Origin of the sequence: Legionella sp. 27cVA30 (assembly GCF_024160945.1) — a bacterium.
Classification (GTDB): domain Bacteria; phylum Pseudomonadota; class Gammaproteobacteria; order Legionellales; family Legionellaceae; genus Legionella_A; species Legionella_A septentrionalis.
Window position 1 is genome coordinate 634,386 of record NZ_JAMYXK010000001.1, and the last position, 57,671, is coordinate 692,056.

The following is a 57,671-nucleotide window of genomic DNA, read 5'->3' on the forward strand; positions in this document are numbered from 1 at the left end:
AATGACACGACTGCGCAACTTGGTTATATAGAAGTATTATTAACAGCTTTTACTGCATTACTAGATACCAAGAAAGGAATTGATTTGACGGTAGCGCCTTTTAATCAATATCGTGCCCAAATTTCAGCGAAGGATACTTATGCTTACAGCCAAGTGTTAGGTGCTTCCATGCGCTCGGCTCAGGTGCAAGCCTTTCTTTATTTTTCAGCAAGAACAAAAAGCGCAAGAAAAAATATCGCTGCATTTACTCCTGACGTATTCAAAAAGAAAGACAAACATTTTGCTTTTAATCAGCAAACGTGGCAGTGCATTGCGAATAAACACATCGTAGAATTTACACGATCCGAGATTGCCGGTAGAAAAAGGTGCAGCTTTACTGCAGAACAATTTACTGAACTTACCCCCGAGATGGCCGCCATGTTTTAAATTTATTTATGCGGTACATGCAATAATTTCCTGGTGAATATCGCCAACCATATCATGTGTTTTCCCGCATAAACTAAAGAAAAATGTGCCAGTCGTTGCATATTTTATAAGCCCGGGAATAGCCAATGGCACTACCATCAGTATATTTAGCAAAACAAGCCCGATTTTTTGCAATGTATTATACTTATCAAGATTATGGTTTAAATAGACTTCCTGTATGTAATCGCTGATGGCAGCGGCTTGATCTATGGCATCATTAAAAATTGTTTGGTATAAAAACTTTTTTGTATGCTCTAAGATTTCAATCCTTTTCTCATCGTTATATTTTAACTTAAGCCTTTTTATTTCATCTTCCAAAATAGGGATCATTCGTTCAGTAACGAGTGAAGGTACGCTGGATGTTATAAGGCCGTCTTTTATGAGCAGTGGGACTATCAATTTCTGAAGCTGTTGGTTAAAGTTTTCCTTAATGAGCCAATCGCCATTTTCTCTGTACTCATATATATCTTGTAAATCCAACAAATTATGCTCGATAAAAGGTTGTAAAATGGATTGTATGTTTTCATTTGCCTCAGGGGTAATTTGGGTTCCATAATATGGCTTTAACAGCAAGTTAAAATTAACCATCAAGTTATTTATTATGGTTTTCGCCGTATAACGGCTTTCAAAAAAACGAGTTAATTCGCCTTTAGTACCTTCATTAAGCGAGCGGGGTTTAAAACGATCATCGCTATATCCCCTGATTTCTGCATGACCTGGAATTTCCCAGCCTTTTGCCTTGGCATGCTCGGCACAAAAAAAGTGAACATGTATGCTGCTGCCGTCAGGAATAGCATATTTTGCAACCCAGGTTTCTGCAAACTCATTGACTATATTTTTTCTTAATTCAGCGAGCCATGTGGCGACAGATGGTTTTTGTGTTAATTCATACACTATTTCGCACAACTGAGTATGAGCCCCAGTTGCGCATACCATGACTCGCTCACCCAAATTTAAAACAAATTGACGCTTTTTATTGATATCCCAATCTTGGATAAGAAAATAAATGGTTTCCAGATTTTTTTTATAAGCTAAAAAATAAGCTGCTTGCACCTGGGGATTCTCATCTACATAGCTCGTATCAGCTAATTTTATTTTCAAAAGGGCGATTTGATTTTTAATATCCTCTACATCCAGACGATAAACCAGATCAGCGGAGTCTAATACGACTTTTGCCAGTTCATCGATTAGAGTGGAAAGTTGTTTTTTATAAGTTTCGCGTTCTGTCCTATTATACGAGTAGCAGGGAATTTGTTCGTACAATTGAGTGACTGCAATATCTAAATCTTCCTTATTTATTTCAACAGATTGTGTGGGTAGAAATGCAGTTTGCGTTATTTCATAAATACTGTTTTTCATTGCAGAAACCGTGTCAATTTTTGCAGCATGCTAACACATTGTAGCAATATATAAAACATATTGATGGTATACATGACTTGTAGGCTTTTTATTGCCTATTTTGCTGGGTTACTTAGCCAATTTTCAATTTGTTGACAGGTAACCTTAACCACATGCAATAACTGCTGATAAAGAGAATTTAGAATAGGTTTATTTCCCGACTTTTGTGAATGTTCAAGGTATTGGCAAGCATATTTAAGACGTACAGCGCCGCAATATAAAGCGCTTCCCTTTATTTTATGCGCAATTTTCCCAATGGCATCCCAATTATTTTGTTCATAGGCTTTTTGCAAGTTCATTAAATCCATATCAATTTCTTGAGACAACATGAGATGCAATGCCTTTCGCAAAATGTCTTTATCGCCCAAATTGGTCAGCGCGACCTCGAGATCCAGCAATGGGTATTGCTCAAGCCTGAAAAATTCATCGTGGTGATGAGATATCGTTTGCTCTCCAGAAAAACCACTATTTTCAATATCTTGTTTTTTTTCTTTTAGAAAAAACCGGCTCAGAATAGTGGAAAATGTATCCATATTAATAGGTTTGCTAAGGACACCGTTCATGCCAAAATCAAGACATTTTTGATGAGTTTTAATTTCAGCATGTGCGGTTAAGCCTATGATGGGTGTCGGTTTCTTTTTATGTAAAGCTTCCCAATCGCGAAATTTGCGGCTGAATTCCTGCCCGGAAATACCCGGTAAGCCAATATCGGAAATGATTAAATCAAATTCCATGGTTTTTGCAAGCTGCAGTGCATTCTCGCCACTTTGCGTGGAAGTGAAACGACATCCTGCCTTCAGGGCAAAGGATTCAAGCATCTTTAATGATATGTGGTTATCATCGACCAGCAGCAGATTGGGTGCATTTGCAATAAATTGCTGATTCTGGATGGGAGATTTTTCCGAAACCATGTCAGTGGCTTGCGATGCACTTTTCCGTATATCCCATCGGGAAACATAGGTACTCTTTTTTTGGGCATCAAATTTTAAGTTCAGAATGAAAGTACAGCGCGTTCCCACGTTTTCTTCGCTAACTAAACTAATTTTGCCTCCTAGCAGCTGCACATAGGATTGCACGATGTGTAGCCCGAGGCCATGGCCTTTATAAATACCCTTATAGGAGGGAGTAACCCGATGGAAGCGATCAAATACTTTGCTTTGCTGATTTTTGGGGATGCCAATGCCGGTATCTGCTACGGAAAATTGTACGCGAGCAGAATTATCCAGGGTTTCCAGTAATAGAACTTCAATGGTTATATAACCTTTTTCAGTAAATTTAATGGCATTCCCTAAAAGGTTTAATAAAATGCGGTGTAGTTTCGTGCGGTCGGTAGTTAAAAACCTGGGTACAGCAGGAGCAAGTTGGACTTTTAAATCCAATCCTTTGACTTTAATGGTCGGCATTTCAAGGCGGACCAATTCTTCGATAAATTGATAAAGATCAAACGTGGTTTCCTTGACTTCATCTTCACGGGCATTCCCTAGTGACACGATGTCCAAAATACTGTTTAGTAAAGTTAATAATTGCTCACTGCAATCATGGATCCATTCGGCATATTGCTTTTGCTCTTCATTCAGGGCTTTTTCTAGTAACAAGTCGGCCATGCCGATGACACCACATAACGGGGTGCGGATATCATGACTCATATTTTCAAGAAATTCAGTTTTGGCGAGGCTTGAGGCTTCTGCTTTTTTTGTCGCCTCTTTCAATTCAGCTTCTATTTTTTTTAAATAGGAAATATCAATGGTATTACCAACAACCCCAACTACCTTGCCTTCTTTATCTTGGAAGGGTCTTTTGGTAGATAGCAATATTATTTTTTCGCCTGTCGGTAATTGAGTTGTTTCCTCGCGGGTAAGCTCAATCTTTTTTTCCATCACCTCCAGATCATTTTGCCGGTATGCGTGAGCAGTTTTTGGATCGAATAATTGATAATCTGTTTTGCCAAGCACTTCCGATTCAATTCCTTTTTTAATAAACCCCATGCGGTATAAGCTCTGCACGCAACGTTTGTTAACCCCGGCCCATATGCCCTCTACATCTTTCCAATAAATATCGCCAGGTAATATATTAATGAGATTGGTCAATTGGGTAATTTTGGATTCTTGTTCGGCGATTTTTATTTTTAATTCATTAATTGTTTTTTCTAAACTGGCCGTATCCGTTTTCGGCGTGGATTTAACTGTTTTAGGCTTGTCCATTATTTTAAATAAAATTCCAGGTTAGTTAGTAAAAGCATAGTAAACAGTGAAAATTTTTCCTATTTTCAACAAGTTTCATTGCGTAATTATTATAGGTTCTTTTCAATTTTCTTCATATTGCTCAGATTGAAAAATTATTTAACTTGATTTAGGGAGGTATAAAAAGGTATAATTTTTGCCCACAAAACGTATTATTTGCTCATTAACGGGATTTTATTATGTTAACTCCAAATGGACAATCTGCACACAAAATAGAAAAAGTTATGTTGTTAGCCATGTGGGCCAACACGTTAAATGAAGAAGTTATTTCGCAAGAATCGGCAAAAACAAAGAAATTAATTTTTGCGGGTCTTGGTAAGCCCACTTATCCGATTAGCACACATACCATTTCATCTCATTTATCTTATTGGCAAAGATTGGATGAGTTGGCCAAACAATGGTTTGACAGTGTGGATGGAATGGAAGAAAACCCTGCTATTGATTACGGTGATCCGCGCGGTGATACACCACCAAGGCAGTTGATGGCAGAAGCCATGTCCAAATGGTATGCGGCAGATATTGCAAAAGAAAATATTTTATTTACAGTTGGAGGTATCGCCGGGTTAGGAATGCTCTTCGATACCCTCAATGCTCGTTATACGGATATCCCTGGTTATCGTGTTGTTACTCCTTTTCCTCATTATAGTGCGTACGCCAATAATCCTGTGCATCGCTTACATCCTGTGGAAGTCATGAATGAGCCTGGATTCAAAATAAAAGCGCATGCGCTGGAAGCGAGCATCAGGGAAGCGTATCGCCTGGCAGAACTAGATAACGGTATACCTAAGGCCGTTTTAATTTGCAACCCGTCTAATCCTCTGGGAAATATTGTCGATGAAGCAGAAATGCTGAAGATCGCTGAAGTTCTACGTAAGTACCCTGATTTACATATCATTTTTGATGAAGCTTACGCAGAAATGTGTTATAAGCCCATGCCTTCTTTCCTCAAGCTGGCTCCTGATTTAAAAGAAAGAACCATCATCTTGCGTTCAGCAACCAAAGCTTTTTCGGCAGCAGGCGAGCGTATGGCCGTTATGATGGTTTTTGATCCTGTCTTAATGAACGAATTGCTTAATAGAAGCGTCAGTTATTTTGTTCACGCTCCTCGTTCTGCACAAATCGCTTATGCTCAAACCATGGCTAACTTTGAGGCTGAGGAACATAAAAAAATGTCTGCTTTTTATAAGAAAAAAGTGGATTATGTTATCGAACGCTTGCATGACATGGGAGCCAATGTTGCTGATCCGGAGTACCAGGTTGAAGCCACCTTTTATGCATTGGGCGACTTCAGTGATTTATTTGGTTTGGAATTGCCGGAAGAAACTTTCCGTGCTTTGCAAAAGAAAGGTAAAGTACAAACTGGGGAAGACATTGCCTATTATTTGCTTTTTAAAGATTCGATAATGATTGCACCACTCAGTTATTTTGGTTTGCCAAAAGACAATGGCATTATCCGCATTACTTGCAGTGACAGCCCACAAGAATTAAAAGAAATGATGGATCGTTTGGAGCAACGCCTGCTGAATGCTAGAAAAATCAGAAAATTAGCTCTGCTTAAATACATTGAACAACAATTGTTAAGTCTCGAAAAAGTAGATGCATCCATGCATCAAACTTATGTCCAGCAATTGGCAGCGCTTGAAGCAGAAGATGATACCTGCCTTAACTTAAAGGTTAAAAATCAGGTGCTTTCTGAAATTCAAAGGACCATTGCGGCTATTTTGATGAGCAAGGAAGAATTGTTATTTGACAAAAAACTTGTAAAAACATTACAACCTGGCTTTATAGCTCATCATGAAAAATTAGACATTTAAATAATAGAGGAGTAAGGAAACTCCTTAGTTAATTTTTCCCAAAGCCCCCGCTTCATCTTCCTGTTAAATGCTACACTAGACATAAAGCCTGAGAGATCTTTCCATGAGACTTTTACTTTATGTATTGGCATTAATAGGATTTATCGCTCTTTTTTATTTCTTGTTTCATTTTTTCTTTGCGTCTACCGGTTCGACCATGTTTACAAGTGCACCTACATCGGTGCAAGCATATGCTGCTCATACGGAAAATCAGGCAAGTTTCTCAAGTGTTTCACCTGCAGCAGTTCCCGCGCGAACCCCGCAAAAACGCATGCTTGTACGCAATGCAACGTTAACCTTGCAAGTTTCTGACGTTAATTCCGTGATGCAGAAAATTAATATGTTGGCAGAGAGCATCGGGGGATATGTTGTTAATTCTAATGTGGCGCAAGATGTTGAGGATAATATGGATACTAACGGACAAATCAGCATTCGCGTGCCATCCACCAAGCTTAATGACACCTTAACTCGGCTAAAATCGTATGCACTTAAAGTCTTGCAAGAATCCATACAAGGCGAAGATATCACGGAACAATATGTAAATTTGGAGAGTCAGTTGAAGAATCTTGAAGCTGCCAAGGTTCAACTTACAAAAATAATGCAAGGAGCTACACAAACCGCCGATGTGTTACAAGTTTATCAACAATTGCATGAAACACAGAAACAAATCGATGTGCTTACAGGGCAAATGAAATATTATAAAGAATCGTTGGATTTATCCTTAGTTATCATTTACTTGCAAAAAGATCCTTTAATAAAAAAACAGCAGATGAAGCATTGGCAGCTCGGTGAAACGGTAAAATCTTCTTATTATACATTACTGGAATATATCCAAGGATTTACGCGAGGCCTTATTCAATTCATTGTATTTTTGCCGTTGATTGTATTGTGGCTGATTATTGCTATCCTTGTGATTTGGATTGGGAAAATAATTTATAGCCGCTTTATTCGTTAAAAGGTGGCTTTAAAATTCAAGGAGGAAAAATGAAATCAGTAGGAATTTTTGTTGAAAACGAGTATCAGGAACTGGAATTCTGGTATCCATATTTGCGTTTACAAGAAGAGGGGATAAAGCCTGTTATTATTGCCCCCGAGAAAAAAACTTATAAGAGCAAACTAGGGTATGGCGTAGAGCCAGATTGTACCGCCAGTGAAGCTGAGGATAAAGAATTTGACGCAATTATTATTCCCGGCGGCTATGCTCCCGATAAAATGCGGACTCACCAAGCCATGCTCAATATTGTTAAATCTACTTATGAAAAAAATAATATTGTGGCTGCTATTTGCCATGCGGCTTGGGTTTTGATTTCTGCTGGTGTTATTTCAGGCAAAAAAGCTACCTGTTTTCATACTGTAAAAGATGATGTAAAAAATGCGGGTGGGCATTACCTGGACGAAACCGTAGTCGTGGATGGCAACATCATCACCTCGAGGCAACCTTCTGATCTCCCGGCATTTTGCAAAAAAATAATAGAGAAATTAAAAAGTTGAGACAGTTCTCTCCCGGGTTCTGCTGAAATACCAGAATCCGGACGTGTTACTGCTCATACTGATTTAATCCCATGCCATAAAACTTTCGATACGTTCATCGTGCTTGTTTTTAAACGTTTTATGTGCCAGTTGAGTACGTTCGCCAAAATGTTTTAAAGCTTCTTCAAGCGTTACAAATACAAAGCCATTTTGCCGATAAAGATTAATAATGTTGGGCAAAGCGTAGGCATTAAGCAGGTTTGCATGGATTAATAAAATTTGTGGTTGCTTGGTTTTATGTGCCAGGCGGCTACGTTCCTCGGCCTTAATCGTTTGTTGCCAAATAAAATTTAAGTAACAAGGCTCCAGAACTTTCATGAATTCACGCCGTTTATTTTCAGGAACGGACAATAATAATTGATTAAAAATAAAATCCTTGCTGTCTATGGTTACAGGGGCGACTTGATAATTTTTTGCTGTGAGAAATTGCAAAACTTTATTTTTTTTCTTACCATCGCTTGTAGCTAAATAGGGATAACGAAAAAATTTGGGTTCCGTTAGTACAGGCAGCAATGTTTTATCAGCTTCATCGATTTCTTGAATGTAGGTATCAACGTTTACCTTATTTAAATTAATGTGAGAAAAGGTATGATTGCCTAGGGCAAGGCCTGTATCTCGGAAACGGTGTAATACTTTCCAGTTCTCCGGCCGGACATTGCCTGCAATAATGAAACCAGTTGCCGGCACTTCATTATTTTTAAATGCATCAATAATCATATTTAAATGAAAATTTTTGCTTTCCCCAACAAAAGGCAAATCGTCAACAGTTATTGCGATGTAACGATGCTCGGCAAAGCTTATATTACATGCAAACAAAGAAATAATAAGACAAAGAACGTATTTGAGTTTTGAAATTATCATTGGTTTAAATGGATTTTTGCGCTTTGCTACCGTTATCAAGTAACGAATAATACGTCAATATAAAATTAAAAACAACCAAATTGCTCTTTTACCCACCAATTGCTTTGCTTTATACAACGATTCACTACGATCTAAGTAGTTAAATTAATTACCATTTGTTCGAAAGAAAGCCAAATTTGCTGATTATGGCTTGTCTTAATTTGTTCGTCTAAAGTTTGGCTGAGGCTTAGTAATTGATACAAGCGCAGTATAGGTAATCGTCTTAAAGCCGATTGATATAAATTAACGCGCTGTGGCCAGATTTTTAATTGGCTACACGCCGTAGAGAAGGCAACGGCTTGGGAAAGTAAATGCGACAATTGAATGAGTTGGCGAACTTCTTGAGCAAGCAGCCAAAGAATCAATGCAGGTTCCGTGCGATTTTCACTTGCTTGCCGAAGGATATGAATGGCTTTTTCCGTATTGGCGGAAAGGCATGCATCCGATAACTCATACAATTGATAATTGCATTGGTCAATTAATTGTTCAATGACCATCTGTTGCGTTAATATTTCTTTTTCATCAATCACTAATCTAATAATTTCAAGAACTTGGGCACAAGCCAACATATTCCCCTGGGTATAGCGGTGAATAAGGGCAGGTACTTCCGGCTCATAGGAAATGGCAAAACGGTTCAATTGTGCAATGATCCACTTTTGCAGCATGGTGGGCGTAAACGGAGAAGCTTGGACAATCAAGACTTGCTCATTTGCTGAGAAACCTTGCAATTGTTTGCTGCTGAGATGAGGTGCCCGTAATATAATTAAACAGCGTGGATTAACATCTGCCAGATATTGATTTAATTTTTCTTTCCCTGCATTTTCCAGCGATTTTTTCTCATAGCGTACATCCAGTAACACATGTTCGGCAAATAAGGAATAATTGTTCGCTTCTTCAATCAGTGCGGCCCAATCTTGCGCCAAATTCATATATAGAATTTTATCATCACTATCGCCTAGCAAATGCCAGCTTTTTTTAATTTGATAGGCTGCATCATTCAGCAAATAATGATCCTGGCCAATTAAAATATAAACAGGGCATATTTTTCTGTGCAGGCTGGATGTAAGGTCTTGATATTTAAGCAGCACCTCTACCTCACTCTTTTCTACCTAAATTGGTATGAATAATAGACTTAAAGAAACGCAATTTTCATGTGCCAAGTACCAGCTTGTGTTGCAGGGCGTGAAGGGTTTTAATTATGCCTGATTGAACACGGGCTTGTTTTCCCATGCAAAAATTGCCATTCCGTACATAAAGACATGGCTACTTTACAAGCATTTACACCCGAGGCATCCCATGCGCGCCCATTTTCATCAGTAACGACACAGCGATCATCAGCCAGGGTGAGTGCGCCTTGTTCACAATAAGATTGGGCTGATTTGCAATCCTGGCAGCTCGACTCTTTTCGGCAGCGCTCGGTCGCCGCTTGCATGGCACTTGAAATAGAAACTCCGAAGCCTTGATAACTTTGCTCTTTGGCATCAAATGCCAAACATTGCCACTGACCGGCAGGGGCTGCATAAGCATTCATTGTGATCAAGCTTAACAACATAAATATATACTTCATGGTTATTTCCTTATTCGTGACGGCTTAGGCGGTTTAAAATTTGAATGGCTGCTTCTCGCCGCATTTCCCTCTTTGTTGTAGCTTCTTCTTCATCAGAACCTAATATTCTGTCACTATTGATTGTAATTTGTCGAGTTACGGAAACCAGGCTTGAAGGAATAATTTCCTGGCCCCGCACCTGCTGGACTTTAAATTGTACGGTATAAATTAATTGATACTGCCGCGGCGTAGTGCTGGCGCTGATGCTGCTAATTTGTTGTTGAAAAGCATCACGTTCAATGATTAGCCAATATTGCGCTAAAGAGGGTTCGGTGGTTACGTGCACATCATACGCTTGCAGTTGTTCTTGCAAAAAAACATCCAAAGGATGATTTTTAGAGTTTGCATTGACAATAGCGATGTTATCAAGCCAGCTTGGCATGTCCAGCATGCCGCGCAGATGAAAGCCGCATCCGCTCAGAGACGCCAGCAGTAATCCCAGAAAAAAATAAGTATAAAATTTACTGCTAAATTTCATCTTAACTGACTACGAGATTGATTAATTGCCTGTGTGCAACCACAATGGCTTTTTTAATATTTTTATCGGTCAAAAAAGATGATGCATGCTCTTTTGCCATTGCAATGAGCGCTTCTTCCGAAGCATCAACGCTTGCTTGGAATTGGGCACGTAACTTGCCATTTACCTGTACCACAAACTCAGCTTCGTCTGCTTTTAAAGCGCTTTTATCTACCTTGGGAAACGGTGCGTCAATAATAATTTTTTCAAAGTTAAGTTGCTGCCAGATATGATGGCAAATATGGGGGGTAATTGGAGCCAAGAGCCGTAACAAAATGCTGAGGCCAGAATGCAGAAAATATTTATCTTCCTCGGTAGTCATTGTGTAAGAGGAAAGCTCATTAAATAATTTCATGCAGCCTGAGACAACAGTATTAAATTGCTGTCGTTCATAATCCTGAGTAACCTGCGCCAAAATTTGATTGACGATTAATCGCGATTTTTTTAAGCGATTGTCGCAATTTTGCCAATTAATATTAAGATTATTATCTTTGATGAGATCATTTACTTCACATAATAAAGCTTGATTTTGATGCGCAAAAGCCCAAAGACGCTTCAGGAAGCGGTGTGCTCCTTCAACTCCACTGTCTGACCATTCCAACGATTGTTCAGGAGGAGCGGCAAACATGACGAATAGGCGGGCGGTATCTGCACCATAAGTATTGATTAAATGATTAGGGTCAACAATATTTCCCAAAGATTTGGACATCTTATGGCCGTCTTTTAAAACCATTCCCTGGGTTAGCAGGGCTTTAAACGGTTCATCGGAATTCACCAAGCCTTCATCGCGCATTAATTTATGAAAAAAGCGGGCGTACAATAAGTGCATCACGGCGTGTTCAATACCACCTATGTATTGATCAACGGGAGTCCAATATTTTGCTCGATCATCGAGCATGGCATTGTCTTGGCCTTTGCAGGCAAAGCGGGCGTAATACCAGGAAGATTCCATAAACGTATCGAAGGTATCCGTTTCCCTTTGCGCATCCTGCCCGCATTTGGGACAGGATGTGTGTACAAATTCATTGCATCGAGCCAGAGGAGAGCCGCTGCCGGTTAAATCCACGTGCTCAGGCAACGTGACAGGCAAATCTTCTTCAGGAACAGGCACAATACCGCATTCCTCACAAATAATCATCGGGATAGGGGTACCCCAATACCGTTGCCGCGATACTCCCCAATCGCGCAAACGATAGTTTACTGTAGCCTTGCCTAAATCCTGCTCTTCCAGCCATTCAGTAATCGCTTTTTTCGCATCCGACGAGGGCAAAGTGTCAAATTCTGCTGAATTAATCAAAATGCCTTCGTCAGTAAATGCAGATGTATTAAAATCGTGCTCTTTTTCGCCAGCCGGTTTAATGACTTGTGTAAGCGGCAGCTGATATTTTTGAGCAAACTCCCAATCGCGCTGATCGTGCGCTGGAACAGCCATTACTGCTCCAGAACCGTATTGCATCAATACAAAATTAGCTATCCAGACAGGAATTTCCAGGCCGCTGATGGGATGAACAGCTTTCATGCCACTGTCAATGCCGCGTTTCTCAAGGGTGGCGATATCAGCTTCTGACATCCGCACGCCCTGGCAGCTGTCCAGGAAAGCTTGAACTTCAGGATTTTGGGCAGCAGCTTGTTTTGCCAAAGGATGATCGGGTGCCACTGCTAGATAAGTTACGCCCATTAATGTATCTGGGCGAGTGGTGTAGACTTTAAGCCGCTTGTTGTAATCGTGAACCTTGAAATAAATATTGGTGCCTTCAGAGCGGCCAATCCAATTGCGCTGCATTTGTTTTACTTGAAGAGGCCACTGATCAAGGGTATCTAAATCGCATAATAATTCGTCAGCATAGGCGGTGATTTTAATAAACCATTGAGAAATTTCTTTATGTTCAACGAGAGCGCCGGATCGCCAACCGCGTCCATCAATTACTTGTTCGTTCGCCAAAACTGTTTGATCAACTGGATCCCAGTTCACAATGGCATTTTTCTTATAAACCAACCCTTTTTCAAACAGTTTGATAAAAAACCACTGTTCCCAACGATAATAATCCGGATCACAGGTCGTAATTTCACGTTTCCAGTCATAGGCATTGCCTAATCTTAAAAATTGCTCTTTCATCGAAGCAATATTTTTTTTAGTCCACTCCGCTGGATGAATTCCATGCTTAATCGCAGCGTTTTCTGCTGGCAAGCCAAATGCGTCCCAACCTATGGGTTGCAGGACATTTTTGCCCAGGGCGCGCTGATAGCGGGAAATAACGTCGCCTAATGTATAATTACGGACATGCCCCATATGCAGGGTACCAGAAGGATAGGGGAACATGGATAAACAGTAAAATTTTTCCTTATTTAAATCTTCGGTGACGCTAAAAAATTGTTTTTTAAGCCAAAACTGCTGTGCTTGTTCTTCAATTTCTTGAGGTTTATAACTGTTATCCATATTCATAAATCAAAGTTTGTGGGCTGGTAAGAATAACCCCTCTTATGATTTGCAGCAATAGGTTAGGATTGAATATATTTGCGGAAATAAAGAAACCCAGCTGTGAAAAAAACCAATAAAAATGAAAGCCACAAAACGGGTGCATCCCCTAAATAAACCCAAGGGGTGGAACCGAATGCCGGCCATATGTTTCCTTCAACAATGCCCGCACTAAAGGCTGGCAGTGACGCAATGATATCGCCCTTGGCATTAATTAAGGAAGATAATCCATCATTATTGGCCAATACTTGGTATCGCCCCGTTTGCAAAGAAAGGGCTTGTGCCATTTGTAATTGTTGATACATGGCAAAAGAACGGCCAAACCAACCATCATCGCTTATAGAAACAATCCATGCAGCCTTGGGCAACTGTTTTCTTAACAGTTGCGGGTAGGCTAATTCATAGCAAATTAGCGTGGCAATGGGATGGTGGTGCACATGGATTAAAGGCTGATTGGCATGTCCTGGCTTGAGATTTGCACTGGGAAGTGCCAGCCACTCCACTATATCTTGAAAAGGTTTGGGAATAAATTCGCCGAATGGCACTAAATGTTGTTTGAGATAAGAGCCTTGCGCCGAGCCAAGTGCGCGCATCGTATTATAATATTGAATCTCTTCAGCATTCGTAGGCTCTGGAATGCCTAATAAAACAGCGCTGTCTTTTTGGCTGGCCTGATGATGGATGGCTTCAAGAATATCACTGATGTAACCGGCTGGAAGCGGGATAGCGGATTCTGGTAAAACAATTAATTTATTTTTGCCTAATAATTGCTCGATTTTATCGCGATAATGCTGCAATAATTGCCAGAACAATCCTTCATCCCATTTGTCACGCATGGATAAATTCGCTTGAATTACTCCCACCGAAACAGGCGTTTTTTCAATTTCCACCCAGTGTTTATGTTTAAGACTTGAGGGGAGTAAAATCATGCTTACCAGGGCTAGGATCCATGCGTATCTGGTTTTTGATTTGCTTTGCACGCCCATTGCTAAAAAAGTTGCTGCAAGACAAGTTAGAAAACTTATGCCATACACACCTATCACAGGCAATAAATGCTTAAGAGGTGTATCCATTTGGCCAAAGCCTAGCAGCAGCCAGGGAAATCCTCCCATGATATTCGCTCTTGCATATTCGCCTAGACACCACAAGGCGCTAAATAAAACGCATGAAAACAAGGCCGAAGAAATAGTTAATTTTTTAAATGCCCAGGCAACCAAAGCTGGATAAATAGCAAGATAAATAATAAACAACAACGTGATGAGTGCTGAGAAAAATGAATTTAAATGCCCGTATTCATGGATGCTTACATAAACCCAGGAAACCCCAAGTCCTAAAAAACCCAAGCCAAAGGCAAACCCGGCAGAAAAGGATTGCCGCACAGTAAAGCGTTGCAGGTTTGTATAGAGAAATGCAAGTCCAAGAATGGGGAATCCTGGAAGATGGAAAGGCGCAAACCCTAACGGCAATAGTAACCCTGCCAAAAAAGAAGGCAAATAAGGGAGCTTATTGACTGCCAAATGGTTCAGTGATGATTTTGTGGCGGTTGCCGCTTGGTTCATAGCATTAGTAAAGAAAGAATGCAATTGTGCGACGATAGAGAAGTAGGCTTAAAAGATCAAGTTTTAGGTAAACTATTTCACAATTTATGAATGTTTGCGTCTTATGATTAACACGTGTTTTTATTGGCAAGTTGACTGTGCAAACCCTATTTTTTTAGTGTACGATGACTATTCGCTTTACAAAGGAGACAGGATGTATGTATAACGTGATGATTACAGGGGCTGGGAAAATTGGAAGTTTAATTGCCTGCTTGTTGGCGGATAGCAAGGATTACCAAGTGCATTTGGCCGACTTGGAATTTAGTGGTACGGACGTTGCCCGCTTGCTGCATAACATGCCGCAGATAAAAACCGTCGCCCTGGATGTACGCGATCAAGAGTCCGTAGAAGCTTACCTCCAAAAAAACAACATCATTGCCGTAATCTCAAGCTTGCCTTATTTTCTAAACACACACGTCGCGCGCGCTGCAAACAATGCAAAAGCCCACTATTTTGATTTGACTGAAGATACCGCCGTCACTTCCGCAGTCAAAGAAATTGCGGCTGAGGCCACCACTGCTTTCGTCCCGCAATGCGGTTTAGCCCCCGGTTTCATCAGTATTGCAGCCAATACGCTGATGCAAGAGTTTGAAGAATGCCACCATGCAAAACTGCGTGTAGGCGCTTTGCCTCAGCGCGCAAGCAATGCTTTGCATTACTCATTAACATGGTCCACCGATGGGGTAATTAATGAGTACGGGAATCCTTGCTATGGAATAGAACATGGAGAAGCAGCCGTTTTTGCACCTTTAGAAGGGTTGGAATCAATACAAATTGATGGTTGTGAATATGAGGCATTTAATACGTCCGGAGGGTTAGGCAGCTTGGCAGAACTCTACGCAGGCAAAATTCAAAGCTTAAATTATAAAACCATGCGTTACCCTGGCCATTGCCTAAAAATGCGTTTTTTAATGAATGATTTAAAATTAAATGAAGACAGAGCAACTTTAAAACGTATTTTAGAAAAAGCCATTCCCAAAACTTACCAGGATATGGTGATGGTTTATGTAACGGTTGAAGGTATAAAAGATGGTGAATTAACCGAAAAAAGTTATGTGAAAAAAGTTTATCCTCAAACCATTCAGGGAATTGAATGGTCTGCCATACAAGTCAGTACAGCCTCAGGCGTTTGCTCGGTAGTGGATTTGGTTTTAGGGCAGGCAAATGAATACCGCGGCTTGATTTTACAAGAAAAATTTAAACTAAATGATGTGTTGAATAATCGTTTCGGCCAATACTACGCTTGAACTGTCTATTCATTTCCTGACCCTGTCTGTCAAGGCGGGGCAGGTGGACTATCTCATGTAACTCATATAACCCAATAATTGGCTCATTAACGTTCTTCAGGAGAACCGTGATGGATTTATTATCAAATCTTAATATTTCAGAACTTAATTCTGGTGCTTACAGTGGTTACAGCTGGAAAAGCGCCTACAACCATCATCGCTTAGTTTCCATAAATCCAAGTAATGGTGAAAAAATTGCTGAAGTTTCCAGCTGTTCTATCGATGATTATCAAGAAGTCATGAAACGCGCAGAGGCAGCTTTTTTGCTCTGGCGTAAATTTCCGGCACCCAAACGCGGGGAAATTATCCGTCAAATCGGCCAAGCCCTGCGGGAACATAAAGACTGGTTAGGCAGTTTGGTTTCCCTGGAAATGGGGAAATCCAAGCAAGAAGGCGATGGTGAAGTACAGGAAATGATTGATATTGCCGATTTTGCAGTAGGACAGTCGCGCATGTTATATGGTAAGACCATGCATTCTGAGAGGCCAAATCATCGAATGTATGAACAATGGCATCCATACGGCATTGTTAGCGTTATTTCTGCCTTCAACTTTCCTGTCGCTGTCTGGGCTTGGAATGCTTTCATTGCAGCAATTTGCGGAAATGTGACTTTGTGGAAACCCTCCGCGAAAACTCCATTGTGTGCCATTGCCGTACAGCATATATGTAATGAGGTTTTACAGAAAAACAATTGTCCCGACATCTTTTCTTTAATTATTCCATCTTCGCATGCTGTCGCTGAAGCAATGGTCGAAGATGCCCGCATACCGTTGGTTTCATTTACCGGCTCTACAGCGGTAGGCAAAAAAGTAGCGACCAAGGTTGCGGCACGCCTTGGTCGATCTATCCTGGAACTGGGTGGTAACAACGCCATTATCCTTGATGAGACTGCGGATTTAAAATTAGCCATTCCCTCCATTGTGTTTGGTGCGGTTGGGACTGCAGGGCAGCGTTGTACGTCAACTCGCCGCCTGTTTGTGCATCATTCTATTTTTCAAGAAGTAAGCAAACGCCTGCAGCATGCATATGAGCAAATTACAATCGGTGATCCATTGGACAGTAAAAATTTAATGGGTCCTTTAATTGATAAACAAGCTGTAGAGCAATTTAACCAGGCAATTTCCCGGATTAAAACAGCTGGTGGGCAAATTTTATTCGGTGGTGAATCTCTCAATCGACAGGGATGCTTTGTTCAACCTACTTTGGTGACGGGGCTTGCTAACCAAGATGACATAGTTCAAGAGGAAACCTTTGCACCTATCCTTTATCTTATGCCTTACCATTCTTTGGATGAAGCCATCGAATTACAAAATGGTGTGCCGCAGGGTTTATCTTCAGCGATTTTCACCCAGAATTTAAAATCCGCGGAGCAATTTCTAAGCGCCATAGGAAGTGACTGTGGAATTGCAAACGTAAATATAGGTACATCCGGAGCTGAAATAGGCGGTGCTTTTGGAGGAGAAAAAGAAACAGGTGGCGGGCGTGAATCCGGTTCGGATTCCTGGAAAGCTTATATGCGCCGCCAAACGAATACCATCAATTGGGGCGATACTTTGCCTTTGGCGCAAGGAATACGTTTCGACTTGTCTTAAGTTAATTTTTGGAAGGAATTGAATATGCAAGAGCCATTTTTCATTAAGAAAATTGCGGTTCTCGGAGCAGGGGTCATGGGAGCACAAATAGCCGCCCATTGCATCAACGCGGGGATTGAAACTTTATTATTTGATTTAGCAGCTAAAGAAGGGGGTTTGAATAGCCTAATAGATCAAGCTGTGAAGAATTTGACTAAATTGAAGCCCTCACCTCTAGCTACCCCTCAGTCTGCTTCTTTGTTAAAAATAAGAAATTATGAAGAAAATCTGGCGGAACTTAGCGATTGTGACTTGATTATTGAAGCCATTGCAGAACGTTTGGATTGGAAACAGGATTTGTATCAGCGCATTTCACCTTATCTTGGCGAGCAATCCATCCTTGTTACCAATACCTCTGGTCTTAGCATTAACGTATTGGCAGAAGCATTGCCTGAAAAAAATCGAGAGCATTTTTGCGGCGTTCATTTTTTCAATCCTCCCCGCTACATGCGTTTGACCGAGTTAATCCCGGCAAAATTGACTTCTGCCGTGCTGCTTGATGCCCTGGAAACATGGTTAACACGTTACCTTGGTAAAGGCGTTGTGCGTGCCAAGGATACCCCCAACTTTATTGCAAACCGGGTAGGCGTATTTTCCTTACTAGCTATTTTACACCGCGCACAAGAAATGAGCCTTTCCCTGGACGAAGTGGATAGCTTAACCGGCGTCTTAATCGGCCGGCCAAAATCTGCAACATTTCGCACCATGGATGTAGTAGGTCTGGATACCATGGAACACGTGGTGCGTACAATGGAAATGCAATTGCCTGCTGATCCTTGGCATGAATTATTTAAGTTGCCTGAGTGGCTGATGACTTTGATTCAAAAAGGTTATTTAGGGCAAAAGTCCGGTCAGGGTATTTATCGTAAGAATGGGAAAGCAATTGAAGTTTATGACGTTGAGCTTAAACAATATCGCCCTGTACAAGACAAGGTGAGTGATGAAATAAAAAACATCATGAAGCTGCCTGATGCAAGAGAGCGCATGCGGACTTTATTTATTGCAAATCACCCGCAAGCTCGGTTTTTAACGGCATGTTTTTTTGATTTGTTTCATTATTGCACATACCATCTGGCAGAGATTGCAGATTCAGTTCGTGATGTTGATTCTGCATTGCGCTGGGGGTTTGGTTGGCAGCAGGGTCCTTTTGAGATATGGCAAGCAGCAGGTGTTGATATGGTCAAAGGATACCTGGAAAAAGCCATAGCTGAAAATAGGACCTTAAGTTCAGTTAAATTACCGGCTTGGGTGCTCCACTTGGATAATTTTTACACGAAAAAGGGCGCATTTTCACCTGTGGCCAATCAATATCAGGAACAAGATCATTTGGCGGTGTACGAACGCCAGTTTTTTAGTGAGAACGCCATTAAATGCATTCATCCGACAAATCATCTTCTCTGGCAAAATCCTGCTGTAGAGTTATGGCATTTACAAGATGACATTGCTGTTATCAGTTTTAAAACCAAAGCAAATACCATCGGTCAGGAAGTTTTAGATGGTTTTAATCAAGCTTTGGATATTGCAACTGCACAATGCCAGGGGTTAATCATCTATCAATATGATGCTAACAATTTTAGTGCAGGCGCGGACTTGCGTGGTGTAGGAGCACTTTTGCAGGCTAATAAACTGCAAGCTTTAGATGAAATGATCGCACAGTTTCAATGTTTGGCGATGCGTATTAAGTACAGCCCCATCCCTGTGGTTGCCGCACTGCGCGGGCGGGCATTAGGCGGGGGATGCGAATTAGTGATGCATTGCGCGGCCACCGTGGCCGCTTTTGAATCCTACCCTGGTTTGGTTGAAGTGGGGGCTGGATTAATTCCTGCTGGCGGTGGCTGTAAAGAAATGGCTTTGCGTGCGGCCGAGGAAGCAAAAGAGGCGGATTTATTTGTTTTCCTTAAACCTTATTTTGAGCAAATTGCCACAGGGTTTGTTGCTGGCAGCGCAACGGAGGCAGCAGAGCGTGGTTATTTAAAACCGCAAGATGTTTGGGTGATGAATACCAATGAAGTCCTGTATGCAGCTCTTGCACGGGTTAAGTACATGCAAGCTGTAAACTACAGTCCACCATTGCCCGTAAAATTTAAAGTTGCAGGCCGGGAAGGGCATGCTCGTTTACAGATTGGATTAGTTAACTGGCTGGAAGGTGGATTTATATCCCAACACGATTATTTCCTTGCCAACCATTTGGCGCGTGTGCTTTGCGGTGGCGATCTTAATCAGGGTGAGCAAGTTGATGAAGCCTGGATGCTTAAATTGGAAAGAGAAGCATTTATTGCTCTTGCCGAAACATCTTTAACCCAAGCTCGAATCAAATATTTACTTGAAACTGGCAAGCCGTTGCGTAATTAGCAGGAGTTTATTTCAATGACGGACATTTATATTGTTGATGTATTACGAACCCCGGTAGGTAAAGCACCACGAGGAGTTTTTAGGCACACTTCCCCAGATGACTTGCTGATTCATGTTATGAAGCGAATCAAGGAGCGGAATAATAGGGTGGATTGGGAAAAAATAGCTGATGTAGTGATAGGTTGCGCTATGCCCGAAGCTGAGCAAGGAATGAACGTAGCCCGAATTTCCTCTCTGTTAGCAGGAATACCTGCCTCAGTGCCAGCCATGACCATCAATCGATTTTGTTCATCCGGGGTGCAAAGCATTGCCACTGCTGCAAATACAATTGCCCAAACGGGGGCACCTTTTGCGTTGGCAGGAGGCGTGGAAAGCATGTCTAAAGTCCCATTGGGAGGAAATAAATACACCGCTAATCCAGCTATTTTTACTGATGAGCATATAGGCATTGCTTATGGCATGGGCATTACTGCAGAAATCGTGGCCAAACGCTGGCAAATTTCACGACAGGAACAAGATGAATTTGCTGCTGAAAGTCATAAGCGCGCAGTCGCAGCACAAAAACGCGGTGATTTTCATGCTGAAATTAGTCCCGTTGAAATTACATTGCGTAATCCTAATTTGTCCACAGGCGGGGTTGTTACTAAGAATCGTTTAATTTGTGAAGATGAAGGTCCCAGGGAAGATACCTCTTATGAAGTAATAGCTAAATTAAAACCAGTTTTTGCAGCACACGGTAGCATTACTGCGGGTAATAGCTCGCAAATGAGTGATGGTGCAGGCATTGCACTCTTAGCTAGCGAATGTGCTTTACAAGAATACGATTTACAGCCCATGGGTCGCTTATTAAGCTATGCAATTGCCGGTGTACCGCCGGAAATTATGGGCATCGGGCCTGCTCACGCCATCCCCTTGGCTTTAAAGAGTGCGGGATTGACGCTTGAGCAATTGGATTGGATTGAGTTAAACGAGGCTTTTGCCGCACAAGCTTTGGCTGTTATCAAGGAACTTAAATTACCCCGGGAAAAAGTGAACCCGCTTGGAGGAGCAATTGCTTTAGGGCATCCGCTTGGGGCTACCGGTACAATACGCACAGCCACTTTGCTGCATGGATTAAGACGTACGCGCCAACGGTATGGCATGGTGACCATGTGCATTGGAACAGGCATGGGTGCGGCTGCTATCTTTGAAGCTCTGTGATTATATTGCTTAGGGCTATGTAAGAAGGCTTACTAGATTCTTTACTTGATCTTTACAAACCGGCGTTTCATGGGAACTTGTGAGCGCTGGTTTTTTTGCCTAAAATTTAAGCAAATACCAAATAAGGGAAAATTATGCCTAATCAATTCAAACAACAGTTACAGGAACAAAGAGAAAAAGAACAAAAAGAGAAAGAACAACAGCAAATGGAGTTGAGAGATGTTAAAAAAGTAAATGTTCGCCCAATAGACGAAGATGAACAGAAAAAGCGGGAAGCAATCGATTTATTAGTCAGCGATTATTTGGATTACTTGGAAAAACTAACCAAAACACGTCCTGAAGAGCCTAAACCAGGAAAGGACGGCGGGGTTAGTCTAAGCTTCCCCAGTGAAAAAGATGCAGAAAATTTTTTTAATGAACAAGCTGAAAAAAACCGCAGGTTTATCGTTGTTGATCCCAGTACGGATAAAGTGCTTTTTTATTCGAATGGCGATGGTTCCTTGCATCGTCCCGACAAAGATGTTCTTTTTTCTAAATTTGAAATGCCGGAACCAGAACAAAAAAGCTTCAAGCCTTAGTAGTAATGACTTTGTTGCAGGCCTCAGAAGCTGGGGCCAATAACTTTAACAAAACCAAACACTTAATCGATGCTATACTATACTTTACTTCAAGATGGGAAGATGATTTTAACGAATGAGAAGTATAGTCCCGACCCATATCTCTAAAGATTGTTTGTCATTATTATTACAAGGTTCGTTGCGGGCTATACCTTTCAATATCATTTCCGCCCTCCTTTTGGTCATTGCACTTCATTATCACCGCGTACCTTTCTCAAAAATTATTCCGTGGATTAGTATCGTTTTTATCATTACACTCTCACGGATTATTCTAAGTAAAAAACAAATCGCGCAAGCTGAAAACGGCAGCCATTCCATAACTACTTTGCTGTCATTTATTGTCCTGACATTTCTCATGGGACTTACTTGGGGAGTCGGTTATTTTATTTTTTTACCCTATTTGGCTCCATTGCCTGAATTTATTATTCTTTTGGTTCTGGGAGGCATGTGTGCCGGCTCAATCGCATCGCTATCAATTTATATGCCCGCTTTTTATGCTTACGTTTTATCCATGTTTATTCCGGTCATTATCTACAATTATTATCTCAATACGTTTGACCGTATTTTATTGTCTAGCATGTTTTTGCTATTCATATTAATGCTCATCATCACGGCTAATATAAATGGCAAAATGCTGCGAAAGATGGTAGCGCTTTCTGAAGATAAGCAAGTATTAATCGAGCAGTTATCTTCCATGTCAATAACTGATCCTCTTACCGGCTTATACAATCGACGCTATTTTGATAAAACCCTAAAAGAAGAATTGAATCGCTCAAAACGCAATAAATATGCGTTTACTTTAGTATTCATAGATGTCGATAATTTTAAAATAATAAATGATAATTTAGGGCATCCTTCTGGGGATAAATTTCTAACTCATGTAGCTAACGTTTTGAAAGCCACTTTCAGGCGGGCTAATGATACAGTATTTCGGTTGGGAGGTGATGAGTTTGCAGCTATTCTGGTTAACACCCCCCTGGAAAATGCCATTGCCATTTGCAATAAGATTCGTGACGAATTAAGTTTGCATCTTCATCCTAAGGGATTGGAAATATTTAGCAAAATTACCTTAAGCATAGGAATAGTCTCTATTCCCCATGACTCCATCACCGATATAGAAGAAATAATTTCTAAAGCAGATCAGATTTTATACCAGGCAAAAAAAAGCGGGAAAAACTTGATTATTTCCGCCGACATCGGTTGAGTGGCATTGTCTAGAGGACGTACAGCAATGCTTAATGGCTAACGTTAAGATTAAGCCCAGTATTAATTTCCTGAGTTATCGCATCCTCGATTTGAAGCTCTTCTTCCCGGGAAGAATTATCTAATGGCTCATGAGCAGACTGAGGAGTTATCTCCTGTTCCATTTGGTTTTCCCTATTCTTGTCCACACCAAGGCTTGAGGCCATTTTTTTAGTAGAATCTTCAATGGGTACCCGTTCTACCGTGATATCACGTAGATAAAAGTGGGGGTAAAATATACGATCAATCAGCCAGTCGATGGCAGGTTTTAGTAAGCTATACCATAAACCAGCCAAGCCAGCACTTGCGGCTGGGGCTAATGTTATAGCAATTAAAGGAGTCAAAGGGGTAGAAATACCTGCACTCGTAATAATGGTGAAAATCAGGAAGGCTATTATTAAACTGATACTTACCCACTTAATCATTTGCCACATTTTGGGATAGTTATGTACAGTTCGCCTTAAGACTGCTGCAAGGCTATAACTTTCTTCCAAAGTTACCCGCGCGCTGTCTTTCTTTTTTGATTTTCCTGCCAAGTATTGATGGTGCAAATTAAAGTATTCAGCTTTTTCTTTGGTGTTTATAATAACGCCATGGTCAGAATGGCAATTTCTGTATGTTTTGTCATGATGAAGTTCATTAACCTTTTGGTAAACTGCCAACAAAGCGTCATCCAACCGGTTGCTATCAACCTTAAGATCCAGCATGCCTTCCACTCGTATAGACGGGAAAGGTTTAAATTGAGTGCCGTTTTCCTGAAGAAATTTTACTACACGCGCAAATGTAATAAAGCTTTCAGGGCTGAAAACAACGCCGCTGGGATTAATTGTTAAATGTTGAGTTTGAGCATGATATCCTGCAATTGCTTCTTCTTCTACTTTAGTCCGTTCGGGATAAAGACTAAAAGAGGGAGCTCGAAAGGTTATGGCTGGAAGTGGTACATTTGGATAAAGTGCCAAAACATTACTCAACGGCAGACAGTTACGTAAGTCCTTGGTTTTATTTGCTAAACTGATACCCAAAAAATCCAGGGTGGCGGATGTGATTAAATTGCCCGGGGTGGGATCTAACAAAGCCAAATTAATTTCCAGTAAATTTTTTTCTACTGTCGACAATTGCTTGGCTAAAAGAAGCAGGCCAGTAGCACCGCGGCTATGTCCATAAGCGTTCAAGGAAACAGTATTACCCTTTTTAATCTCCGCAGCAATTTGTTCAATTACTTTCTGGCAGTGTTGATCCAGGCCGGTGCCAAAAATAGTGCCTGATAGTCCATGTGTTATGCCGCAACCATCAAATGCAATAAGCCGTTGGGCGTCAGATTCGATGTGTTCTGTCAAGAATCCAACTAAAGTATCGGTATTATTTGCTGCATCTTCTGCGCCGCTAAAAAACACATTGAACGTAACATGTGGCATGTTAAACTTCCGAATAGTTCAAAATTTGCGCATTTTAGCATATTATTTAGACGTGAACAATTATGAGGAAAGAAGCAATGAAGATTACTGAGGTTGCTGCAGCAACCTCAGTTTTTTTAATTATTCTTGAACTTCGCAGGTGATCTTGGTGCAATCTCTGCAATTCTTGGCAGCAAAAGCAAAAGAATCAGAAGCAGAGCCTGCTTGGTTGGCCATTTTATCATCTGCTGCTTTGTCATCGGCAACATCGCTGCTGCTGGCATTGGTTGTGCAAATCCATTTGGTGTTCATATCGGTTTTTGCAACAGTATCAGCAGCGAAGGAAGCTGAAGAGCCTAACATTAAGCTACAAACTACTAATGCGAATATTCTTTTCATGATTTGTCCCTTTGATTATTAATAGAAGATTAAACTAATGCTTTTAAAGCATATACATTTTTACTCTTTTTTCCCACTATTTTAAAGATTTTTAATAGGATTTATCATCATGAGAAAATAAAAAGACAGCTTGCGCAGTGTACAATAAAATTTCAGATTGGTTTGAGGCACATAGGAATCAAGAATTAATGGAGAGATTTTACCCTGACTTTATCACTGAGAACATCCCAATAGAAAGCAAGATACTGGACGTAGGTTGCGGCACAGGGTTCTCCAATAGCAAAATTTTTTATTGAAAGAGGCTATAAGATAACAGGAGTCGATGCCAGTGAAAAATGATTGCCAAATGTAGAATGCGTTTTCCCACTGAAACCTGGCTGTTGGCAAATATGAGAAAGCTTGTCCTGAGAGAAAAATTTAATCCGTACTGGCCTGGCACAGTTTTTTCATTTACCTCATGCTGAGCAGCCCAGCACATTAAAACGATTAGTGTCATTTCTTCGTGCAAAAGGCTTATTGGTTTTTAACTACAGGTCCGAAATTTGAGGAAGTTTGGAGTGAGAATGGTGGTGAGTTGCTTTATCGCGCCTCTTTATCTGCCGAAGAATACACTCGCCTTCTTGATGAGAATGGGTTAAAAACATTACTTCATAAGATGCAAGATGCACAATGTGGTGATGCCACGGTGTGGATTGCGCAAAAATGAATTTTACTTACGGCATTAAGTGTTATTTAATCGCATGTTTTACCAGCCTAAAAATTAAAATGAGAAAACCAATTGTATCCTTGCTGTCTATTTTGGCTTTAAATGCAGCTGCCAAAGAAATCACCCAAGAAGAATATAATAAGACGTTCAAAGGTTATAATGCCTGTTTTATTTTGTATGATGTGAATAAAAATAAAATTATCAGTAAATATAATCCTAAAAATTATTGTAATCAGCGAGTTGCTCCTGATTCTACATTTAAAATTGCTTTGTCGCTGATGGCCTTTGATAGTGGCGCGAGCCATGAGAGCACGGTATTCAAATGGAATGGAAAGAAAAGTGCTTTGTTAGATTGGAACCATGATCAAACCCCAGAGAGCTGGCTTAAATATTCAGTCGTTTGGGTTTCTCAACAACTTACTCAACGAATGGGCGATACACGTATCAAGGGTTATTTGGCCAAATTTAAATACGGCAATCAGGATTTCAGCGGTGATCCTGGTAAGAACAATGGACTTCAATATGCCTGGTTAAGCAGTAGCCTAAAAATATCTGCCATGGAACAATTGAATTTCTTAAAAGCTTTTTATGCAGGCGCTTTGCCTGTTTCCAAAGAAGCTTTGCATTTGACTAAGAAGAACATGTATCAAGGCCAATTGGAAAATGGCGCTGACTTGTATGGTAAAACAGGGAGCGGGCGCCACGGAGCCAGCGAGCGGGCGTCTAACCCTAGCTTGTTAAGGGATGGCTGGTTTATCGGGTTTGTGGAGAAGGGGAGCCAACAATATTTGTTTATAAGCAACTTATCGGATAAAACACCTCCGGCCCCTATGGATAAAGCATTCGGCAGCGCTGTTTTAAAACCGATCACAGTTAAGCTACTTAATGAATATTTGTAACCTTAGGCTGACTAATCCCCCGCATAATTCTCTCTCATTCGAGGGATTAGTAGTTCATTATCGCTTTTATTTTGAGCTGCTATAGTTTGTGCAGGCTGGGCAAAATAAACCACAGCTGGTAATTAAAGAAGTAGAACCAAATAGTACTAATATTAATGCTATTGTTTTCATAATGGCATCCTTGCTTAAAATGTGTTCAATAATAGTGTATACAGAGTTTTTGAATTTTACAAATAGAAAAAATAAAACAATGGGGCGGGTAAATTAATAAGAATTTATATTCTAGGTTTAACGGAAGGATTTGCCAATAAAATCAGTATTCACCGGCGCTCAGGCAAATGAATACTGTAGAAAATCTCTCTATGAAATTTTTTTATAAGTTACTGTTTGATCAAAATCCATTTTTTTACCATTCGGCATGGTCATGCTACCTTTGGCATGCATGATCATCTCATTTCCTTTGATTTCAAAAGTGCGCGTTTCATTAAATCGATCATTACCATCCGTGAGTTCAAGCTTGTTATCTGAAAAAGTGCCAGTACCCGTTGCAGCATTATCAGCTCCCCAGCTATCAAACCACCAGGTTTTGGCTTGACCATTTGCGGTAAGACCAAACACGCCTTTTCCTTCATATTGCACATCTGCGCGGTTATCGCCTTTGGTATTTAATTCAAGTATCAGATATTGGTGATTCAGTGCCCAGCGAATTTTCATAGTTTCCTGCATTTTCATGCCCATCATATTGCTTTCGCCGCGCCAGATTCCCACCATCTGATCATAAACTTTATTCTCGACGGGTTTTGGCGGTTGCATCATCTGACTCTCATTGCTTGCAGTCTCGGCTGCATAAGCACTGCTTGCTAAAAGAGCTATAGAAATTGCCAAAATTTTTTTCATAATGCTTCCTTTTATCCATAAAATAAAGTACTTAAGTCTAACAACTTCATAGGCTATGTACAGAGATTTTATTAAATCCATTGTTTGTTATACTTTGCTGGCGCAATTTTATAGCATGGAGTTCATAAGACTATGGGAATAAAAAATATAATTTTTGATTTGGGCGGTGTGATTCTTAATTTAGATTACAAATTAACTGAAGAAAAATTTCATCGATTAAGCGTAGGACGCTACAACCAAAAAGAATTTTCAAAAATTTTTGATGATTATGAAACAGGTAAATTAACTTCCTCCACTTTTAGAAAGGAATTAATGACCCGTTTGGATTTGGAAATTTCTGAGGAAGAGTTTGACTCCATCTGGAACGCACTGTTAATTGATATACCTGTAGAGCGACTAGAGTATATTAAAAAATTACGAAGTTCTTACAATACTTTTTTATTCAGCAATACCAATGAAATCCATTTAAAAGAAATCTTAAGACTTTGTGAACGAGATTGTCAGGTAAATAATTTTGAGGGTTGTTTCAATGCGCAATATTTTTCTCATATTTTCGGCATGAGAAAACCGCATGTGGAATCATTTACGCGACTTTTAAATGAGTGTCAGTTAAATGCCGATGAAACCGTATTTATTGATGATTTATTACCTAACGTACAAGGGGCTAAAGAAGCGGGCCTGCATACCATCCATTTTACCTCAGATAGGGATTTTATGAAGATCGAGGCTTATATTGCCGAAATGAATAACCAGGAAAATGTTGCAGAAGAAGTTCCAACGAATTCATTGGTGATATAAAAATAGCGGGCGAAATGGTTTATTCTTTAAAAAATACCAGTTTCACCCGCATTGTTATTTTAACAAAATTTAGGTAAGAGCATTTCTGTGTCCATCTCCGTTTCTTCCGGATTTCTCGGTGGGGTTTGAAACGCCTCGGTCAAGGTACGGATGGTTAAGAGGTCTAATGCCTTCTCGCTAACCGTTTCAGCATTGACCAAATTGGAAATTTTAATCCTTTGAGATTCAGCACTTGCCATGATAGTAGGTCTTGTATTCGGTGTTACTGAAGGGCTTTGTTGCATTGAAAGGTTAGGGTTAGAATTTCCAGAAGCCCCAAAAAAAGTTTGCTGGGTTGTGCTTGAATTCGACGCGGAATCTTCAGCTGCAGCGTAATAATGATTGTTAATATAAAAATTCTGTACAATGGTATGCTGTGGAGAAATGTTAGTCTGCTGCGGGGGATTCGCGCCAGGATGAACCGCGTTTGCTACTCTTGCTGCACGTTGCAGTTGAGCATCACCTATTTGCTGCTGGGAATTTGAGCTGGAGCGGTCTGGGTTTGTTGTTCTTGGTGCGCGCTGCACTTGCGGTCGAGCATCACCTAATTGTTGCGTATTTTGATTAAATCTGAAGACGAATTGATTTTCAACTACAGGGCGGTTGGCTTTAGGGTTAGAGTTTCTTTTCGTCATAATTTACCTTTGTGTTTAAAGTATTTATAAATAAGCCAATTATTATACAGTATATTGTTCTTATTTTCAACAGAACTACGATGGCATGATTTCGTACACCACCGCCTCAGTTGAGCAATAACCCGTTTTGTCGCCCCGAGTTTCCTATAATCACTTAGCATTTATGCACGCTTGCATTACCCAATGAAATTAGGTCATTTGATTAATTAAATTAGGCAACGTCCCTAAAGTTTTTTAGACAAGATTTCATCTTAAATTGAGCACAAATTTTTCTATTCACTTCGATCTACCCCCTCTCCCGCGATAGGAGCTTTGATAGTATGATGATGCCCTTCGCGGGAGAGGGTTGGGGAGAGGGAAATGGACAAATCTGCGCTAAGACAACGAGCCCGTAGTTTACGAAAAAACAGCACCGAAGCATCGAAAGTTTGTAATAGATAAGGTTTTTCATCCCTTAGATCCTCATTTTGATACCAATTCTCTTTCTGCATGGTTGTGTAAACATCCCATTTTTAGTGGCAGCCTAAATTAGAGTCTTTCGCCTGTTTTTTAGCCAAATATTCCCATGGCGTTAAATCACCCAGTGAATCGTGTGGTCTTTCTTCATTGTATTCCCTCATCCATTTTTCTGTCAGTTCTCTGACTTCGTGTAAATTTTTAAATACATACATGTCCAATATTTCTGTACGATAGGTCCTGTTGAATCGCTCAACAAATGAATTCTGTGTGGGTTTGCCGGGCTTAATAAACTCCAACTGAATCTGATGTTGTTCTGCCCAATCGGCCAAGGCGCTTGAGATAAATTCAGGACCATTATCCATGCGTAATTTGGCAGGCAATCCCCGCCAAGCAACCACTCGTTCCAATACTCGAATTACTCGCTGTGCTGGCAAGCTGAGATCGATTTCAATCGCAAGTACCTCGCGGTTAAAATCATCTACCACATTAAATGTCCTGAAGCGTCTCCCGCACATCAATGCATCACACATGAAATCCATAGACCAGCACTGATTCATGGCCATTGGCACACACAACGGGTCGGGAGAACGGTTCGGAAGCCGCTTTTTTCCTTTCCGCCGTATATTCAGTTTCAGTTCACAATACACGCGATGAACACGTTTATGGTTCCAGCTATGGCCCTGGCGACGTAACACTTTAAGCAATTTGCTAAAGCCATATGCCGGATAGCGTTCAGATGTTACTTGCAGAGCCAAAATCACATTGTCATCACGCTGCTTATCAGGTTTATATCGATAAACCGAGTCACTGATACCCACAACCCGACAAGCACGGCGTAAACTTACTGCATGGGTATTTACTGCATAATCGGCCAACTCTCGCCGCACAGCTGGCTTTACAGCTTTTTTTCGACAATATCCTTCAGGATTTTGTGGTCAAGGCTCAGTTCAGCATACATCTGTTTCAGACGACGGTTCTCTTCTTCAAGCTCTTTTAGACGTTTTACATCGGATACTTGCAGGCCACCATATTTTGCTTTCCAGTTGTAGTAGGTCGCATCAGAAATGCCGTATTCACGACAAACTTCCTTCATCAGTCGTCCTGCTTCAACTTCTTTCAGTATTTTAACAATCTGTGTTTCTGTAAAACGCGATTTCTTCATCGATGTTCTCCTCATACATAGTTTACGACGGAGAACTCTAATCAGGAATACACCTATTTTACGGGATGGTTACATTGTTCATCATTCTGATAGAGGATCTCAGTATTGTAGCAACGCATATCAATTGCTCCTTAGAAAGTATGGTATTTATAAAGAAAGGAATCATGTCGAACGATTTTTTAACAGAATAAAAGGTTTCAGAAGAATTGCTACGCGGTATGATAAAACTGCCGCCATGTTTTTAGGTGCATTAATTGTAATAGGTATTTTGCTGTGGCTGAAACTTTAAAAACACGCCCTAAATTGTTGTTTAATAAAAATGTCAAAATTTATTAAAGATTTTTCTTGAGAGAACGATAATTAAGTCGGGTGATATTGAGGGATACTAATTATGGTCAATAAAACAGATAAACCTGGCTCGCTCAACTTTCTGCAAGATAAGGATAATGCTGTTCCGCAAGAATTTTTAAACAGTTTGGATTTCGACGCTTCAGCGAAACAATTGGATGCTTTAAAAGCTTTGATTTTTCACGATGCAGGCACGAATCAAGCCAAAATTCAAAAAATCAAACAAGACCTTCTCTCTGGAAGTTATCAAATACAAAGTCAAAAAATTGCCTCCAAGCTCATGGAATATCAAGTATTCACCGAAGCAGAAACGGCTTGACCTGTCATATCACCCGAGCACCATGCCTCTTGACTCAGAAAACAAGAGGCATTTTATTTTAGCGTGGCTGCATCCGTAAAGCACCGTCCAAACGTATCACTTCGCCATTGATCATACTGTTCTCAATTATATGCACCACCAAGGAAGCGAATTCTTCAGGCTTTCCAAAGCGCTTGGGGAAAGGGATAGTTGCGGCCAAACTGTCCTGAACTTCTTGCGGCATATTTAAAAGTAGTGGTGTGGCAATCAATCCGGGCGCAATTGCATTGACGCGAATTCCAAACTGGGCCAACTCACGCGCGGCAGGTAAAGTCAAAGCAATGACCCCTCCTTTTGATGCACTATAAGCTGTTTGACCAATTTGTCCTTCATAAGCGGCGATGGACGCGGTGTTAATAATTACCCCCCTCTCCAAGGTATCCTCCAGCGGGGAAAGTTTGCTCATGACATCAGCCACCACTCGCATGACATTAAAAGTTCCTATTAGATTTACCTCAATCACTTGTTTAAATGCATCAAGCGGCATAGGGCCTTCCTTACCAACCATGCGCTTGGCAGGTGCAATGCCTGCACAATTAATGCATACTCTTGGCATGCCAACGTGTTCAATGGTTTTTTGCAAAGTCTTTTCAACATCAGACGCTAAGCTTACATCGCAAGCAAATGCATTTTCTGTTGCAACATCAATATGTTTATCCCATATAACGACACGCACCCCGCGCCGGCTAAGCTCTTGCACGCAAGCTTGCCCCATTCCGGAATTACCACCCGTTATGATTGCTATTTGATTATCCAGATTCATGTGTTTCTCCTTAACAACATGCTTTTTCTTTAACTACCGTAAAAACGCCTGGCTAAGCGCTTTAAATTCAGGTGTACCTGCCTTGCGAACCCATTCAAAAAAAACCATTTCAGCGGTTAGAATTTGAATGCCTTGAGCTCGCATGCGTTTTAAACCATATTCATGATCCAATTCATGACGGCTGCTGACTGCATCGGCCACTACAAAAACATCAATTCCGGCTTCTTTCATTTTCATAGCCGTTTGTAAAACGCAGACATGGGTTTCAATGCCGCAGATAACCGCTTGCGAGCGTTTTGTAGCCTGCCAATGCTCAACAAAAGCAGAATCACAATAGCTGGAAAAATGTACCTTACTCGTACAAACTTGATTAGCAACACATTCTTTCAGGGGAGAAACCGTGCCGCCCAAACCCTGCGGGTATTGCTCGCTGGTCAATACAGGAACTTGCACCTCATGTGCCAAGCGTAATAACCAATGGCAACGCGCTACCAGTTCATCTGACTTTACTACATGCGGTGTTAGTTTTTCCTGAACATCGACCAACAGTAAACACGAATGCGCTTTATCCAATAACACGTTTCTCTCCTTAACCTTATAAGTTTTAAACCAACGCCACTAACACAGCGGTTAGGTATTGCCCCTCGGGAAAAAATGCCAAGGTCGGATGGCAGCTTGCTGGGCCAAAAACCCCTAATATTCGTGCTGTTTTATTAACCGCCAAAGCTTGTAAACTAACCAACTCAGTAAATTCTTGCATAGATAAGGCAGATGAACAGTTACACGTGAGCAACAGTGAGCCGGAACGCATGTGCTTAAATAGTTCCCGGTGCAAAAAGCGGTAATAATTTTTAGCTTTTTGCACATGCCGTTGTGACGGAACTAATTTAGGAGGATCTAAAATGACTAAATCATACTCGCTTGCTTTATCTAAATAATTGCGTGCATCGGCCGCAATAAATTCAATAAAGTCAATGCCGTTTAATTCAGCATTTTTTTTCGCCAAAACAATTGCTTGCGCTGAACTGTCAACAGCCGTGACTTTTATCGCCCCAGCCTTTGCCGCATGTAAGGCAAAGCCACCCGTATAGGAATAAAGATCCAAAACGCGTTTTCCTGCTGCCAAATTTGCAATGCGCTGATGATTTTCGCGCTGATCTAAAAAAAGCCCTGTTTTTTGTGCATCGGAAAAATCCACCTGATAAACCACGCCTGCTTCCAACACTCTTTCCACATGTGAAACCACTTGCTGCTCTGGCCGTTCCCATCCGTCTTGCGCCAGGGACTTGACTTGCGGCAGCCAAATCACTTCATCATGCGGCAAAAGCGCACGCAGGCAACTTGATATTATCTCCTTATGGGCTTCCACCCAATAGGCGGTACTGGAAACCACACTGATGTGATTAAACCGATCGATGGTCAAACCGGATAGCCCATCTCCTTCACTGTTGAATAATCGGTAAGCTGTAGTTGTTGCATTAGGCAAGTCCAAGCTTTTACGCAATAGTAGAGCCTGGCGCAACCGCTCAGCAATTAATCCCTCCCATGAATCCGTGTTGAGCGATTCAAATGTTTGCGCCAACATCCGCACTCGATACAAGGAATGTTCATTGTAAACGCCTACCCCAATACTTTCGCTTTCGGCGCTATACACGTCCACTAACTCGCCGGTGCTAAGCTTTCCGCTATGACGCTGAATTGCTTTAGGGAAAATCCACGGGTGACCTCGACGCACAGCACCTTGCTTGCTGGAGGATAAATGAATAACGGGTCTCATAATTTCTTCACAACAAAAGCAGCTAATCTACACCACGCCAGCATCAGGCTCAAGGCAGAGCGTAATATTCCTAGAAATAAATATTAAGAGCAATGACATTGGACACGAACCTCGCAGCGTGAGGACCAGTCACTGAAAACCATACCCCTGCAATAATTCCTATGGATTCATTAAAGTTATACTCCAATGCCGGTGCCAAAGAAATATTGCTACTGCCCCCGCTGCCAATACTGCCTACAGCACCACCTGGAGTAAAACCGGGATTACCGGCAAACGTGGATGTCCCGGTTTCCGTATACAGCAATTCAAAGACAGGAGCCCAATGTTGAGTTAGCGAATACTCAAAAGCCAAATTCACTGAGTAACTATTATTTAGCTTTACTTTTCCATGCGTAGTCGGGCTACCGCCAAAGGCATTGAAGCCCTCGACCAGAACATCACTGGGCGAAACCACAGCCAATCCCAAGCGCGTGCGCAAATAATGCTCGCCATAAAAATGCGTTAATTTCTGAAAATTAAGGCCTACTAAAGTTTGGTAAGAACCAATGCCAGTTTGATCTGTGCCCAATTTATTTGGATTTAAATGGTTAAACTTTCCAGAAGGGAAAATCTCTTGGACCAATAACCGCACATTGGGCACCCAAGAATTTTCTTTTTGCCTAAAAAGCTGCAAGCCCACCCCAAAGCTTGAATCGCCAAAATCCTTACCGCTCTGCCCTCCTTTCCAGCTCACATCATAGGGGACAGAAGCTTGTATATCTAAAAAATCCAGAATTCCCAAGGTCACGATGGGCAGTGCTTCAAAGTTTCTAAATTGTTCAGCATAAAGTGTATAGAAAGCATAGGGTTCAAAATTAACATGCCCCTGGGGGATTGTTTTTCCTGCAGGAGCTAGTAAAGGGCCAGTCCACCAGGGTGAAGCAGCAACCCCCTGCGAAAAAAACAATAATAAATAACAAAATTTAGTTAGCATTGCAGACTATGGCTAATAAATATTTAATTTAAAACGTTTTTTCTTGTTAGGGAATAACTTCCTACCATAAAACCGTAAGAAAGTTCCGTCGCGAATGCACTGGATTCATGTTAGCATCGCTCTTTTTTTCGGGAGTTACCATGTGGTTTAATAATGCTCAATTTTTTCAATACGAACTTGAAAAGCCTGTGGATCTGCAGATTGCCTTGGCGGAAGAAAGACTGAAACCTTGCCCGCCTCATGCCCGCTTTATATATGGCTGGCTGCCTGTCACAGGTGAAGATTTAATTCAGGAAGTAGCAGGCGGTTCACTCATTTGCCTGGGTAAAGAGGAGCGTATTTTACCGCGGGGAGTCATTAAGCGCATTCTTGCGGAACGCGTGCAGGTTTGGGAAACCCAGCACGGGCGCAGCATGAAGCGGGCTGAAAAAGCACAGATGGCAGAAGAGTTGGAGTTTGAATTGCTGCCTAAATCTTTTTGCTTGCAGAAACGCCTATTCGCCTTATTCGATACGGCAGCGCAACGTTTGATTGTTAATACTTCCAGCAGTAATCAAGCGCTACAGTTGGTTTCTCTGCTGAGGAAATCAATACCTGGCATACGCATCGATCCCATAGAATATGAAGAAAATTTATCCATTAAATTTGCACATTGGCTGAATGATGCAACTACTCTGCCAGAAGTATTTCAATTAGCATCAGATTGTTTGCTTTTTGCATTGGATGATGAGAAAAAACGCTTTAACTGCAAGGGATATGAGCTGCCATCTGAAGAAATTACTACGCTGATATCCCAGGGCCTGGCTGCAGCGGAAATTTCCTTGATTTGGAACGAGCGCATACAATTTACCCTAACGCAGGATTTAACTTTAAAACGTATAAAATGCTTAGAGTATTTGGTGGATGAATTTCAAGAAATTCGTGAACTTGAAGAAGAGCGCCAGCAACAGGATGCTGCCCTTACTTTACTTGCCGGCGAATTACATGCGTTACTCAATGACGTCTTTAAGGCATTAGTAAATAAAGAAAAAACTACCGACCACATCGTTCCTGGCATAGAATTAGCTCTTTAGCTCTCAGAGGCAACCCGGTTAGTTTGCAATAACCGGGTTATGAAATATCGTCTGGATAAAACTTAAGCCCGCCTATTCAGAAATCTTAGCAAAATATTACTACTCACTCATCGTCACTGCGGCAGGTTTACTGTGGTATGTGGCTTCATACACCCGCAATGCATCATCCGCTGCCTGGGTTAGCCCCAAAGCAACATTGGCATGATAAACGATGGCCAAAGCAGGTTTTGCGCTCGGCGCCTGCGGATAATTCTTAATCAAATAGCTGGCCCGTTCAATGGCAGCGACGTACATTTTACGTGAGTAGTAATAATTGGCTACATTTAACTCCCGCTGTGCAAAAAGGTTTCTCAAATAAATCATCCGTTGTAAAGCATTGGCCTTATAGCGGCTGTCTGGAAATTGTTGCACGAGCGTAGCAAAATCAGTGTATGCTTGCGATTGCGTACCGGGATCGCGCCATGATTCATCGATGGGCAGTATATTGGCAAGCGTGCCACGGGTTTGCTGGAAATTGGCCAATCCTTTCAAATAGTATGCATAGTCTACGTTCTTTGCCCGCGGATAAAGATGAATATAACGGTCGGCAGCCGCTGCTGTGGAAGGATAATCGCCTTTTTTATAATAGGCATATACCAGCTCAAGCTCTGCTTTTTCTGCATAATCATTAAATGGGTACATGGTTTCCAATGCTTCCAGCCGTTTGATTGCACTTTCATATTCTTCTTTTGCTAAAGCTTGCTTGGCTTCAGTATAGAGTTGTTTCGCTGACACACCTTGAAAAGGGTTATATTCTTCGTCATCACCGCCGCCCCACCATTTGGGACATCCTGTAAGCGTCGACAGTAAAATTAATATTGAGAATATCTTAATTAGTTTCATAAACATACCTATTACAACTCTCGGTGACCCCAACAGCCATACCGCAAATGCCGCCATTATACCGATTGCTATGTATTTTGCGAATGCATAAGTAATTGAGTTTACACTGTTATTGCTCTAAAAAAAGCCTTTTTTATTAAATAGTGAGCGATATTTGCCATAAAAGCAAAACTGTAAAGAAAAGATAAAAAAATGATTGCAAATGCCTTATGGTTATAATAGTATTGCCGGCGGAGAGATGGCAGAGCGGTCGATTGCGGCGGTCTTGAAAACCGTTGAAGGGCAACCTTCCCAGGGTTCGAATCCCTGTCTCTCCGCCAGAGTTAACACGCGGAATTGACTTCACCCACACTAACTACCCTCTATTTACTACAACTCAACATCTACTATTTTATAGCGAATGTTTATCTAACCACCTCAATCCTCATCTAAAGATTGTTTTCAATACATTTGCAATTACAGGGATGGCGAGTATTGCATATAAATTCATTACTCTACAAAGTAAAGATACATGCAAAGCCTACTCACTAGAAATGCCTTTATTTCCGCTCTGACGAGGAAAACTTCTAGCATATGGGGTGTGCCCCCAGCAATAATTCACTGGGAGCCGCAATGCTAGGGCATAAGCCCATCATCTTTTTTCACCGGCTCGACGATTTTTTCCCCTGTTGTGGTGGGCCTTGAGGCTGAGAAGAAGCGGCTGTAGAGGAGGATACCTGGGACGATGCCAAGGACGAGTCCGACGAAGACTAGGAGGCCTTTGCCGATATCTTTGGGGATGCTGCTGTGTGGTTTGACCAGTTCTTTCTGATTGGTTTTGATGTGGGTATAAAAATTGTCCAGTTTCTCTTGGGCCGTGCCAAACTCGGCATCGAGTAAATTCTTGCCTGCTTCAAGCAAGCTGATTTTTGTATTGACCGTGGTGTTGCCTGCATAATAGCTCAAGCGCTTAATCTGTTGCACGCATTCCTGCTGGTAATGCGCCAATTTTTTATTTATCTCTGCCTCTTCTTTTTCCCGAGATTCTTTTTCCTGGTTTAGCGGGTCATGCACTGCTTGCCCAGGGTTTGTATTTTCTTCCACAGGGGGTGTTTTGGGCGCTTCGGACGGCAGGTTTTCCTCGGCGGCTGCAGAAGAAGGCGAGGGTTTCTGTTCTTCTGTAGGCGGTAATGCAGCTTCTCCCATTGCTTCGGCTGCTCTTACCCCCTGTTGTTGTGTGGGTGTTTGAGCTTTGCTGTGGGCATTGATTTCATGATGAGCCACGCGGATTAAATCCCTGAACGCAGGCGGCGGCTCGAGGCGTTTCTCGCGGGCTTCGTTGAGCTTGGCAAGATAAGCATCGACCATGAGGGTGGCGTTTGCCGGATTGATTTGTTTATGCTGCAAGACGTCAATCATTTCCTCGCGGCTGTACTCGTCAAGCTCGGTTTTAAGCAAGCGCCTGGCGAGTGCGTTGCCGGGCTTGCGGCGTCCTGCCATGGTGACCGGGTTTTGGGTGCCGATGATAAAAAAACCGGGTTTATCGTGTTGGCCGCCCTCGAGTATGGTCCCTACATAATATGAATTGATCATCAATTACACGCGTCAATGCGGGTTTGGCGACTTTTAGAATTTTGATGAGTCGAGTTTTTAATTCTTTTGAAAGATTTCTTACCGAGGCAACAGAAATTTCACGTTCGTTTGGGTTAAAACGGCTCGGGTCTATCAACTCAGTGAGTGTATGATCATCAAGAATGTGTATCTGCTCCGGCAAAACGCCCAAATGCTTATACACGCTTTTTTTTACATCCTGTGGGAATTGCGGAATAACTTGAGGTTTATTAGCCAGAAAAATAAACTCTTGCAGAGGCATCAACTCATTTTCATTCAGAGATACATAGACATTAAATCCATCCGCCACCAGCTGGGCAAGCTTTTGCTGCACCTGCCATTTCTTCCATGCCGACGCTGTGTTAAAGCTCCAATCGGCTAAAATGATGGTTTTCTTTTCCAAACTGCCCGCATTTGCCATTTGCCAGTAAGCTTTCTGCTGCAGCAGGCGCTCGACATTTAACTCTCCCTGCGGTGTATGGCTATAGCTCAAGCCGCCTGTTTGCAGGTAATAAAAGCTTGCAGGGTACATAGATAATCTTTTTAATATAAATATTCTAAATTATATTAAATGTTATAATTTTAAGCAAAAAAGATTATTTTGATGCAGAAAAGCAGGGATGGATACATTGAAATAATTAGAAAATATGTTTATAAATTATAAAAATTGGCAAATAATTTGATTTTTTGTCACTGCCATGCCTACTAACCATGTAGCGGAATTCGCCAAGCGCGCCGCGAAACTCAATGTGATTTACAAGAGCCATTAGTCAGTGCCGAATCTTCACAGATAAAATTGGTTATCCTGCATGGACAAGCTTGGAAATAAGTAGCGGAATAAGCATAATCCCTGCGATGATCTATGCTTATCGAAACCTAACTAAGACCTGGATAAATAGCTGCTTGTACTTACCAGGTCGGCAACGGCAGTATGGTTTAATCCTGTCTGCAGGGTTTTTCGATAAAAAATTTACAATCTGCCAATGGATCAATCTGGCTTTACAAATTAAACTCGCCCTTAGCCTTAAAAACTGCATCCAAAGCAACCAAAGTTTCCAGCAAATCTTTCATTTTATCTAGCGGCCAACTGTTAGGTCCATCACTTAAAGCTTTATCAGGATTTGGGTGAGTTTCCATAAAGATACCGGCTATCCCAGCTGCCACTGCGGCGCGTGCCAATACCGGAACGAACTCGCGCTGCCCTCCGGATACGCCGTTATTTCCACCCGGCAATTGTACGGAGTGAGTGGCATCATAAACGACCGGACAATTCGTTTCACGCATGATTTTCAATGAACGCATGTCTGAAACCAAATTATTGTAACCAAAACTTACCCCACGTTCGCATACCATAATTTGCTCATTCCCGCATGCTTTGGCTTTGGCGACCACATGCTTCATTTCCCACGGGGCTAAAAATTGGCCTTTTTTAATATTAACGGGCTTATTCATCGCCGCTACATTTTGAATAAAATTAGTCTGCCGGCATAAAAAAGCAGGCGTTTGCAGTACATCGACTACGCTTGAAACTTCCAAAAGCGGAGTATCTTCGTGGACATCAGTTAATACAGACACACCCACTTGTTTTTTTACTTTTTCAAGGATAAGCAGCCCTTTTTCAAACCCTGGGCCCCGATAGCTGTTCATTGAAGAACGATTAGCTTTATCAAAAGAGGATTTATAAATAAAAGGCAATTTTAATTGATCGCAAATTTCTTTGAGGTATCCTGCTGTTTCTATGGCAAGCTCTTCACTTTCAATGACACAGGGGCCGGCGATTAAAAACAGTGGGGCATCTATGCCTATTTCAAAACCACATAATTTCATACTTTATCCCTATGTTGTTGATGATAATTACGAGCGGCCAAAACAAATGATTTAAACAATGGGTGGCTGTCTCTTGGGGTAGAAGTGAATTCCGGATGGAACTGACAGGCTAGAAACCACGGATGCTCGGCTAATTCAACCATTTCGACCAAATTATCATCCGCTGAGCGCCCTGAAATAATCAGTCCATGTGCTACAAGCGCATCCACATATAAATTATTCACTTCATAACGGTGGCGATGGCGCTCAATAATTTGCGGTTTTCCATATGCCTTAAAAGCCAATGAGTCTTGTTCCAATTTACACAATTGGGCACCCAGGCGCATAGTGCCCCCCAGGTCACTGTTTTCAGTGCGCACATTTAAACTACCGTCTGCCGCTTGCCATTCACTGATTAACGCTATGACAGGGTACGCTGTTTCTTTGTTAAATTCTGTGGAATTGGCTCCTGCCAATCCAATTACATTGCGGGCAAATTCAATGACCGCAGCCTGCATGCCGAGACAAATGCCAAGGAAAGGAACTTTTTTCTCCCTGGCATATTGAATGGAACATATTTTACCTTCAACGCCCCGCTCACCAAAACCACCAGGAATTAAAATCGCATCTGCATTTTCAAGCAAGGAAGTGCCATGCTTTTCAATGAGTTCTGCATCAATGTAAGTGATTTCCACACGGGTTTGCGTATGGATACCGGCATGCAGCAAAGCTTCATTGATGGATTTATAAGCGTCATTTAATTCAACGTATTTGCCAACCATGGCAACTTTTACCGTCATATTTTGCTGGCGTTGTGCCTTCACAACGTTCTGCCATTCACTTAAATCAGCAGGTTTGACACTCATGCCTAATTTTTTAACAACAATTTCATCCAAGCCTTGCTCATGCAGGATCATGGGAATTTGATAAATACTTTTCGCATCCTGTAAAGAAATGACCCCTTCTTTTTCCACATTGGTGAATAAGGCAATCTTGCCGCGATCATTACTGGAAAGAGGCTGTTCAGAGCGGCAGATTAAAATATCAGGCTGAATACCGATTGAACGCAGTTCTTTTACGGAATGCTGCGTAGGCTTGGTTTTGGTTTCACCGGATGTGGCTATATAAGGAACCAAAGTCAAGTGAATAAACAACGAGCGTTGTGAACCAAGTTCTATCCGCATTTGACGGATGGCTTCAAGAAATGGTAAGGATTCGATGTCTCCCACAGTACCGCCGATCTCAACCATCGCGATATCAAAATTATCCGCACCGAGTTTTATGCAACGCTTAATTTCATTGGTTATATGTGGAATAACTTGAACTGTACCGCCTAAATAATCGCCCCGACGCTCTTTCTTAATGACATTTTCGTATATTTTACCCGAAGTAAAATTATTTAATTTTGTCATGGTAGTGCGCACGAAACGCTCATAATGCCCTAAGTCCAGATCAGTCTCTGCTCCGTCTTGTGTAACAAAAACTTCACCATGCTGAAAAGGACTCATCGTACCTGGATCAACGTTAATATAAGGATCAAGCTTGATTAGAGTCACTCTAAGACCGCGCGCTTCTAGGATGGCGGCTAAAGAAGCAGCAGCAATGCCTTTGCCTAACGAAGACACAACCCCGCCCGTGATGAAAATATAATTTGTCATAGAAATCCCGTTGCAATGCTAAGCCGCGGATAAGCGGATAATTTGATAGATGCATGTAAACGGGGGCTTATTTTATCAAATAAAGAACAGAAATAACACAGAATTTCCAAAATTAACGATGGTTTCCGCATAATTGGCAGATATGGATGTGTTAAACGCATGCAAAAGTCAGGAAAAGAACATACCCTTTTGGCGCAAAGTAATAACCCAAGTGTATCCTTGCAATAGATATCATCTGAAATCTTTACGATTTTTATGCCAATTGTCCTAAAACAGATTGCATGGATAAAGCACAATCCACAGCATCCATTCCTTTATGGCCATGTTTTCCCCCCAGGCGATCCCATGCTTGCGCCTCATTTTCCGTGGTTAAAACGCCAAAAACCACTGGGATTTCAAACTCCAAAGCTACCATTTGGCAACCTTGGCTTACCTGTTGGCATACATAATCATAATGCGTGGTTTCTCCGCGAATCACCGCGCCTAAGGCAATAATGGCTTGATGTTGCTTTTTTTTAGCTAAACGCTTGGCAACGATTGGAATTTCTACTGCTCCTGGAACCTCCACCACAGTGATATCCTGCTCAGTAAACCCGTAATGCTGTAATTGCTTCATCGCCCCCTGCAACAATTCCCGTGTGATTTCATAATTAAAATGGCTTATCACAATTGCAATTGGGAAACGATTAGTTTCATTTGGAATTCCCTGGATGTAATTCATAACTGCTCCTATTCAATTGCAAGTAAATGCCCAAGCTTCTCTTTTTTTGTTTTTAAATAATGTTGATTTTCAGGGGTAGGTTTTATCGACAGGGGGACACGATCACAAACCTTGATGCCGAAATTGCTAATTGCAGTAATTTTTTGAGGATTATTCGTAATTAACCGCAGCACATCAATACCCAAATATTTTAAAATTTGAAAAGCAATTGCATAGTCACGATTATCCACAGGCAACCCCAATTTTAAATTGGCTTCAACCGTATCCAGCCCCTGCTCCTGTAGAGCATATGCTTTTAATTTATTGGCCAATCCAATACCGCGGCCTTCTTGTCTTAAATAAATAAGTACGCCTCCTTCCTTAGCAATCATCTCCAGGGACTGATGCAGTTGTGAGCCGCAATCGCATTTGCAGGAACCAAAAACATCGCCGGTAATGCATTCAGAATGAATACGAACTAAAGGTACTTGGTTGGGAATTACAGGGTCTTTAAGCAAAGCAAAGTGTTCTGCACTATCCAATTGATTGGTAAAAACCGCCATAGTAAAATTCCCATATTTATGCAAGGGAATACGGCTGGAAGCAACTTCTTCCACCAATCGTTCATGACGGATCCGATAAGCAATCAAGTCTTTAATTGTGGCCATTGGAATTGCATGCTGTTGTGAAAATGCCAGGAGATCATCTCGCCTGCTCATCGTGCCATCATCATTAATGACTTCACAAATAACGGCGGCTGGTGTTAAACCGGCCAACTTCATCAAATCCACACTTCCTTCCGTCTGCCCCCCACGTTCAAGCACCCCTTTATCCCGTGCCCGCAGAGGAAAAATATGTCCTGGCGAGATAATATCATTCGGGCCACTTTCAGGATCAATGGCTACCTGAATAGTGCGGGCGCGGTCTTGCGCAGAAATACCGGTGGATACGCCAGTTGCAGCTTCAATCGAGACGGTAAAAGCAGTACCAAATGGTGAGCGATTATGATTGGCCATCATCGATAAATTAAGCTTATCGATCAGTTTTCCCTCCATAGACAAACAAATCAAGCCACGGCCGAAACGGGACATGAAATTAATCGCTTCTGCAGAAGCATGCTCGGCTGCAATAACCAGATCGCCTTCATTCTCTCGATCTTCATCATCAACCAGAATCACCATACCACCCCTCTGAAGCTCTGCGATGGCATGCTCAATGGTGGTAAAAGGATTTGTCATAATAACCTCTTAAAAACCCTAAGAGCCTAAGCTCTCAACTTAAATCTTGAAAAATTCAACACAATGATTGACTGCCAAACTGCCGGCCATGCAATTCACTTTTTTAAGAAAATGCCAAAGCCATTTGCGGACTTTAAGCAGTTAAAGCCGGCAAATCAAGTAAGCTTAATTGATGCGCTACAATGCGGGTCATATAGTCAAATTCAACATTCAAACGATCACCGGGTTGGCGTGCTCCCAGTGTTGTTTTAGCCAAAGTGTGTGGCACTAATAAAACGCTGACGCAATGATTCTTAACTGCATTAATGGTTAAACTTACTCCTTCCAGGGTAATACTGCCTTTAGGTAAAAGAAATTTACACTCCTCCGCCAAAAAGTCCCCTAAAATCATCTCAATATAATCCCCTACCGGCGCAATATTTTTTAATGTAACAGTGGTATCTACATGCCCGCTTACATAATGGCCGCCAAAGCGTGCAGTGGCCAACATAGCCCGCTCTAGATTTACTGCATCACCTTGCTTAAGGCTGCCCAAAGAAGTGCATTTTAATGTTTCAGGAGATACGTCAAATGCTAACCCTTGGCTCGTATCAGGCAATAAAGTTAAACACACGCCATTAATTGCAATGCTTTCTCCTGTTTTTAACCCGCCTAATTCTGCTTTTATCAATAAACGATTAGCAATTTCTCCTTGCACATTTGCAAGAACTTCGCCTTGCACTTCAATCAATCCTGTAAACATGCCTGCTCCTTCTCTGCAGCCTTTTCCCAATCCAGGCATACTATCATATTATCGCCCATTGGTTTCCATGTTATCGCGCAATTTCGTCTAAAAGCTTCCTCGCTCGTATAAGCTGAAACCGCCTTTGTTCCCAAATGAAAAGGGACGATATAAATATAAGTTCGATCCACCAGCCCTAACTTATGTAAGGACGTAAATAATTTTCCTCCAGCCTCAACCCAAACATCATGATACCCCAGATGTCCCAAATGACTTATCACGGCCTGCATATCCATTTCCCCATGTAAAGTCGGCATTGGGTAATAAGAAGCATTCTTATGCCGCGTTGACATTTGAATTTGCTCATCATGATAAATGTGGCAATGTTTGGCTGTTTGCAAGACGTTAGCATGCTGATTTAAAACTCCTTGCCTGTCGATGATTGCCACATGTTTTGCAGCCTGAACACCTGGTAAACGAACGTTTAAACGCGGGTTGTCTTCATTAATGGTGCGGGCAGTAGTCAGGATAACATCACTGCATTGCCGCTTTTTATGAGTAAACTCTGCACATAGGGAGTTGGAAAGCCAAAGCTGCTGACCTTGTTTACCTGCAATTTTACCGTCCAGAGTCTGGGCTATTTTACATGTCACAAAAGGCTTGTGAGTACAAGTCCATCGTTGATAACTTTGATAAAAAAGAGCAATTTCAGGCAGAGGAAAATACTCCACTTCCACACCCTGCTTTCTCAATAATTCCGGAGTATTATTGTTAATGACTACGGGATTAGGATCAGAATACGCATATACAACCTTTTGAATTCCATATTTAATAATGGCTTCTACGCAAGGAGGTGTCCGGCCCCAATGATTGCAAGGTTCTAACGTGACATACAACGTGATACCCGGAAGAGCAGGTTCAAGGCGGGCTAATAGAGCTTGTTCAGCATGCGGAGTTCCTGCTCCTTGATGCCAGGCTTGTGCTATAATCTTTCCGTTTTGTACTGCAATTGCACCGACGCTGGGATTGGGTGCACAAATCCCACGCCCAAGCCAGGCTTGGTCGAGAGCTGCGAGTAAAAACTGTTTGTGCATAGTTCAATCACCCTTGAAAAGTGCACATATGATAACAAATTATTCAATTTTTGAGTAGACTCATGAATTTGTTGCGAAAAAGCAAGTATTCAACATCCTGCTTTAAAAAGCGCTTACTAAACTGCATGGCAGCAATTTTATGTCTTATTTTGATTTGTGAATTGCAGCTGCATAGCACTGCGGCACACGCTTATTCAGCTTATACCAATCGCGAACTGGATGAATTGGAAAAAGAATTTATACAACAAATCAACCAAGCAAATAGCGTGCTGCGCAATCCTTTGGCAAGCCAATACATAAATCATCTGGCCAAACGATTAGCCCGCAGCTCACAATTACCGGTTCCCTATTTTTTTATCGTTAAATCCAACGAAATCAATGCTTTTGCCGGCCCAGGCGGCTACATCGGCATGAACTCGCAGTTAATTCTGGCAACGGAAAATGAAAGCGAATTGGCTGCGGTTATGGCGCATGAAATGGCACACGTACGATTGCATCACCTGTATCGCATGCTGGAACATCAAAAACAAATGCGCATTCCCATGCTGGCATCTGTTCTTGCTTCTTTCGCCTTAGGGGTAGTCAATCCCATACTGGGAAGCGGCGCTCTGATGGCTTCCTTGTCAGGTATTGCCCAAGATAATATTAATTTTACTCGTTCAAATGAAAAAGAAGCTGATCGTATCGGCATTAATATGTTGATTAAATCTGGCTTGGACCCGCGTGCTATGGCCAGTTTTTTTAAAAAAATGCAAATGCAATCCCGTTATTATTACACAGCCAATGTACCCGCCATTTTACGCACCCATCCCTTAGATGAGGACCGCATCGCGGAAGCGGAAAATCGCAGCCAGCACATTGTCAAAAAAACTTATCCTAATAGCCTCGATTATCATTTATTTAAAGAATTAATACGCGCTTCGGTATCGAATGATTATAAAAATTTACTGGATTATTATGCCAACCAATGTAGAAAACATAATAATGATACGGCCTGCCAGTATGGCCGTGCACTGGTGTTTCTAAACATAAATCAATATCAACAAGCACAGGAGAAATTGCTCCCCTTGCTGCAGCAGAATCCGGATAATTTGTATTTAGTCATCGCCCTAGCCCAGGCTGAAATTGGTTTGCATCAGTTCGACTCAGCCCTGCAAAGATTAAATGAACTACAAAATAATTATCCAGATAATTACGCAGCAATTGTAAATTATGCCCAAGGCTTAATGGCTGCAAATAAACCTGAACAAGCGGTCAGCATTCTTTTGAAAGCAAGCCGGCAATTCAAACAGGATTTGCCCGTTTGCCAGCAACTCGCCCAAGCGCAAGCCGCATCTCACCGCAAAGATTATGCTTATTTTACCCAAGCACAATGCGAATTGCTCCAGGGTAGAAAAACTGGCGCTTTGGCGCAGCTGCATTTGGCTAAAAAAATGGCAAAACACGATCCATTACTGCAAGCACGCATCACCGCGAAAATGGAAGAAATACGATTTTTGCAAAAGGATTAAGATTGTTAACAATTCACCTAATGGATGCCGAGGCTTGTTCGCGGCATCCATTAGGTCAAATCATTAGGAAACTCTTCTTACACGACATGCCATTCGATTGAGTTCTCTCAATTAAATTAATTTCCCATTGCCAATGTTTGAAATGTTTTTAGCGACGCGCTGCATTGATGGATAACTCCTAACCATATAAATCTTGCTGGTAATTTCAGCAACCGCTATACCAATCCATGTCTTGTTCTCTATGAGTAGAGAAACCTGCAAACTTATTAACAGGTTCCTGATAAATTGCCACCCCAGCTTCAGCTATGGTCAGGCGGCAAGTGAATTTCAGCAGGCCCTAATGAATTTTTCGCACCCAATAATTAATCAAGCCCCAATTTTTTTAGGCGATAGCGTAAAGTACGGAAACTTATCCCTAACAGCCGAGCTGCTGCCGTGCGGTTCCAGCGAGTTTTCTCCAGCGCATCAAGTATTAGTTCTTTTTCATGCTCTAGGGCGTGTTTTTAAAGTTTCAGCCACAGCAAAATACCTATTACAATTAATGCACCTAAAAACATGGCGGCAGTTTTATCATACCGCGTAGCAATTCTTCTGAAACCTTTTATTCTGTTAAAAAATCGTTCGACATGATTCCTTTCTTTATAAATATGGGAATCATGCTCCTCAATAAATAATCGATCATTTTCCCCATGGCGACCTTTAGGAGATGGCAGTAATTGTTCTAATTTGTTCCACATTTTGTCATCAATAACAAATCTTGACATCCATTTGCTCCATTTTCACTATGGAGGCTTTTTATCAGATTTTTAATAGTTTGAAAAACTTTAAAAACACGCCCTAGTAGCGTGCTGTTTAAGTCCAATTTTTTTTCAGAACCTGCTGCCGCCGATTGAGCGGGAACAGATTGCGGGAAGTGCAAATCCACCTGCTCTATAATATTGCCATTACTTAATGTCATCGCCCGCTCAAGAATATTTTCCAGTTCCCGTACATTACCCGGAAAAGAATAACCTCGCAGTGCTGCAAGCGCAGATTTTGATAATTGAGGCGGTTCACGACCCTGTTCCCTGGCTAATTTTTGCAAAATATTGTTCGCCAGTAGAGGAATGTCTTCTGCTCTTTCCTGCAAGGTGGGCACATGCAATTCAATGACATTAATTCGATAGTACAATTCCTGCCGGAAACGGTCCGCGGCAATTTCATCCAGTAAATTTTTATTACTGGCGCTTAAAATTCGTATATCCACAGGAATTTCGTTCAATTCACCAATGGGTTTAATTGCTTTTTCCTGAATGGCTCGCAGCAACTTGACTTGCATCACCAAAGGCAATTCGGCAATTTCATCGAGAAAAAGCGTTCCCCCTTGTGCTGCTTCGAATAATCCTTTTTTATCTGCAAACGCTCCGGTAAAACTACCGCGCTTATGCCCAAAAAACTCCGATTCCATGAGCTCTGCCGGAATAGCCCCGCAATTCACTGCAATAAAAGGTGCTTCACTTCTTGGGCCATAAGCATGGATTAAACGCGCGACCAATTCTTTTCCAACGCCTGATTCACCTTGAATAAACACAGGGGCTTGGCTTCGTGAGAGCTTGTAAATGCTTTCGCGCAAGGCTTGCATAGGAGCGCTTTCGCCGAGCAATAATTCATCCCGAGTTTCCGGGCGATGGTACATACGTAGCGCTGTTTCGACTAACGTTTTTAACATGGCCAAATCAACGGGCTTCGATACATAATCAAACGCGCCTGCTTTCAACGTATTTACAGCCCCCTCTACATTTCCATAAGCCGTGATGACTGCTACAGGTAATTTGGGTTTATTTTGCTGGATATAACGAACAATTTCATAACCATCTCCATCGGGAAGCCGCATATCGGTTAGCGTTAAAAAATATTCATTTTTATCAATAGCCTTAATGCCTTCTGTAAAGCTTGAAGCAACATCGCATTCTAATCCCATCCTTTTCAAGGTCAGCGATAATAACTCACGGATATCTGGCTCATCATCAATAACGAGAACTTTTGCATTCATAAGCGAATCTCATCATCTGGATTAAAACTAATGGCAAAACAGCATCCGATTTCGCATTCAACAAAATCAAGCTTGGCTTGATTAATTTCGCATAAATCTTTTGCTATGAACAACCCCATCCCATAGCCTGTTCTTACTGTGCTAAAAAATGGCTCAAAAACATGATTGCGTATTTTTTTGGGGATGCCCAGTCCTGTGTCGGAAATCAGCAATAAAGTCTTATTTGTCTTATCTTTAATCTCCAGCGTAATATCTACTTCTCCAGCCTGGTTACGCCCGTGCTGCATGGAATTGTCACATAAGATTATTAACACTTGTTCCAGTTGGCTTTTATCAAATACAACGGTTTTTCTTTTTTCCTTGCTTGATTTAAGTATAAGGTTACATGGATTAATAAGACAAAAATCGTGTTTAAATTGCTTGAGAAATGAATTTAGTTCAATTGTTTCCGGTTGAGCCTGCTGTCTTCTGGACATTTGCAAAACGTTTTTAATAACGCGATTCATCCGATCGCAATTATTAATGATCAATTGCTTAAGCCGTAGATCTTCTCCACTTAACTCTTTCTCTTCACCTAACAATTGTACCGCATGAGCGATTACACCGAGCGGATTGCGCAACTCATGGGCTATGCTTGCAGAAAAACGGCCCAGCGAAGCAAGTTTTAATTCTTGTGCTTGCTGAGCAATATGCGTCATGTCATTTAAAATCATCAAAACAGCTGTTTGGCTACCATAAGAAGCCGGGAAAAAATGCACTTGCAGATAGGGATTATCAATTGTAGTCTGGGCGGATTGCCCTGCTGTTTTTGAATGTGACAAAAATTGCAAGTACTTATCATACAGGGCGGAAGATAAATCACGTAACTTGAGATTTCCGGTATTTTCGCTCCAATTGAAAAAGCGGCGGGCAGCTGTATTGATTAATTTGACCTGTTTATTGGGATCTACATAAATAACACCATGTTGTAAACGCTCGACGATGTATTCATTAAGCCGTTGTACATTCGCAAGTTCCTTGGCGCGCGCCTGGGCCAATTGCTCACTGCTTTTTACCCAACTGGCAAGATACCAGGCTGTTAAAGCGGTCGCAAAAAAGCTTGCCCCATAAATGCCCGTGGAGAAAAAATGTCGTAAATCATCATGGACGCCAGTACCATATTGAATAAGGCTCGTTCCCAACAACATACAGCTTGCGATGGCTGCAAAAAAAATCGCTAAACGACCGGGAACCAAAATACTCAAAACAGCAATAAAGGCATTCAATAAGATGCCAAGACCGGCCTGGATATAACCAATCGTTTGAATAAAAAGCACCATGACCACGACATCCACAGTGCCTGAATAGACGACTTGCTGCTCAAACTTTAGCGATTTTTTATACCATACATATAAAAAGAGCAGGCCAAAAATAAAATAACAACCCAAAGCGCTTAGATAAACAATTGCATCGGCGTGGCTATAATGATCCAACCAAAAAAAGCCAAATAATGCGCCAATGCTTAGCAGACGATACATATTATAAACTAATAGCATTCGCCATTGTTTTGCCTGTGGGTCGTTTTTTTCAAGCGTCTGACTGTGCATCTCAGTAACCATAGTTTTATAACTATAGGTCATTAAAAGAAAAATGTACTAATGGACTTGTCATAAAGTGCTGCATGCCAATCAAATTTTGCACTATGATTAATATAGGCAAGTAAATAATGGAGTTATTTTATGGACAAGAAAAAATCGTATGAACAAATGCCGCGGCGAAAAGAACAAGAAGACGTGCATGAATCGAAAGGAGAGGAGAAACCCGACAAGGCAGTTTATCCTGCTTATGATTCCGATTTAGAGAAAGAGTTTGACGCAATTCGCTCGATTAATTGATTTGTAACACTATAAGCGGCAAGACAGAACGTGTATTAGCTTAAGACTACGATTACTGCGAGGTATATTTTAAATTTTCAAAGGCAATTTCTTGTTGTCCCGCAAGGATAGGTGAACCCAACTCTGTCTTAAACTTAAAAAAACTTTCTTTGGCTAACAAGGGAGAATGTTTGGGCGTATTCGCCATATAATCCTGAATAATATTCTCGATTTGCTCCTTAGCTATTCCTGAAACCGAATCGACACTCTCTTTACCAATGCTCGTTACATCTACTTTTCTACCATCAAAAGGGATAAAGAGTGATGTTAATTTTCTCAACATTTTATTGATGAGCTCAGGCGTAAATTCCCTAGCCATCTCATGATGCTTAAGATAAGCTTCCACAGTAAGGGGGGACGGCTCTAAGCTAAATTGGTATTCATCACTTAATAAATCAAATAATTTAGGTTGTGTTTTTGCATGAATACCCTGCATTCTTGCATATAATTTAAGTTCAGTATCTGCGGGAAATCTCATTAATTTACCAAGTTTTTCATTATATAAACATATTGGGAAATCTGTTGGGAAACTAAATTTTTGAATTAAGTACTTTTGTATCAGCCGAATTTCCAGCAAAGAAGTGTAAAAATGTTTTTGGTCTTGAGTGCTCTCCAAATATCTTACGTATAAACCTACACAAGAATGTTTCCAGGAATCCAATAAGACTTCATTTAATTCCTTGGGATCCTGAAGTTGAATTTCTGTACTTAATTCATCCAAGGTTTTTAAGCCTAATTCGTTCTTTGCCAGTAAATCTATGCCTTTGTTTAACTTTCTTTTTTCGAGTTTTGTTATACGATTTGAATTTGAATCCTTTGAACTTACATCATAAATAAAACATTGCTCCGCATTGAAGAGAAACCCATAACAGCGCCCATTTATCCCATAAGTAGGTACGTATTTACCTTTGACTAATAAAGTAGCTGAAGATAAACAAGAACCTTGCATACTACATAATAATTTTGCTTCAGCATTCCAGCCAGCAAAATCGATTTGCTCGGGGCTTATATTGATACGGTCAATGGATTTTGCAAGTAACCTAGATTCGCCGAATAAAGTACCGATTGATTTCATACGTAATTCTTTTTAATAAAGCGAATAGCCCGTTTTGTACTATGATCACTGGCAAGTATAATTGGTAATTATTAAGACATTATTAATGATGCTAGAAATTAATTAAGGAGAAACACCATGTTGTTTTCTCAATTGCCCACGGAAATTATTCAATTATTTATGCAATATACTTGCATACGCGACGAAAAACGCAGCTCCGGAATTTCTTCATTCTTTTTAAGCACCCACCGAGAAAACTCTACGGAAAGATTGAGCAGAATCAAAAGCAACGAACTGAATTTTAATCTCCTGTTATCCCATATTATTGCCAATGAGAAAGATGGGTTTGCAATTTTGCATGACAAAGAGTGTATGAATATTTTAATCGAGCAAACGCCAAAGAATCTTCCACATTGGATTTTGGGCTTAGCGGAATGTCAACCCAATTTAGTATATTTTTTACTTTGGGTGCCAGCATATAAAAATTTGCTGACTCTTGAAGAATTCAGGCATCTGCAAAGCTATGAGTCATTCGGGAAATTTATTATAAGTAATGGAATCTTACCTCCTGAGTCAGAATTAACAGACCGGTGCAAAATGGATATTGAAGACGATTTTTTATTTAGCAACAAGGTATAAGTTTTTTTCCATAAAAAAACTTTCCTGCTCGTTTGCTATGTCTTGGTGAAATTTTTGTCTTTGTCTATGCAGTAAAGAAAATTTAAGCAATACCTGGGTTTCTTTTTCCCTTGCTATTTTCTCCTCCAGCAAGGTATCTTGCTCAATTTTTTTTACAAGCGTCTCTAAATATTCAATGTCTTTATTATCTTTATTATTTTTTTGAATTGATTTTCGATAAATAGGTAGACGAGCATTAAAATAATCCTGTAAATCTTTTTTCTCGCAACCATAGAGTAATTCTTTTTTGTTTTTGTAAAGATGGGCCAGTGCTTCTACTTCAAATATATAAGCATTGCATTCCGAATTTGGGAGGTTCGCCTCAACGTTAAAAGCATGCCCTAATTCATGCACAATCATTCCGATTTTGGTAATTAAGGCGATATGGGGGTTATGAAAATCATGCTCTCTAATAACAATTGTTTTGTTTTTTTTCCAGGTGGGGTGGAATTTACTTAAGAGTTTATACGTCTGCTCGTTGACAAAAATAGCAGGATTGCCATTACTTCCTAAAAATTCTCCTTGCGTAACAAAATCGACGTTTATATCTTGCAATAGTACATTTAACTTGCGCACTACCCCGCTTAATCCCAATTTTCGACAACCTGCTATTAATTGTTGTATGTGTTCGCAATTGAGCATGACACCATCTCCTTGGCTTGAGCATCCATGATTTAAATGTCCTATTTTCAGTAAAACAGCAGCCTCTCTAATTGTCAATTAAAGAAGCTGTTTACTTAATTTAGGAAAGAGATGGTTTTGAAATTTTTAAAAGAAGATAAAGTAAAAAATTGAGGCAAATAACACATACTTAACCAGGTAATAGAAAGCCTTATTCCACGTTTTTAATCGCTTCCCTAGCATCCTGATTTGATATAAATATTTAAAGACTTGGTTAATAAAACCTACTGGTTCTGTGGGCAAATTTTTACTGGAAGCTGCTTTCATCACGGTGCGGCTGAAAAAACGGTTAAACCAATCAGCACAACGATTTGTTAACGGTCGTCTTATATCGCAAAAAAGAATAACTCTATCTTCTTCTGTTTGGTTCTCAGCATAATGCACAAACGTCTCATCAAATAACACATCTTCGCCATCCCGCCAGGCATACATTTGCCCGTCCACATAGATACAGCATTTATCAGAATTTGGCGTAATCAAACCCAAATGATAGCGCAAGGAGCCTGCGTAAGGATCACGATGTTTGAACAAAAAGCTATTTTTGGGTAACAAAGTGAACATGGCTGCATTGACATTGGGAATACTTTCAATTAATGCAAGGGTTTTCGGACAAAGCTTTGCGGCTGAAGGCATCGGATCTTGATACCATTTTAAATAAAATCGTTTCCATCCACGCCGAAAAAAGGAATTAAAACCAATATCATCGTGCTTGTCCGAAGCGCTAATATATCCCCCTTGGTATAATGCAGCCGCTTCTTGCCGAATCACCTGCCAATTTTCACGCAATACCTTAAGTTCGGGAAACTGGTTTACGTTTAAATAAGGCGTCTTGGGCACAGAAGAAAAAAGGTACATTATTGCATTAATTGGAGCCATTAAACTGGAATGATCAGTTAACTGGCGCAGAAAATTTAATCGAACACGTCCGCGAAAATGCGTATAAGCTACTGAACCAACATACATCCCAGCAAATATAGATTTAACACCTAACAATGAAACCAGAGTCATGATATTGCCTGCCAAACGCAAGGAGCAGTCATTTTATTCTGAATTAAACCTTAAGTGAATAACATATGACATATAACCATTTATAATGTAAATGTATTCAGCACCTGTTAGGGTACCCTTAATTATCATCTGGTTAAACTCCATTAAATTTCTCAGCTTCAGCAACAGATGCGTTAAACTGATTTACAAGCCAAAATTAACTACAGTTTTTAAGCTTTAGTTAATAATTATCATTTAAAATTGAAATAATAGATAAGCAGAGGTAGTTATGACCATTGGTTTACACATGCTGTATTCAAGCCAGGTTGAAAAAGCGTTAAACCATCACTTTGAGAAGCTTGAAGATAAAGGTTATGTCAAACACAGCGTGTCCTTAGGAGCTTTTCAATTAAATTATTTTCTCAATGATAATGTATGTGTAGTCAGTACTCCTGTGCTTACTCAAGCTCCTTCCTCCTATAAAACAGAGCTAACCTATCAGGAAGTAATCAATTTTTTTAAAAGTCAAAAAGATTTTCTCCTGGCTGAGCAGCAAGTAATTATTCCTGTAATTGGTGCCGGAAATACCGAGCGCCATATTACGGTTCTCTACAAAAATACCAAAGATAAATACACATTATTTGACTCTAAATTAAGCAACCCATCAACATTTCTCAATAGCTCTGAAAAACCTGGCTTGACAGTCGGGGGATTAATCTCTGCTATATTCCGCTCAGTTTTCAATTGGAACTATAGTCACAAGGTAAAATTCAAATCCGGCAAAGAAGCGATTGACCTCCAATACGAAGGATTAGGAACACAATCTACGTTTGATGGTGTTTCCTGTGGTTTCCATGCATTAGGAATGATGCAGATTCTGGCAAATGATGCAGTAATCGGAAAAAGCAAGAATGGGGCTGATCGCACCAGAATGCTAAAAACCCTTGCCAATCAATCTCCTGTAAGCCTAGGATTACAGATGTTAGAAAATTCAAAGCAGACGCATCAAACCTCGCTTACTGCCTTTCTTAAGAATAGCTGGTACAAAACTTTTAATAATGCTGGAGAAGAGTATTCTTTTGCCCAGTATTTTTTAGGCGCGCCAAAATCTAATGAAAGCAAATTATGGTTCGCAACGACCCCTCTTGTGACTTTTAAAAATACATTTAAACTTGTTCTTGAGCTTCCACTATCCATAGCAAGTGGAATTTTTGATTATTTAAGGAATGCACTTTATCAATTTGCCCCTACGCGATGGTACAGTAAAATGACACGTACACTGACATTAGCGCTTGTGCAAACAGCATATGCTCTGACCGAGGGAGTGCGTAGAATCACTAATTTTATACTTTCTCCAATTGAAGCTTCCCGTGAATTGGGTATTTTGCCTAATCGAGCAAACTCGCCTGAGCGCAGTGAATGGGACAATGAAAGTGAGAACATGATAAATAAAAAAATTAGCTCCTCATCTCTTACCCAAGCGACCCGTTTGTTACAAACTGAACAAAGCTCTGCTGTAAAAACCATTGAATATGAGGATTTTGAAGAAATTCAATATTATGGTTCTTTTTTCAGTAGTGCAGGCAAGCAGCCTTCATATGAAAAGCCAAATGCTTCATCCAGTCATGCTAAAAATAAAAACATCTAATCCTCAAATTTAATATCATACTCGGCGGCTACATCCAATAAGTCATCCGCATGTTCTTCTTCAACGGCCAAAATATCTTCCAAAAGCTTTCGCGTAGTCGGATCAGCGTTGCCGATGTAATTAATCATTTCCCGATAAATATCAATGGCAATTCTTTCTGCAACCAAATTTTCCTTTACCATGCATTCTACAGTTTCACATTCCACATACTCGGCATGAGCACGCTCAGATAATCCATGCGGGGAAAAATTTGGATCCCCTCCCAGCTGTACAATACGTGCCGCCAATTGATTGGCGTGTAAATTTTCCTGATTGGCGTGCTCAAGAAATTCGCTAGCAGCCACACTGGCACCTAATGCCGCTGCCTTATAATGATGTTTGTTATAACGTAAATAACAAATTAATTCCGTTGCCAGTGCACCATTTAATAATTCAATGACAGTTGCTAAATTAAGGTGGTAATTTTCAGTTACAGGCCCTTTGGTCAAATGTTTACGTGCATCATCACGAATTTTCTTTAAATCAGTAAGAAAAGCGGTATTGTGCTTCATTCTCATCATCCTTAATGAATATTTACAATTATTTTTAATATAGCAGTTTTCTATAAATCATAGACTATTTATTCAAGCCTGAGGTAATATGTTTTTTTATTAAGCACTTAATCTTAATAATGGCGTATTACCGAAGATTCTGGGATACTGTATCTTTTTTAATGTTAAATTTTGGCTTTATGAAAGGATTTTATACGATGTCTATAGCTTTTATTAAAAAAATAAAATTGCCGCTGCTCCTTCTTTCTATCTTGATTTTGCCTTTATTTTTAGGCCAATACGTTCCTGTACAAATCAAAGCCATTAGTTACGCGTTTAGCTTGAGCATGAAAGGAATCTTGGAATTTTTACTGCCTTTCATTATTTTCAGTTTTGTATTTTCGTGTCTTTCTAACTTGCAAAAAGGTGCAGTACTTTTTGTATTTCTATTAATAATATGCGTATTTGCTTCGAATTTTACAGCGTTAATGTATGGCTATACTTCAGGATATATCGGTCTTAATTTACTTCATTTCAAGGAAACGGCTGTAAATGCCTCAGCCCTACAGCTGTTACCGGCATGGACATTTCATTTAAAAAAATTAATTACCAACGATGTAGCTTTATTGTGGGGTTTTTCCATCGGGATCTTTTTTTCCATGTGGCCCAATGAGAAAGCAAAGCGCTTGGCAAACACTTTAAATAAACTTGCCAACGGTTTCTTAAAAAAAGCATTTATCCCGTTACTCCCCTTGTTCATTTTAGGGTTTGTATTTAAATTGGAATATGAGCACGTATTGCAGACTTCCTTAAAAATATACGGCCCTATTTTACTTCTTATTATTGCCAGCCAATGGTTGTATATTGTTTTTTGGTATCTTTTAGCCAGCGAATTTTCAGTGAAAAAATTCTTCTTCTATATGAAAAATGTTTTACCCGCGAGCTTAACCGGACTCACTACGATTTCAAGCGCTGCCTCGATGCCGGTTCTTCTTGTTTCTACGGAGAAAAATCTGAATAATTCTGAGCAAGCTAAAATGCTTGTTCCCGCTGTTATTAATATTCATACCATCGGCAGCGCCATCGGCGTGCCTATTTTAAGTTTGGCAACTATCCTGACATTTGGACTACCCTTACCATCCGTTTCTACTTTTGCTGTCTTTGCTTTATATACTGCCCTGGCTAAATATGCAGTCGCTGCAGTTCCGGGTGGAGTCATTTTAGTCGTTACCCCTATTTTGGAAGCTCATCTGGGTTTCTCAAGTGATATGATTGGCTTAATAACAGCAGTCTATTTAATTTGCGATCCTTTCGGCACTACTGCCAATGTGACCGGCAATGGCGTTTTTCCCATTTT

The 57,671-nt window shown here is 40.8% G+C and carries 55 protein-coding genes, 1 tRNA gene and 1 pseudogene (2 of these 57 cut by a window edge); 22 read left to right on the top strand and 35 right to left on the bottom strand.

Going from position 1 to position 57,671, the window contains the following annotated elements; all coding sequences use genetic code 11:
* Positions 1–426 carry the 3' portion of an RES family NAD+ phosphorylase gene (locus tag NKV53_RS02840; RefSeq protein WP_127057372.1) on the top strand. It extends 327 nt beyond the left edge of the window, so the window shows 426 of its 753 coding nt (coding positions 328–753); the start codon falls outside the window, past its left edge; it ends in the stop codon at positions 424–426.
* Positions 427–432: 6 nt separating this feature from the next.
* Here NKV53_RS02840 and NKV53_RS02845 read toward each other — a convergent pair whose 3' ends face one another.
* Complete coding sequence (locus tag NKV53_RS02845; protein WP_127057373.1) at positions 433–1,824, bottom strand: hypothetical protein; 1,392 nt, start codon at positions 1,822–1,824, stop codon at positions 433–435.
* 95 nt (positions 1,825–1,919) lie between these two features.
* Entirely contained in the window at positions 1,920–4,064 is a 2,145-nt protein-coding gene (locus NKV53_RS02850) for an ATP-binding protein (RefSeq protein WP_127057374.1), read from the bottom strand.
* A gap of 218 nt (positions 4,065–4,282) precedes the next feature.
* Between NKV53_RS02850 and NKV53_RS02855 the strand changes: the two genes are divergently transcribed.
* The 3 genes from NKV53_RS02855 (at position 4,283) to NKV53_RS02865 (ending at position 7,447) form a co-directional block, all read left to right on the top strand.
* On the top strand, positions 4,283–5,917 hold the full coding sequence (locus NKV53_RS02855; RefSeq protein WP_126954831.1) for a pyridoxal phosphate-dependent aminotransferase: 1,635 nt from the start codon (positions 4,283–4,285) through the stop codon (positions 5,915–5,917).
* A gap of 103 nt (positions 5,918–6,020) precedes the next feature.
* Positions 6,021–6,911, top strand: a complete 891-nt coding sequence (locus NKV53_RS02860; protein WP_253350659.1) for a DUF4349 domain-containing protein — start codon at positions 6,021–6,023, stop codon at positions 6,909–6,911.
* 29 nt (positions 6,912–6,940) lie between these two features.
* Positions 6,941–7,447, top strand: a complete 507-nt coding sequence (locus tag NKV53_RS02865) for a type 1 glutamine amidotransferase domain-containing protein (RefSeq protein WP_126954829.1) — start codon at positions 6,941–6,943, stop codon at positions 7,445–7,447.
* Between the two features lie 63 nt (positions 7,448–7,510).
* On the opposite strand, the gene NKV53_RS02870 is transcribed toward NKV53_RS02865, so the two are convergent.
* From NKV53_RS02870 to lnt, 6 genes are all read right to left on the bottom strand, one after another.
* Positions 7,511–8,347 (bottom strand): polysaccharide deacetylase family protein, encoded by an 837-nt coding sequence (locus NKV53_RS02870; protein WP_127032695.1) that lies wholly within the window; start codon positions 8,345–8,347, stop codon positions 7,511–7,513.
* 131 nt (positions 8,348–8,478) lie between these two features.
* On the bottom strand, positions 8,479–9,474 hold the full coding sequence (gene holA, locus NKV53_RS02875; protein WP_371923152.1) for a DNA polymerase III subunit delta: 996 nt from the start codon (positions 9,472–9,474) through the stop codon (positions 8,479–8,481).
* 104 nt (positions 9,475–9,578) lie between these two features.
* Positions 9,579–9,953, bottom strand: coding sequence for a hypothetical protein (locus NKV53_RS02880; protein WP_127057377.1), 375 nt, complete (start codon positions 9,951–9,953; stop codon positions 9,579–9,581).
* A gap of 10 nt (positions 9,954–9,963) precedes the next feature.
* Positions 9,964–10,470 (bottom strand): LPS assembly lipoprotein LptE, encoded by a 507-nt coding sequence (gene lptE / locus NKV53_RS02885; protein WP_126954825.1) that lies wholly within the window; start codon positions 10,468–10,470, stop codon positions 9,964–9,966.
* A gap of 1 nt (position 10,471) precedes the next feature.
* Positions 10,472–12,946, bottom strand: a complete 2,475-nt coding sequence (gene leuS / locus NKV53_RS02890; protein WP_127057378.1) for a leucine--tRNA ligase — start codon at positions 12,944–12,946, stop codon at positions 10,472–10,474.
* Between the two features lie 62 nt (positions 12,947–13,008).
* The gene (lnt, locus tag NKV53_RS02895) at positions 13,009–14,544 is read right to left on the bottom strand and encodes an apolipoprotein N-acyltransferase (protein ID WP_127057379.1); all 1,536 of its coding nucleotides are present in this window, start codon (positions 14,542–14,544) and stop codon (positions 13,009–13,011) included.
* A 197-nt stretch (positions 14,545–14,741) separates the two neighbouring features.
* Here lnt and NKV53_RS02900 point away from each other — a divergent pair, with 197 nt between their 5' ends.
* The 6 genes from NKV53_RS02900 to NKV53_RS02925 all read left to right on the top strand — a co-directional run bounded on the left by NKV53_RS02900 (position 14,742) and on the right by NKV53_RS02925 (position 22,873).
* The gene (locus NKV53_RS02900) at positions 14,742–15,830 is read left to right on the top strand and encodes a saccharopine dehydrogenase family protein (protein WP_126954822.1); all 1,089 of its coding nucleotides are present in this window, start codon (positions 14,742–14,744) and stop codon (positions 15,828–15,830) included.
* Between the two features lie 110 nt (positions 15,831–15,940).
* On the top strand, positions 15,941–17,461 hold the full coding sequence (locus tag NKV53_RS02905; RefSeq protein ID WP_126954821.1) for an aldehyde dehydrogenase family protein: 1,521 nt from the start codon (positions 15,941–15,943) through the stop codon (positions 17,459–17,461).
* Positions 17,462–17,485: 24 nt separating this feature from the next.
* Entirely contained in the window at positions 17,486–19,852 is a 2,367-nt protein-coding gene (locus NKV53_RS02910) for a 3-hydroxyacyl-CoA dehydrogenase/enoyl-CoA hydratase family protein (RefSeq protein ID WP_253350662.1), read from the top strand.
* Between the two features lie 15 nt (positions 19,853–19,867).
* Positions 19,868–21,052 carry an acetyl-CoA C-acyltransferase gene (locus NKV53_RS02915; protein ID WP_126954819.1) on the top strand — a complete coding sequence of 395 codons (1,185 nt, stop codon included), beginning with the start codon at positions 19,868–19,870 and terminating at the stop codon, positions 21,050–21,052.
* Positions 21,053–21,186: 134 nt separating this feature from the next.
* Positions 21,187–21,630, top strand: coding sequence for a hypothetical protein (locus NKV53_RS02920; RefSeq protein ID WP_127111307.1), 444 nt, complete (start codon positions 21,187–21,189; stop codon positions 21,628–21,630).
* A gap of 115 nt (positions 21,631–21,745) precedes the next feature.
* Complete coding sequence (locus NKV53_RS02925; protein WP_126954817.1) at positions 21,746–22,873, top strand: GGDEF domain-containing protein; 1,128 nt, start codon at positions 21,746–21,748, stop codon at positions 22,871–22,873.
* 31 nt (positions 22,874–22,904) lie between these two features.
* Here the strand turns inward: NKV53_RS02925 and NKV53_RS02930 are convergent, their stop codons facing one another.
* Together NKV53_RS02930 and NKV53_RS02935 are read right to left on the bottom strand one after the other, a co-directional pair.
* Complete coding sequence (locus NKV53_RS02930) at positions 22,905–24,326, bottom strand: hypothetical protein (RefSeq protein WP_126954816.1); 1,422 nt, start codon at positions 24,324–24,326, stop codon at positions 22,905–22,907.
* 120 nt (positions 24,327–24,446) lie between these two features.
* Positions 24,447–24,704 (bottom strand): hypothetical protein, encoded by a 258-nt coding sequence (locus NKV53_RS02935; RefSeq protein ID WP_126954815.1) that lies wholly within the window; start codon positions 24,702–24,704, stop codon positions 24,447–24,449.
* A 502-nt stretch (positions 24,705–25,206) separates the two neighbouring features.
* Here NKV53_RS02935 and NKV53_RS02940 point away from each other — a divergent pair.
* Together NKV53_RS02940 and NKV53_RS02945 are read left to right on the top strand one after the other, a co-directional pair.
* Positions 25,207–25,410, top strand: a complete 204-nt coding sequence (locus NKV53_RS02940) for a hypothetical protein (protein ID WP_233588855.1) — start codon at positions 25,207–25,209, stop codon at positions 25,408–25,410.
* Positions 25,411–25,469: 59 nt separating this feature from the next.
* Positions 25,470–26,309, top strand: coding sequence for a penicillin-binding transpeptidase domain-containing protein (locus NKV53_RS02945; protein ID WP_126954814.1), 840 nt, complete (start codon positions 25,470–25,472; stop codon positions 26,307–26,309).
* A 360-nt stretch (positions 26,310–26,669) separates the two neighbouring features.
* Here the strand turns inward: NKV53_RS02945 and NKV53_RS02950 are convergent, their stop codons facing one another.
* A complete protein-coding gene (locus NKV53_RS02950; protein ID WP_126954813.1) occupies positions 26,670–27,287 on the bottom strand; it encodes a hypothetical protein in 618 nt (205 codons plus the stop codon).
* Between the two features lie 51 nt (positions 27,288–27,338).
* Here NKV53_RS02950 and NKV53_RS02955 point away from each other — a divergent pair, with 51 nt between their 5' ends.
* On the top strand, positions 27,339–28,004 hold the full coding sequence (locus NKV53_RS02955) for an HAD family phosphatase (RefSeq protein ID WP_126954812.1): 666 nt from the start codon (positions 27,339–27,341) through the stop codon (positions 28,002–28,004).
* A gap of 59 nt (positions 28,005–28,063) precedes the next feature.
* Here the strand turns inward: NKV53_RS02955 and NKV53_RS02960 are convergent, their stop codons facing one another.
* From NKV53_RS02960 to NKV53_RS02970, 3 genes are all read right to left on the bottom strand, one after another.
* A complete protein-coding gene (locus NKV53_RS02960) occupies positions 28,064–28,678 on the bottom strand; it encodes a hypothetical protein (protein WP_127032697.1) in 615 nt (204 codons plus the stop codon).
* Between the two features lie 272 nt (positions 28,679–28,950).
* Positions 28,951–29,169 (bottom strand): hypothetical protein, encoded by a 219-nt coding sequence (locus NKV53_RS02965; protein WP_253350663.1) that lies wholly within the window; start codon positions 29,167–29,169, stop codon positions 28,951–28,953.
* A gap of 21 nt (positions 29,170–29,190) precedes the next feature.
* Positions 29,191–30,299, bottom strand: a protein-coding gene (locus NKV53_RS02970; protein WP_233579874.1) for an IS3 family transposase whose coding sequence is annotated in 2 segments (ribosomal slippage) — positions 29,191–30,047 and positions 30,047–30,299 — 1,110 coding nt in all. Because the reading frame shifts where the segments join, the coding sequence is not laid out codon by codon here.
* A 145-nt stretch (positions 30,300–30,444) separates the two neighbouring features.
* On the opposite strand from NKV53_RS02970, the pseudogene NKV53_RS02975 reads away from it, so the two are divergent.
* Positions 30,445–30,588: pseudogene (locus NKV53_RS02975) on the top strand (IS5/IS1182 family transposase); the annotation flags it as partial.
* 102 nt (positions 30,589–30,690) lie between these two features.
* The gene (gene flgM, locus NKV53_RS02980; protein ID WP_126954564.1) at positions 30,691–30,966 is read left to right on the top strand and encodes a flagellar biosynthesis anti-sigma factor FlgM; all 276 of its coding nucleotides are present in this window, start codon (positions 30,691–30,693) and stop codon (positions 30,964–30,966) included.
* Positions 30,967–31,024: 58 nt separating this feature from the next.
* Here the strand turns inward: flgM and NKV53_RS02985 are convergent, their stop codons facing one another.
* The 4 genes from NKV53_RS02985 to NKV53_RS03000 form a co-directional block, all read right to left on the bottom strand.
* Entirely contained in the window at positions 31,025–31,768 is a 744-nt protein-coding gene (locus tag NKV53_RS02985) for an SDR family oxidoreductase (protein ID WP_126954565.1), read from the bottom strand.
* A gap of 33 nt (positions 31,769–31,801) precedes the next feature.
* Positions 31,802–32,347, bottom strand: coding sequence for a hydrolase (locus NKV53_RS02990; protein WP_126954566.1), 546 nt, complete (start codon positions 32,345–32,347; stop codon positions 31,802–31,804).
* A gap of 25 nt (positions 32,348–32,372) precedes the next feature.
* Positions 32,373–33,545, bottom strand: a complete 1,173-nt coding sequence (locus tag NKV53_RS02995; protein ID WP_127033731.1) for a class I SAM-dependent rRNA methyltransferase — start codon at positions 33,543–33,545, stop codon at positions 32,373–32,375.
* Between the two features lie 70 nt (positions 33,546–33,615).
* Complete coding sequence (locus NKV53_RS03000) at positions 33,616–34,518, bottom strand: hypothetical protein (RefSeq protein WP_127057548.1); 903 nt, start codon at positions 34,516–34,518, stop codon at positions 33,616–33,618.
* A gap of 140 nt (positions 34,519–34,658) precedes the next feature.
* On the opposite strand from NKV53_RS03000, the gene NKV53_RS03005 reads away from it, so the two are divergent.
* A complete protein-coding gene (locus tag NKV53_RS03005) occupies positions 34,659–35,591 on the top strand; it encodes a recombination-associated protein RdgC (RefSeq protein ID WP_126954569.1) in 933 nt (310 codons plus the stop codon).
* A 99-nt stretch (positions 35,592–35,690) separates the two neighbouring features.
* Here the strand turns inward: NKV53_RS03005 and NKV53_RS03010 are convergent, their stop codons facing one another.
* Entirely contained in the window at positions 35,691–36,473 is a 783-nt protein-coding gene (locus tag NKV53_RS03010; RefSeq protein WP_126954570.1) for an outer membrane protein assembly factor BamD, read from the bottom strand.
* Between the two features lie 232 nt (positions 36,474–36,705).
* Between NKV53_RS03010 and NKV53_RS03015 the strand changes: the two genes are divergently transcribed.
* Positions 36,706–36,793, top strand: a tRNA-Ser gene (locus NKV53_RS03015).
* A 295-nt stretch (positions 36,794–37,088) separates the two neighbouring features.
* On the opposite strand, the gene NKV53_RS03020 is transcribed toward NKV53_RS03015, so the two are convergent.
* From NKV53_RS03020 to ribD, 8 genes are all read right to left on the bottom strand, one after another.
* Positions 37,089–38,045: a hypothetical protein gene (locus NKV53_RS03020; protein ID WP_253350665.1), complete on the bottom strand. Its 957-nt coding sequence runs from the start codon at positions 38,043–38,045 to the stop codon at positions 37,089–37,091.
* Positions 37,993–38,595 (bottom strand): hypothetical protein, encoded by a 603-nt coding sequence (locus tag NKV53_RS03025; protein WP_253350667.1) that lies wholly within the window; start codon positions 38,593–38,595, stop codon positions 37,993–37,995. The genes NKV53_RS03020 and NKV53_RS03025 overlap by 53 nt, the downstream gene beginning before the upstream one ends.
* Before the next feature lie 467 nt (positions 38,596–39,062).
* Positions 39,063–39,890 carry a 3-deoxy-8-phosphooctulonate synthase gene (gene kdsA / locus NKV53_RS03030; RefSeq protein WP_253350668.1) on the bottom strand — a complete coding sequence of 276 codons (828 nt, stop codon included), beginning with the start codon at positions 39,888–39,890 and terminating at the stop codon, positions 39,063–39,065.
* On the bottom strand, positions 39,887–41,527 hold the full coding sequence (locus NKV53_RS03035) for a CTP synthase (RefSeq protein ID WP_127033582.1): 1,641 nt from the start codon (positions 41,525–41,527) through the stop codon (positions 39,887–39,889). The genes kdsA and NKV53_RS03035 overlap by 4 nt, the downstream gene beginning before the upstream one ends.
* A gap of 253 nt (positions 41,528–41,780) precedes the next feature.
* The gene (gene ribH / locus NKV53_RS03040) at positions 41,781–42,248 is read right to left on the bottom strand and encodes a 6,7-dimethyl-8-ribityllumazine synthase (protein WP_126955042.1); all 468 of its coding nucleotides are present in this window, start codon (positions 42,246–42,248) and stop codon (positions 41,781–41,783) included.
* An 8-nt stretch (positions 42,249–42,256) separates the two neighbouring features.
* Entirely contained in the window at positions 42,257–43,465 is a 1,209-nt protein-coding gene (gene ribA / locus NKV53_RS03045; RefSeq protein WP_126955041.1) for a GTP cyclohydrolase II, read from the bottom strand.
* A gap of 133 nt (positions 43,466–43,598) precedes the next feature.
* Entirely contained in the window at positions 43,599–44,207 is a 609-nt protein-coding gene (gene ribE, locus NKV53_RS03050) for a riboflavin synthase (protein ID WP_127033585.1), read from the bottom strand.
* Positions 44,192–45,280, bottom strand: a complete 1,089-nt coding sequence (gene ribD / locus NKV53_RS03055; RefSeq protein ID WP_127033588.1) for a bifunctional diaminohydroxyphosphoribosylaminopyrimidine deaminase/5-amino-6-(5-phosphoribosylamino)uracil reductase RibD — start codon at positions 45,278–45,280, stop codon at positions 44,192–44,194. Before ribD ends, ribE begins: the two co-directional genes overlap by 16 nt.
* Before the next feature lie 125 nt (positions 45,281–45,405).
* Here ribD and NKV53_RS03060 point away from each other — a divergent pair, with 125 nt between their 5' ends.
* The gene (locus tag NKV53_RS03060; protein WP_127033591.1) at positions 45,406–46,791 is read left to right on the top strand and encodes a M48 family metalloprotease; all 1,386 of its coding nucleotides are present in this window, start codon (positions 45,406–45,408) and stop codon (positions 46,789–46,791) included.
* A gap of 362 nt (positions 46,792–47,153) precedes the next feature.
* On the opposite strand, the gene NKV53_RS11875 is transcribed toward NKV53_RS03060, so the two are convergent.
* From NKV53_RS11875 to NKV53_RS03075, 4 genes are read right to left on the bottom strand one after another with little or no spacing between them, the layout of a single operon-like run.
* Positions 47,154–47,264, bottom strand: coding sequence for a helix-turn-helix domain-containing protein (locus NKV53_RS11875; RefSeq protein WP_371923166.1), 111 nt, complete (start codon positions 47,262–47,264; stop codon positions 47,154–47,156).
* A gap of 30 nt (positions 47,265–47,294) precedes the next feature.
* On the bottom strand, positions 47,295–47,555 hold the full coding sequence (locus NKV53_RS11985) for a transposase (protein ID WP_371923153.1): 261 nt from the start codon (positions 47,553–47,555) through the stop codon (positions 47,295–47,297).
* A complete protein-coding gene (locus tag NKV53_RS03070; RefSeq protein WP_305884780.1) occupies positions 47,513–48,823 on the bottom strand; it encodes a sigma-54 dependent transcriptional regulator in 1,311 nt (436 codons plus the stop codon). Before NKV53_RS03070 ends, NKV53_RS11985 begins: the two co-directional genes overlap by 43 nt.
* A complete protein-coding gene (locus NKV53_RS03075) occupies positions 48,820–50,409 on the bottom strand; it encodes a nitrogen regulation protein NR(II) (RefSeq protein ID WP_127033597.1) in 1,590 nt (529 codons plus the stop codon). Before NKV53_RS03075 ends, NKV53_RS03070 begins: the two co-directional genes overlap by 4 nt.
* Positions 50,410–50,541: 132 nt before the next feature.
* Here NKV53_RS03075 and NKV53_RS03080 point away from each other — a divergent pair, with 132 nt between their 5' ends.
* Positions 50,542–50,697, top strand: a complete 156-nt coding sequence (locus NKV53_RS03080) for a hypothetical protein (protein WP_158615200.1) — start codon at positions 50,542–50,544, stop codon at positions 50,695–50,697.
* Between the two features lie 52 nt (positions 50,698–50,749).
* Here the strand turns inward: NKV53_RS03080 and NKV53_RS03085 are convergent, their stop codons facing one another.
* On the bottom strand, positions 50,750–51,811 hold the full coding sequence (locus NKV53_RS03085; RefSeq protein ID WP_126955014.1) for a hypothetical protein: 1,062 nt from the start codon (positions 51,809–51,811) through the stop codon (positions 50,750–50,752).
* 117 nt (positions 51,812–51,928) lie between these two features.
* Between NKV53_RS03085 and NKV53_RS03090 the strand changes: the two genes are divergently transcribed.
* Positions 51,929–52,429 (top strand): hypothetical protein, encoded by a 501-nt coding sequence (locus NKV53_RS03090; RefSeq protein ID WP_253350669.1) that lies wholly within the window; start codon positions 51,929–51,931, stop codon positions 52,427–52,429.
* Here NKV53_RS03090 and NKV53_RS03095 read toward each other — a convergent pair.
* Together NKV53_RS03095 and NKV53_RS03100 are read right to left on the bottom strand one after the other, a co-directional pair.
* Positions 52,409–53,110, bottom strand: a complete 702-nt coding sequence (locus NKV53_RS03095) for a hypothetical protein (RefSeq protein ID WP_126955016.1) — start codon at positions 53,108–53,110, stop codon at positions 52,409–52,411. The genes NKV53_RS03090 and NKV53_RS03095 overlap by 21 nt on opposite strands.
* A 126-nt stretch (positions 53,111–53,236) precedes the next feature.
* Positions 53,237–54,157, bottom strand: a complete 921-nt coding sequence (locus NKV53_RS03100; RefSeq protein WP_199739175.1) for an aspartyl/asparaginyl beta-hydroxylase domain-containing protein — start codon at positions 54,155–54,157, stop codon at positions 53,237–53,239.
* A 433-nt stretch (positions 54,158–54,590) separates the two neighbouring features.
* Here NKV53_RS03100 and NKV53_RS03105 point away from each other — a divergent pair, with 433 nt between their 5' ends.
* Positions 54,591–55,784 (top strand): hypothetical protein, encoded by a 1,194-nt coding sequence (locus NKV53_RS03105; protein WP_253350670.1) that lies wholly within the window; start codon positions 54,591–54,593, stop codon positions 55,782–55,784.
* On the opposite strand, the gene NKV53_RS03110 is transcribed toward NKV53_RS03105, so the two are convergent.
* Positions 55,781–56,335 carry a bacterioferritin gene (locus NKV53_RS03110; RefSeq protein WP_126955018.1) on the bottom strand — a complete coding sequence of 185 codons (555 nt, stop codon included), beginning with the start codon at positions 56,333–56,335 and terminating at the stop codon, positions 55,781–55,783. The genes NKV53_RS03105 and NKV53_RS03110 overlap by 4 nt on opposite strands.
* 197 nt (positions 56,336–56,532) lie before the next feature.
* Here NKV53_RS03110 and NKV53_RS03115 point away from each other — a divergent pair, with 197 nt between their 5' ends.
* Positions 56,533–57,671 carry the 5' portion of a cation:dicarboxylate symporter family transporter gene (locus NKV53_RS03115; RefSeq protein ID WP_253350671.1) on the top strand. It continues 100 nt past the right edge of the window, so 1,139 of the gene's 1,239 nt are visible here — the first part of the coding sequence; the start codon lies at positions 56,533–56,535; its stop codon lies off the right edge, out of view.

Bases quoted from the DNA above. Each gene is read 5' to 3' on its own strand.
- NKV53_RS11985 (WP_371923153.1), bottom strand. From the start codon at position 47,555: ATGTCAAGATTTGTTATTGATGACAAAATGTGGAACAAATTAGAACAA.
- NKV53_RS02880 (WP_127057377.1), bottom strand. From the start codon at position 9,953: ATGAAGTATATATTTATGTTGTTAAGCTTGATCACAATGAATGCTTAT.
- NKV53_RS02905 (WP_126954821.1), top strand. From the start codon at position 15,941: ATGGATTTATTATCAAATCTTAATATTTCAGAACTTAATTCTGGTGCT.
- kdsA (WP_253350668.1), bottom strand. From the start codon at position 39,890: ATGAAATTATGTGGTTTTGAAATAGGCATAGATGCCCCACTGTTTTTA.
- NKV53_RS02985 (WP_126954565.1), bottom strand. From the start codon at position 31,768: ATGAATCTGGATAATCAAATAGCAATCATAACGGGTGGTAATTCCGGA.
- NKV53_RS02865 (WP_126954829.1), top strand. From the start codon at position 6,941: ATGAAATCAGTAGGAATTTTTGTTGAAAACGAGTATCAGGAACTGGAA.
- NKV53_RS03000 (WP_127057548.1), bottom strand. From the start codon at position 34,518: ATGCTAACTAAATTTTGTTATTTATTATTGTTTTTTTCGCAGGGGGTT.
- NKV53_RS02860 (WP_253350659.1), top strand. From the start codon at position 6,021: ATGAGACTTTTACTTTATGTATTGGCATTAATAGGATTTATCGCTCTT.
- ribE (WP_127033585.1), bottom strand. From the start codon at position 44,207: ATGTTTACAGGATTGATTGAAGTGCAAGGCGAAGTTCTTGCAAATGTG.
- NKV53_RS02965 (WP_253350663.1), bottom strand. From the start codon at position 29,169: ATGCAGAAAGAGAATTGGTATCAAAATGAGGATCTAAGGGATGAAAAA.
- NKV53_RS03075 (WP_127033597.1), bottom strand. From the start codon at position 50,409: ATGCACAGTCAGACGCTTGAAAAAAACGACCCACAGGCAAAACAATGG.
- NKV53_RS03025 (WP_253350667.1), bottom strand. From the start codon at position 38,595: ATGTACCCTGCAAGCTTTTATTACCTGCAAACAGGCGGCTTGAGCTAT.
- NKV53_RS02950 (WP_126954813.1), bottom strand. From the start codon at position 27,287: ATGGATTTAATAAAATCTCTGTACATAGCCTATGAAGTTGTTAGACTT.
- ribD (WP_127033588.1), bottom strand. From the start codon at position 45,280: ATGCACAAACAGTTTTTACTCGCAGCTCTCGACCAAGCCTGGCTTGGG.
- NKV53_RS03095 (WP_126955016.1), bottom strand. From the start codon at position 53,110: ATGCTCAATTGCGAACACATACAACAATTAATAGCAGGTTGTCGAAAA.
- ribA (WP_126955041.1), bottom strand. From the start codon at position 43,465: ATGACAAATCCTTTTACCACCATTGAGCATGCCATCGCAGAGCTTCAG.
- NKV53_RS02930 (WP_126954816.1), bottom strand. From the start codon at position 24,326: ATGCCACATGTTACGTTCAATGTGTTTTTTAGCGGCGCAGAAGATGCA.
- NKV53_RS03100 (WP_199739175.1), bottom strand. From the start codon at position 54,157: ATGACTCTGGTTTCATTGTTAGGTGTTAAATCTATATTTGCTGGGATG.
- NKV53_RS02870 (WP_127032695.1), bottom strand. From the start codon at position 8,347: ATGATAATTTCAAAACTCAAATACGTTCTTTGTCTTATTATTTCTTTG.
- NKV53_RS02925 (WP_126954817.1), top strand. From the start codon at position 21,746: ATGAGAAGTATAGTCCCGACCCATATCTCTAAAGATTGTTTGTCATTA.
- NKV53_RS03090 (WP_253350669.1), top strand. From the start codon at position 51,929: ATGTTGTTTTCTCAATTGCCCACGGAAATTATTCAATTATTTATGCAA.
- leuS (WP_127057378.1), bottom strand. From the start codon at position 12,946: ATGGATAACAGTTATAAACCTCAAGAAATTGAAGAACAAGCACAGCAG.
- lptE (WP_126954825.1), bottom strand. From the start codon at position 10,470: ATGAAATTTAGCAGTAAATTTTATACTTATTTTTTTCTGGGATTACTG.
- NKV53_RS03020 (WP_253350665.1), bottom strand. From the start codon at position 38,045: ATGATCAATTCATATTATGTAGGGACCATACTCGAGGGCGGCCAACAC.
- NKV53_RS03085 (WP_126955014.1), bottom strand. From the start codon at position 51,811: ATGAAATCAATCGGTACTTTATTCGGCGAATCTAGGTTACTTGCAAAA.
- NKV53_RS02935 (WP_126954815.1), bottom strand. From the start codon at position 24,704: ATGAAAAGAATATTCGCATTAGTAGTTTGTAGCTTAATGTTAGGCTCT.
- flgM (WP_126954564.1), top strand. From the start codon at position 30,691: ATGGTCAATAAAACAGATAAACCTGGCTCGCTCAACTTTCTGCAAGAT.
- NKV53_RS03005 (WP_126954569.1), top strand. From the start codon at position 34,659: ATGTGGTTTAATAATGCTCAATTTTTTCAATACGAACTTGAAAAGCCT.
- NKV53_RS03080 (WP_158615200.1), top strand. From the start codon at position 50,542: ATGGACAAGAAAAAATCGTATGAACAAATGCCGCGGCGAAAAGAACAA.
- NKV53_RS03070 (WP_305884780.1), bottom strand. From the start codon at position 48,823: ATGAATGCAAAAGTTCTCGTTATTGATGATGAGCCAGATATCCGTGAG.
- NKV53_RS03110 (WP_126955018.1), bottom strand. From the start codon at position 56,335: ATGAAGCACAATACCGCTTTTCTTACTGATTTAAAGAAAATTCGTGAT.
- NKV53_RS02945 (WP_126954814.1), top strand. From the start codon at position 25,470: ATGAGAAAACCAATTGTATCCTTGCTGTCTATTTTGGCTTTAAATGCA.
- ribH (WP_126955042.1), bottom strand. From the start codon at position 42,248: ATGAATTACATCCAGGGAATTCCAAATGAAACTAATCGTTTCCCAATT.
- NKV53_RS03010 (WP_126954570.1), bottom strand. From the start codon at position 36,473: ATGAAACTAATTAAGATATTCTCAATATTAATTTTACTGTCGACGCTT.
- NKV53_RS03060 (WP_127033591.1), top strand. From the start codon at position 45,406: ATGGCAGCAATTTTATGTCTTATTTTGATTTGTGAATTGCAGCTGCAT.
- NKV53_RS02915 (WP_126954819.1), top strand. From the start codon at position 19,868: ATGACGGACATTTATATTGTTGATGTATTACGAACCCCGGTAGGTAAA.
- NKV53_RS02845 (WP_127057373.1), bottom strand. From the start codon at position 1,824: ATGAAAAACAGTATTTATGAAATAACGCAAACTGCATTTCTACCCACA.
- NKV53_RS02995 (WP_127033731.1), bottom strand. From the start codon at position 33,545: ATGAGACCCGTTATTCATTTATCCTCCAGCAAGCAAGGTGCTGTGCGT.
- NKV53_RS02900 (WP_126954822.1), top strand. From the start codon at position 14,742: ATGTATAACGTGATGATTACAGGGGCTGGGAAAATTGGAAGTTTAATT.
- NKV53_RS03035 (WP_127033582.1), bottom strand. From the start codon at position 41,527: ATGACAAATTATATTTTCATCACGGGCGGGGTTGTGTCTTCGTTAGGC.
- NKV53_RS02910 (WP_253350662.1), top strand. From the start codon at position 17,486: ATGCAAGAGCCATTTTTCATTAAGAAAATTGCGGTTCTCGGAGCAGGG.
- NKV53_RS02960 (WP_127032697.1), bottom strand. From the start codon at position 28,678: ATGACGAAAAGAAACTCTAACCCTAAAGCCAACCGCCCTGTAGTTGAA.
- NKV53_RS02955 (WP_126954812.1), top strand. From the start codon at position 27,339: ATGGGAATAAAAAATATAATTTTTGATTTGGGCGGTGTGATTCTTAAT.
- lnt (WP_127057379.1), bottom strand. From the start codon at position 14,544: ATGAACCAAGCGGCAACCGCCACAAAATCATCACTGAACCATTTGGCA.
- NKV53_RS02920 (WP_127111307.1), top strand. From the start codon at position 21,187: ATGCCTAATCAATTCAAACAACAGTTACAGGAACAAAGAGAAAAAGAA.
- NKV53_RS02855 (WP_126954831.1), top strand. From the start codon at position 4,283: ATGTTAACTCCAAATGGACAATCTGCACACAAAATAGAAAAAGTTATG.
- NKV53_RS02850 (WP_127057374.1), bottom strand. From the start codon at position 4,064: ATGGACAAGCCTAAAACAGTTAAATCCACGCCGAAAACGGATACGGCC.